The organism is Paenibacillus sp. fava2 (assembly GCF_058313675.1).
In genome coordinates this window covers 6,843,358-6,901,028 of record NZ_CM177755.1, presented here as the reverse complement: position 1 = coordinate 6,901,028, position 57,671 = coordinate 6,843,358, and the positions used below count along the sequence as shown (strand labels likewise).

43 protein-coding genes and 2 pseudogenes (2 of these 45 only partly in view) are annotated in these 57,671 nt (G+C 55.1%); 33 read left to right on the top strand and 12 right to left on the bottom strand.

Going from position 1 to position 57,671, the window contains the following annotated elements; translation table 11 throughout:
• From AC4G46_RS30455 to AC4G46_RS30445, 3 genes are all read left to right on the top strand, one after another.
• Positions 1–597, top strand: the final stretch of a protein-coding gene (locus AC4G46_RS30455) for an ABC transporter ATP-binding protein (RefSeq protein ID WP_491125910.1). The gene continues 1,164 nt to the left of window position 1, outside the view; the window shows 597 of its 1,761 coding nt (coding positions 1,165–1,761); its start codon lies off the left edge, out of view; the stop codon is at positions 595–597.
• Positions 594–2,492, top strand: coding sequence for an ABC transporter ATP-binding protein (locus tag AC4G46_RS30450; RefSeq protein WP_491125909.1), 1,899 nt, complete (start codon positions 594–596; stop codon positions 2,490–2,492). The genes AC4G46_RS30455 and AC4G46_RS30450 overlap by 4 nt, the downstream gene beginning before the upstream one ends.
• A 200-nt stretch (positions 2,493–2,692) precedes the next feature.
• A complete protein-coding gene (locus AC4G46_RS30445; protein WP_491125908.1) occupies positions 2,693–4,933 on the top strand; it encodes an MMPL family transporter in 2,241 nt (746 codons plus the stop codon).
• Positions 4,934–5,047: 114 nt separating this feature from the next.
• Here the strand turns inward: AC4G46_RS30445 and AC4G46_RS30440 are convergent, their stop codons facing one another.
• Positions 5,048–5,359, bottom strand: coding sequence for an antibiotic biosynthesis monooxygenase (locus AC4G46_RS30440; protein ID WP_491125907.1), 312 nt, complete (start codon positions 5,357–5,359; stop codon positions 5,048–5,050).
• A 51-nt stretch (positions 5,360–5,410) separates the two neighbouring features.
• The gene (locus AC4G46_RS30435) at positions 5,411–6,979 is read right to left on the bottom strand and encodes an FAD-dependent oxidoreductase (RefSeq protein ID WP_491125906.1); all 1,569 of its coding nucleotides are present in this window, start codon (positions 6,977–6,979) and stop codon (positions 5,411–5,413) included.
• A 148-nt stretch (positions 6,980–7,127) separates the two neighbouring features.
• Between AC4G46_RS30435 and AC4G46_RS30430 the strand changes: the two genes are divergently transcribed.
• The 10 genes from AC4G46_RS30430 (at position 7,128) to AC4G46_RS30385 (ending at position 19,598) form a co-directional block, all read left to right on the top strand.
• Complete coding sequence (locus AC4G46_RS30430) at positions 7,128–8,495, top strand: spore germination protein (RefSeq protein ID WP_491125905.1); 1,368 nt, start codon at positions 7,128–7,130, stop codon at positions 8,493–8,495.
• On the top strand, positions 8,495–9,598 hold the full coding sequence (locus AC4G46_RS30425) for a GerAB/ArcD/ProY family transporter (protein WP_491125904.1): 1,104 nt from the start codon (positions 8,495–8,497) through the stop codon (positions 9,596–9,598). Before AC4G46_RS30430 ends, AC4G46_RS30425 begins: the two co-directional genes overlap by 1 nt.
• Positions 9,595–10,689, top strand: coding sequence for a Ger(x)C family spore germination protein (locus AC4G46_RS30420; RefSeq protein WP_491125903.1), 1,095 nt, complete (start codon positions 9,595–9,597; stop codon positions 10,687–10,689). Before AC4G46_RS30425 ends, AC4G46_RS30420 begins: the two co-directional genes overlap by 4 nt.
• Before the next feature lie 76 nt (positions 10,690–10,765).
• Positions 10,766–11,161 carry a Fur family transcriptional regulator gene (locus AC4G46_RS30415; RefSeq protein WP_090716305.1) on the top strand — a complete coding sequence of 132 codons (396 nt, stop codon included), beginning with the start codon at positions 10,766–10,768 and terminating at the stop codon, positions 11,159–11,161.
• A gap of 265 nt (positions 11,162–11,426) precedes the next feature.
• Positions 11,427–13,391, top strand: a complete 1,965-nt coding sequence (locus AC4G46_RS30410) for a methyl-accepting chemotaxis protein (protein WP_491125902.1) — start codon at positions 11,427–11,429, stop codon at positions 13,389–13,391.
• Positions 13,392–13,482: 91 nt separating this feature from the next.
• On the top strand, positions 13,483–14,295 hold the full coding sequence (locus AC4G46_RS30405) for a uroporphyrinogen-III synthase (protein WP_491125901.1): 813 nt from the start codon (positions 13,483–13,485) through the stop codon (positions 14,293–14,295).
• A gap of 196 nt (positions 14,296–14,491) precedes the next feature.
• On the top strand, positions 14,492–15,124 hold the full coding sequence (locus tag AC4G46_RS30400) for a ThuA domain-containing protein (protein ID WP_277468141.1): 633 nt from the start codon (positions 14,492–14,494) through the stop codon (positions 15,122–15,124).
• 103 nt (positions 15,125–15,227) lie between these two features.
• Positions 15,228–15,614: a phasin family protein gene (locus AC4G46_RS30395; RefSeq protein ID WP_491125900.1), complete on the top strand. Its 387-nt coding sequence runs from the start codon at positions 15,228–15,230 to the stop codon at positions 15,612–15,614.
• Positions 15,615–17,291 carry an ABC1 kinase family protein gene (locus AC4G46_RS30390; RefSeq protein WP_491125899.1) on the top strand — a complete coding sequence of 559 codons (1,677 nt, stop codon included), beginning with the start codon at positions 15,615–15,617 and terminating at the stop codon, positions 17,289–17,291.
• A gap of 468 nt (positions 17,292–17,759) precedes the next feature.
• Positions 17,760–19,598 (top strand): DEAD/DEAH box helicase, encoded by a 1,839-nt coding sequence (locus tag AC4G46_RS30385; protein WP_491129015.1) that lies wholly within the window; start codon positions 17,760–17,762, stop codon positions 19,596–19,598.
• Positions 19,599–19,624: 26 nt separating this feature from the next.
• On the opposite strand, the gene AC4G46_RS30380 is transcribed toward AC4G46_RS30385, so the two are convergent.
• Positions 19,625–20,590, bottom strand: coding sequence for a hypothetical protein (locus AC4G46_RS30380; RefSeq protein ID WP_491125898.1), 966 nt, complete (start codon positions 20,588–20,590; stop codon positions 19,625–19,627).
• Positions 20,591–20,618: 28 nt separating this feature from the next.
• Here AC4G46_RS30380 and AC4G46_RS30375 point away from each other — a divergent pair, with 28 nt between their 5' ends.
• From AC4G46_RS30375 to AC4G46_RS30330, 10 genes and pseudogenes are all read left to right on the top strand, one after another.
• On the top strand, positions 20,619–21,581 hold the full coding sequence (locus tag AC4G46_RS30375) for a M15 family metallopeptidase (RefSeq protein ID WP_491125897.1): 963 nt from the start codon (positions 20,619–20,621) through the stop codon (positions 21,579–21,581).
• Between the two features lie 172 nt (positions 21,582–21,753).
• Positions 21,754–22,090, top strand: a pseudogene (locus AC4G46_RS30370) (DUF3243 domain-containing protein).
• Between the two features lie 204 nt (positions 22,091–22,294).
• Positions 22,295–22,771: a glutathione peroxidase gene (locus AC4G46_RS30365; protein ID WP_491125896.1), complete on the top strand. Its 477-nt coding sequence runs from the start codon at positions 22,295–22,297 to the stop codon at positions 22,769–22,771.
• A gap of 243 nt (positions 22,772–23,014) precedes the next feature.
• Complete coding sequence (locus AC4G46_RS30360) at positions 23,015–24,649, top strand: formate--tetrahydrofolate ligase (protein WP_491125895.1); 1,635 nt, start codon at positions 23,015–23,017, stop codon at positions 24,647–24,649.
• A gap of 370 nt (positions 24,650–25,019) precedes the next feature.
• The gene (locus tag AC4G46_RS30355; protein ID WP_491125894.1) at positions 25,020–26,384 is read left to right on the top strand and encodes an FAD-dependent oxidoreductase; all 1,365 of its coding nucleotides are present in this window, start codon (positions 25,020–25,022) and stop codon (positions 26,382–26,384) included.
• 300 nt (positions 26,385–26,684) lie between these two features.
• Positions 26,685–27,512: a formate/nitrite transporter family protein gene (locus AC4G46_RS30350; RefSeq protein ID WP_491125893.1), complete on the top strand. Its 828-nt coding sequence runs from the start codon at positions 26,685–26,687 to the stop codon at positions 27,510–27,512.
• Positions 27,513–27,882: 370 nt separating this feature from the next.
• A complete protein-coding gene (locus AC4G46_RS30345) occupies positions 27,883–29,979 on the top strand; it encodes a molybdopterin-containing oxidoreductase family protein (RefSeq protein ID WP_491125892.1) in 2,097 nt (698 codons plus the stop codon).
• 127 nt (positions 29,980–30,106) lie between these two features.
• Positions 30,107–31,324: an MFS transporter gene (locus tag AC4G46_RS30340; RefSeq protein WP_491125891.1), complete on the top strand. Its 1,218-nt coding sequence runs from the start codon at positions 30,107–30,109 to the stop codon at positions 31,322–31,324.
• A gap of 70 nt (positions 31,325–31,394) precedes the next feature.
• Positions 31,395–31,925: a GNAT family N-acetyltransferase gene (locus tag AC4G46_RS30335; protein ID WP_068728358.1), complete on the top strand. Its 531-nt coding sequence runs from the start codon at positions 31,395–31,397 to the stop codon at positions 31,923–31,925.
• Entirely contained in the window at positions 31,891–32,544 is a 654-nt protein-coding gene (locus AC4G46_RS30330) for an MOSC domain-containing protein (protein ID WP_491129014.1), read from the top strand. The genes AC4G46_RS30335 and AC4G46_RS30330 overlap by 35 nt, the downstream gene beginning before the upstream one ends.
• A gap of 141 nt (positions 32,545–32,685) precedes the next feature.
• Here the strand turns inward: AC4G46_RS30330 and AC4G46_RS30325 are convergent.
• A pseudogene (locus AC4G46_RS30325) lies at positions 32,686–33,234 on the bottom strand (GNAT family N-acetyltransferase).
• A gap of 38 nt (positions 33,235–33,272) precedes the next feature.
• A complete protein-coding gene (locus AC4G46_RS30320) occupies positions 33,273–33,518 on the bottom strand; it encodes a DUF2164 domain-containing protein (RefSeq protein WP_221796561.1) in 246 nt (81 codons plus the stop codon).
• Between the two features lie 252 nt (positions 33,519–33,770).
• On the opposite strand from AC4G46_RS30320, the gene AC4G46_RS30315 reads away from it, so the two are divergent.
• Positions 33,771–35,516, top strand: a complete 1,746-nt coding sequence (locus AC4G46_RS30315) for a glutamine--tRNA ligase/YqeY domain fusion protein (protein ID WP_491125890.1) — start codon at positions 33,771–33,773, stop codon at positions 35,514–35,516.
• A gap of 635 nt (positions 35,517–36,151) precedes the next feature.
• Here AC4G46_RS30315 and AC4G46_RS30310 read toward each other — a convergent pair.
• Both AC4G46_RS30310 and AC4G46_RS30305 read right to left on the bottom strand, forming a co-directional pair.
• Positions 36,152–36,832, bottom strand: coding sequence for a hypothetical protein (locus tag AC4G46_RS30310; protein ID WP_491125889.1), 681 nt, complete (start codon positions 36,830–36,832; stop codon positions 36,152–36,154).
• 165 nt (positions 36,833–36,997) lie between these two features.
• Positions 36,998–38,224, bottom strand: a complete 1,227-nt coding sequence (locus AC4G46_RS30305; protein WP_491125888.1) for an MFS transporter — start codon at positions 38,222–38,224, stop codon at positions 36,998–37,000.
• 296 nt (positions 38,225–38,520) lie between these two features.
• On the opposite strand from AC4G46_RS30305, the gene mobA reads away from it, so the two are divergent.
• The 4 genes from mobA (at position 38,521) to AC4G46_RS30285 (ending at position 42,805) form a co-directional block, all read left to right on the top strand.
• A complete protein-coding gene (gene mobA / locus AC4G46_RS30300; RefSeq protein WP_491125887.1) occupies positions 38,521–39,159 on the top strand; it encodes a molybdenum cofactor guanylyltransferase in 639 nt (212 codons plus the stop codon).
• A 96-nt stretch (positions 39,160–39,255) separates the two neighbouring features.
• On the top strand, positions 39,256–41,133 hold the full coding sequence (locus tag AC4G46_RS30295; protein ID WP_491125886.1) for an ABC transporter ATP-binding protein: 1,878 nt from the start codon (positions 39,256–39,258) through the stop codon (positions 41,131–41,133).
• On the top strand, positions 41,063–41,740 hold the full coding sequence (locus tag AC4G46_RS30290; RefSeq protein ID WP_491125885.1) for a response regulator transcription factor: 678 nt from the start codon (positions 41,063–41,065) through the stop codon (positions 41,738–41,740). The genes AC4G46_RS30295 and AC4G46_RS30290 overlap by 71 nt, the downstream gene beginning before the upstream one ends.
• Positions 41,741–42,805, top strand: a complete 1,065-nt coding sequence (locus AC4G46_RS30285; RefSeq protein WP_491125884.1) for a sensor histidine kinase — start codon at positions 41,741–41,743, stop codon at positions 42,803–42,805.
• Between the two features lie 127 nt (positions 42,806–42,932).
• On the opposite strand, the gene AC4G46_RS30280 is transcribed toward AC4G46_RS30285, so the two are convergent.
• Positions 42,933–44,501 (bottom strand): aminotransferase-like domain-containing protein, encoded by a 1,569-nt coding sequence (locus tag AC4G46_RS30280; protein WP_491125883.1) that lies wholly within the window; start codon positions 44,499–44,501, stop codon positions 42,933–42,935.
• A gap of 203 nt (positions 44,502–44,704) precedes the next feature.
• Between AC4G46_RS30280 and AC4G46_RS30275 the strand changes: the two genes are divergently transcribed.
• Entirely contained in the window at positions 44,705–45,322 is a 618-nt protein-coding gene (locus AC4G46_RS30275) for a LysE/ArgO family amino acid transporter (RefSeq protein ID WP_491125882.1), read from the top strand.
• 120 nt (positions 45,323–45,442) lie between these two features.
• Here AC4G46_RS30275 and moaA read toward each other — a convergent pair whose 3' ends face one another.
• On the bottom strand, positions 45,443–46,444 hold the full coding sequence (gene moaA, locus AC4G46_RS30270) for a GTP 3',8-cyclase MoaA (RefSeq protein WP_491125881.1): 1,002 nt from the start codon (positions 46,442–46,444) through the stop codon (positions 45,443–45,445).
• 323 nt (positions 46,445–46,767) lie between these two features.
• Between moaA and AC4G46_RS30265 the strand changes: the two genes are divergently transcribed.
• Complete coding sequence (locus AC4G46_RS30265; protein WP_491125880.1) at positions 46,768–47,463, top strand: TorD/DmsD family molecular chaperone; 696 nt, start codon at positions 46,768–46,770, stop codon at positions 47,461–47,463.
• A 188-nt stretch (positions 47,464–47,651) separates the two neighbouring features.
• Here AC4G46_RS30265 and AC4G46_RS30260 read toward each other — a convergent pair whose 3' ends face one another.
• Together AC4G46_RS30260 and AC4G46_RS30255 are read right to left on the bottom strand one after the other, a co-directional pair.
• On the bottom strand, positions 47,652–50,861 hold the full coding sequence (locus AC4G46_RS30260) for an efflux RND transporter permease subunit (RefSeq protein ID WP_491125879.1): 3,210 nt from the start codon (positions 50,859–50,861) through the stop codon (positions 47,652–47,654).
• A gap of 3 nt (positions 50,862–50,864) precedes the next feature.
• A complete protein-coding gene (locus AC4G46_RS30255) occupies positions 50,865–51,797 on the bottom strand; it encodes a TetR/AcrR family transcriptional regulator (RefSeq protein WP_491125878.1) in 933 nt (310 codons plus the stop codon).
• A 173-nt stretch (positions 51,798–51,970) separates the two neighbouring features.
• Between AC4G46_RS30255 and cls the strand changes: the two genes are divergently transcribed.
• Positions 51,971–53,479, top strand: coding sequence for a cardiolipin synthase (cls, locus tag AC4G46_RS30250; RefSeq protein WP_068728371.1), 1,509 nt, complete (start codon positions 51,971–51,973; stop codon positions 53,477–53,479).
• A gap of 100 nt (positions 53,480–53,579) precedes the next feature.
• Here the strand turns inward: cls and AC4G46_RS30245 are convergent, their stop codons facing one another.
• Positions 53,580–55,106 (bottom strand): phospholipase D family protein, encoded by a 1,527-nt coding sequence (locus tag AC4G46_RS30245; protein ID WP_491125877.1) that lies wholly within the window; start codon positions 55,104–55,106, stop codon positions 53,580–53,582.
• A 273-nt stretch (positions 55,107–55,379) separates the two neighbouring features.
• Between AC4G46_RS30245 and AC4G46_RS30240 the strand changes: the two genes are divergently transcribed.
• Together AC4G46_RS30240 and AC4G46_RS30235 are read left to right on the top strand one after the other, a co-directional pair.
• Complete coding sequence (locus AC4G46_RS30240; protein WP_491125876.1) at positions 55,380–56,297, top strand: MerR family transcriptional regulator; 918 nt, start codon at positions 55,380–55,382, stop codon at positions 56,295–56,297.
• A 268-nt stretch (positions 56,298–56,565) separates the two neighbouring features.
• On the top strand, positions 56,566–57,671 hold the 5' portion of the coding sequence (locus AC4G46_RS30235) for a phytoene desaturase family protein (protein ID WP_491125875.1). 442 nt of this gene lie beyond the right edge of the window; 1,106 of the gene's 1,548 nt are visible here — the first part of the coding sequence; its start codon is at positions 56,566–56,568; the stop codon falls past the right edge of the window.

The window sequence follows — 57,671 nt, the reverse complement described above, 5'->3', positions numbered from 1 at the left end:
ATGATTCCCCGCTTCTATGACGTAATAGAAGGCGCCGTGCGCGTAGACGGCGTGGATGTCCGCGAGATGACACAGGAGGATCTGCGCAGCAAGATCGGTTATATTCCGCAGAAGGCGGTACTGTTCACCGGAACGATTAATGAGAATATCCGTTACGGAAAAGACGATGCAACCGATGAAGAAATCATCCACGCAGCCAAAGTGGCCCAGGCCTATGATTTCGTATCGGCGATGAAGGAAGGCTTCGACTCGCCGATTGCCCAGGGCGGCAGCAATGTCTCCGGCGGCCAGAAGCAGCGCCTGTCGATTGCCCGGGCCCTGGTCCGCAAGCCGGAGGTGTACCTGTTCGATGACAGCTTCTCCGCGCTTGACTTCAAGACAGATGCTAAACTGCGCGCTGCCTTGAAGGAGGAGACCACGGAATCGACCGTACTGATCGTCGCCCAGCGGGTCAGTACCGTTATGGATGCGGACCGGATTATTGTGCTGGATGAAGGCCGGGTAGCCGGCATCGGCAATCACCGCGAGCTGATGGAGAATAGCGAAGTGTACCGCGAGATTGTATCCTCGCAGTTGTCAGAGGAGGAAATAGCATGAGTGAAAGAAATCAGCAAATGAAGCCTCCGGCGCGGCGCGGCGGCGGCTTTGGTCCCGGCCACGGCGGACCCGGCATGGGGATGCCTCCGGAGAAGGCCAAGGATTTCAAGGGTACACTCCGCCGGCTGATCACCTACCTGCGACCGCGACAGGTGCAGCTGCTTATCGTCTTAATCACAGCTATAGCCAGTACTGTATTCAGCATCTTCAGCCCCAAAGTGATGGGGAAGGCGACCACCAAGCTGTTCGAAGGCGCCTATGGGATGCTGACGGGTGTAGAGGGAGCGCACATTGATTTTGCTTATGTGAATAAAATTCTGCTTATTCTGGGCGGTTTGTACCTGTTCAGCTCCCTGTTCAGTTACGTGCAGCAGTACGTAATGGCCGGAGTCGCCCAGAAGGTTGTCTTTGATATGCGGGAGCAGGTGAACAGCAAGCTGGAACGGCTGCCGCTGAAATATTTTGATTCCCGTACCCACGGCGAAATTCTCAGCCGGGCAACCAATGATGTGGACAATATCAGTACAACGCTGCAGCAGAGCCTGACGCAGCTGATCACGTCCATCGTAACCATTATCGGGGTTATCATCATGATGCTGACGATCAGCCCGTGGCTGACCCTGATTACCATAATCACCCTGCCGCTGAGCTTTGTGGTCATTATGGCCATCACGAAGCGTTCCCAGGGACACTTTATCGGCCAGCAGAAATCACTGGGCCAGCTGAACGGCCATGTTGAGGAGATGTACACCGGACACCGGATCGTTAAGGCGTTCGGCCGGGAGCGGCAGTCGCTAAGCGATTTCAACAAAATCAATGACGATCTGTATAACTCCGGCTGGCGGTCCCAGTTCATGTCCGGGATGATTATGCCGCTGATGATGTTCATCGGTAACCTCGGATATGTACTCGTCTGTGTAGTCGGCGGGATCTTTGTAACCCGCAAGGTGATTGAAGTCGGTGATATCCAGGCTTTCATCCAGTATTCGCGCCAGTTCACAATGCCCATTACCCAGACGGCCAATATTGCGAACATTATCCAGTCGACGATCGCTTCGGCTGAGCGTGTTTTTGAACTGCTCGACGAAGAGGAGGAAGTGCCGGAAACAGCAGTGTCCCGGTCTAAGCCTGCCGCCGGTGCCGAAGAAGGCGCTGTTGAATTCCGCCATGTGAAGTTCGGCTACAAGCCCGATGCGATTCTGATTGAAGACATGAATATCGACGTCAAGCCGGGACAGACCATTGCGATTGTCGGACCGACCGGCGCCGGCAAAACGACGCTGATCAACCTGCTGATGCGTTTCTATGAAATCAGCGGCGGGGAGATTGTGATCGACGGTGTGAACATAACCGAGATGAAGCGCAGTGAGCTGCGCAGCAAGTTCGGTATGGTGCTGCAGGATACCTGGCTGTTCAACGGAACCATCCGCGACAACATTGCTTACGGCCGTGAAGGCGCCACGGAAGCAGATGTGGTGCGGGCTGCGAAGGCTGCCCATGCCGACCACTTTATCCGTACGCTTCCGCTGGGCTACAATACGATCCTGAACGAGGAAGCTTCGAATATCTCCCAGGGGCAGAAGCAGCTGCTGACGATTGCCCGGGCGATTCTGGCCGATCCGTCGATTCTGATTCTGGATGAAGCGACCAGCAGTGTCGATACACGGACTGAAGTGCAGATCCAGAAGGCGATGAAGACGCTGATGACCGGAAGAACCAGCTTTGTCATTGCCCACCGCCTGTCGACGATCCGCGATGCCGATCTCATTCTCGTAATGAACCAGGGCAGCGTGATTGAAAAAGGCACCCATGTCGAGCTGCTGGAGCAGGGAGGCTTCTATGCCGATCTGTACAACAGCCAGTTCTCCGGCGACGATCTGCCGGATGTAGGCTAAATTGTACCTTTATAACTCAACACCGGCACCGCTCCTGCATTTGTGGGGAGCGGTGTTTTTATTTGGGTGAGAGTGGAAAAACTGAAAATCGAAGCCCTATTTTCAAAAAAAGGATTTGCTTAAAATTTTCGGGGTATATATGATAAGGATAATAAAATGACCCGCGGCTCATTTTTGAGAAGAGCCAGGGCAAAGAGAGGATGAACAGGATGTCGGGCTACGGGAAATGGGTGGCTGGCCGTACTACAAAATGGATCACATTGCTGATCTGGATCGTGCTGGTGGGAGTGCTTACGTTGTTATGGCCTTCCGTAAATTCACAGGTAGTCAATAATGCGCAGAACCTTCCGGAGACCTCGCAGTCGGTCCGGGCAGCGGCTGTCGCGGATCAGGAGTTTCCGGGCGGCAGCGGCGTGCCTGCATTGCTGGTGTGGCACCGTGACGGCGGATTGTCGGAAGAGGATCTAGTACATATTATTGCCTTGTACGGCAAGCTGGAGCAGCAGCCGCTGCCGCATCAGAATTTTGTGCCTCCGCTGGGCCAGCTGCCTCCACAGGCGCTTCAGGCTTCATTGTCGGAGGACCGCAGTACGCTGGTTACACCGGTGCTGTTCGACAAGTCGGCGGACAGCGATAAGCTGGGGGAAGGCATCACGGAGTTAAAGACGCTCGTACGTGAAGAGACAGGCAGTGATCCGGCAGCCGCCGCCGTGGACAGCAGTGAGCTGAGCCTGCGCGTATCGGGGCCGGTCGGCATTTCGATTGATGCTACAGGCTTGTTTGAGGATGCCGATGTATCCCTGCTGATTGCAACCGTAATTCTTGTGCTTGTATTCCTGCTGCTGATTTACCGCTCACCGATTCTGGCGCTGATTCCGCTGGTGGCTGTAGGTTTTGCTTACGGAGTTACAAGCCCGCTGCTCGGGTTAATGGCCCGGGAGGGCTGGATTACCGTTGACTCACAGGCGATCTCGATTATGACGGTGCTCCTGTTCGGGGCAGGAACGGATTATTGCCTGTTCCTGATCTCAAGGTTCCGCCAGATGCTTAAGGTCGAGGAGAATAAAGGGCGTGCTCTGCTGAGCTCGATCAGCCACTCCTCCGGAGCGATTGCCATGAGCGGCTTTACCGTTGTGCTGGCGCTGTTTGCCCTGCTGCTGGCCAAATACGGGGCGTATCACCGGTTCGCTATTCCGTTCAGCGTGTCCATTCTGATTATGGGAATCGCCAGCCTGACGCTAGTGCCGGCGCTGCTCGCCATCTTCGGGCGGATGTCGTTCTTCCCGTTTGTGCCGCGTACCCCGCAAATGGAGGAGGAACGGGCAAGAGCCAAGGGCAAGCCGGCTCCGAAGGCGAAGCCGCATAGAACCGGACGTAAGGGGATTGGCGGCCTGGTGGTTTCCCGTCCTTGGACGATTGTAGCCGTAACGATCATCGGCCTGGGTATTTTGGCCTCGTTCTCCACCGGCATTAAATTTACGTATGATCTGCTCTCCTCCTTCCCTGAGGATATGGAATCCCGGCAGGGCTTCGATCTGATCGGCACACAGTTCTCCCCCGGCGAGCTGGCTCCGGCCAAGCTGATCATTGATACAAAGGGTCAGGTGAGCGGAGAGGATTTCAAGGTCATCCTCGGCGGATTGTCTTATGTAGATACTGTTTCCGATGCGCAGCAGGGGGCAGTGAATTCGCAGATTATCGGCTTTGACCTGGAGTTCAAGGATAATCCGTATTCCCTGGAGGCGATGAGCCATATCCCGGCGCTGCTGAACACAGCGGAGCAGGCTCTGGTGGAATCCGGCTTTGACGAAGCGCAGGCGCATGACAGTGTATGGGTGAGCGGGCAGACGGCCACCCAATATGATACAAAAGAGCTGGGTGAGCGTGATACCGACCTTATTATTCCGGTCGTAATCGGCATGATTACCCTGCTGCTGCTGATCTATCTGCGGTCGGTAACGGCAACCGTCTATCTGGTCGGTACCGTTATTCTTTCCTTCTTCTCTGCACTCGGCCTTGGCTGGATTATTATCCATTATGTGCTGGGTGCCGATGCGATTCAGGGAGCTATTCCGCTGTACTCGTTCGTCTTCCTGGTTGCGCTTGGCGAGGACTACAACATTTTCATGATCTCTAACATCTGGAAAAAGCGTAAGGTGATGCCTCTGAAGCAGGCAATTGCCGAGGGAGTTAATGAGACCGGCTCGGTCATCACCTCGGCCGGGCTGATTCTGGCGGGCACCTTTGCCGTCCTGGCCAGCCTGCCGATTCAGGTGCTGGTACAGTTCGGCATCATCACCGCCATCGGTGTGCTGCTTGATACCTTCATCGTCCGGCCGTTTCTGGTGCCGGCGATCACTATGCTGTGCGGCCGCTGGGCATTCTGGCCCGGCAAGCATGAAGAGCCGCGGCAGCCGCAGCCATCCGGCAGCGTTGAATAAACCGGCGGGCTAACGGACCGCCGGATACACAAACAGGGATGCCCCGCTGGCCATAAGGCCCGGCGGGGCATCCCTGTTGCGCTTGAGCGGCCGCCCGGCAGGCAGCCCGGGCGGCTATTCCCCCGGTCTGCGGCTGAGCAGCAGCTCGTATTTATCGAGTGAAGCGCCAAGGATCGCTTCATTACGGCCAGCACCGCGGTGTGACTCACGGAAGGCCTGGCTTGCGGTCCAGCCGCTGAAGGCCTCCTCGTTCTCCCACACGGTGCTGATTTTCAGCTCCTCGGCGCCGTCATTGGCCGGGCTGTGCCACACCTCCATCCGGACAAAGCCGGGCATTTCCTGCACACCGTTCGAAACGCCAAAACGCTCTGCCAGAGCAGCGCCATGACCTTCCTTAACCTTAATAGTATTCGTAACAACCAGCATAGCCGTTCCTCCTCCAGTCATGATTTAATGCAGGATCAGCGGGGTGCGATGTTACGCATCCGCTTCAAGCTTGGTCAGCGGCAATGTAGCCGGCCCCTCCAGCACATCGCCTTCAAAGGAGAACCGGGAGCCGTGGCACGGGCAGTCCCAGGAGCGTTCGGCGTTGTTCCACTCGCATTCGCAGCCCATATGGGTGCAGGTGCGGTCCACCAGATGCAGCTTGCCCTCAGGATCACGGTAGGCGCCGACCCGTTTGCCGTCATGGAAAACAACGGCCCCTTTGTCAGCACCCAGCTCACTGGTCTTCTTGCGGACAATCTCCACCTTGCCGGCCACCAGCTCCTTGGCGACATTGGCATTCTGCACAATGAAGTTCTTGATGGACGGGCGGGCCTTGAAGCGGGACGGATCATACAGCCCGCTGTAGCGGTTCGCACGGCCCATAATCTGGTCTGTGATGATCTGAGCCGCCAGTGTACCGTTCGTCATGCCCCATTTGCCGTAGCCGGTAGCGATATAGATTTCTTCGTCCTCATCAGGTTTTCCGATATAAGGAACCTTGTCCAGCGTGATCAGATCCTGGGTCGACCAGCGGTACGGAATCTGTCTGCTTCCCAGCAGACCGCCGGCGAACACCTCGAGATTCTCGTAATGCCCGAACGTGCAGATGCCTTGTCCGGTTTTGTGATTTTCCCCGCCGACGATAACAAGGTTGTGCCCGTTCCATTCCACGGCACGCAGCGAGCGGGTAGGCTCTCCCGCACTCAGATACATTCCGCCTGCAAAATCTGTTTCCGGCTGGACGGCAAGACAATAGGAGCGCTCAGAATGTAGCCGTGAGAAATACAGCCCTCCGCCGTCATGGAACGGAAAGTGGGAGGCCGAAACTGCATGTCTGCAGCGGATCTGATGTTCACTGCCTTCAGTATACAGGGTAATACGGTCGCCCTTGTCCACCTTTTCGCCGATCATGGTGTGCTCGTAGACCACGCCCCCCTTATCCAGCACGAACTGCAGCATTCCCTTCAGGTAGTGCAGCGGGTGAAAGCGGGCCTGTCCCGGCAGCCGGATGGCTCCCGCTACCATCAGGGGCAACGGAATATGATCCAGCCATTCTCCCGGTATCCCAAGCTTCTGATAGGCTTCGAACTCCTGCTCAAGCTGCTTCAGCGTCTTGTCGTCATCTTTGTCCGCATAGAGATAGGCATCTTCAGGATGCATATCGCAGGCGAGCCTGAGCTCCCCGGCTGTGTGGATCATCCACTTCATCGCTTCGCTGTTCGACTGGTAGTAAGCCCAGGCCTGCTCCTCCCCGAAATTCTTCACAAGCTCAGCATAGATCATCCCGTGCTGGGCCGTGATTTTGGCGCTGGTAAATCCGGTCGTTCCGCCGAGCACCTCACCGGCTTCCAGCAGAGTGACCTTGTAGCCTTCCCTGGTAAGCAGATAAGCTGCGGTAATCCCGGTAATCCCTGCCCCTACAATGGCTACGTCTGTAACATGATCTTCCGCAAGCCTCGGAAAAGCAGGCAGCTCTGTTGTGCCTCTCCACAGGGATTCCGGAAATTGAGGAAGACCTTGTGAACCCGAATTACCGGCTTGGCCGTCTGGTGTACTCATCAGTAATCCCTCCATATGCAAGATTCATTTCATTTATTACCACACTCCCGCCAAAAGAAACCTGAATCCTCATTTGTGCATGAAAGAATTGATCCTGTGTCAAAATAAGGTTTAACTTCCGGAGAAATCCGGCTGAGGGGGAGTAAGAATGCCGGCACAGCAAAAACCGGAAGAGATAACACTGCAGGGAATCAAGGAGCAGCTGGCCAACTTCGCTGATCTGGAGAACAGGGCATTAACCGCAGCGTCGGGAACGGGCAGGCTGCTGTTTATCAAAAGCATCACCGACCCGCTGATCATTAACCGCAGCATTATTGCAGCCTTTTACGAAATGAATGATCCGGCGGCCTTTGCCGAATATCTGGCGCACTACCCGGGCAGCAAGGCCGTAGAGGACGGCAAGCAGGCGATAGACCTGATGCTGGCCGGTTATGCCTGTGTGGAGGTTGAAGGACGGCTGATTTTCTTTGATGCGCTGAAGGCGGAGACCAGCAGTGTCAGCCAGACGGTGACGGAGAGTATCACACAAGGGCCGTCAGATGCACTCACAGAGAATCTGGCGGTAAATCTTAACCTTATCCGCAGGCGCTACCAGTCAGCGGAGCTTAAGATGGAGTCGCTGCTGCTCGGAAATATCTCCAGAACGAAAGTAGCCATCCTGTACGATGACAGCAGGGTGAATCATCAGGTGCTTGACGAGCTGCAAGAGAGACTCAAGACACTGCGTATAGATATTCTGCAGGCTGCGGGTGAGCTGGAAAAATACATCAACAGCGATAAAGTACGTATTTTTCCAAAAACGATTGTTACGGAGCGGCCCGACCGGGTGGTCTTTAATCTGGCAGAGGGAAAAATCGTCATTATGCTGGATACTACAGGCTTCGCAATAGTGCTGCCGGTAATCTTTAATGATTTCTTTGTGGCGATGGATGATAAAATTCAGCTTCCCTTCGTCGGCCGTTTCCTGAAGCTGCTGCGCATTATGGGGGTGGCGATGACGCTATGGCTGCCTGCACTTTATGTGGCCTTCACTTCCTATAATCCGGAGATTATAAGGGTGCAGATTGCACTGCTGATTGCCGGAAGCCGGGCAACCGTACCCTATCCTTCCTTTGTGGAGGTGCTGATCATGCTGATCATGATGGAGTTTCTGACGGAGGCGAGCCTGCGGCTGCCGCGGGCCATCGGACCTACGGCTACGACGGTAGGCGGCCTTATTCTGGGTCAGGCGGCAACGGCGGCCGGACTGGTCGGCAATATTATGATCATCCTGGTGTCGGTGGTCGCTATATCCAATTTCATGATCCCTTTGAATATGATGAGCTTTTCTATCCGTGTGCTTAAATATCTGTTTGTTATGGCAGCCGCCGCAGTCGGGCTGGTGGGCGTCGTTGTCTGCCTGGTCGGGTTCACCATGTATCTGTGCAGCCAGCGCAGCTTCGGACAGCCTTATTTCAAAATGTTCGTTCTGGACAGCCTGGGGGCTTCCGGCAGCAAGAAAGGCGGCGGGAGCTGATGAATCAGAGCCGTTACTTGTATTGGATGTTTTTGATGAACAGCCTCCTTAACATATTGAACTTTGTCCCGCGGGAGCTGCTGGACGCCCGCTTCAAGGGGGCGCAGACGTCGATCCTTGTTGCAACTGTTCTCGGGACCGTCTTTCTGTCAGTCTTTACCCTCCTGATCGTAAAGTTTCCGGGCAAAAGCATTCAGGATATTCTCGAAACCGCCCTGCCTAAATGGCTGATTATTCCGCTGATGATTATGTTTTCCTCCCTCTGGTGTGTTGCCGGGCTGATAACGATCCTGTCTTTTGTGGACATTACCTTGCGCTTTGTCAGTCCGGATACAGGCCCGCATCTCGTAATCCTCAGCTTTCTGGTGCTGGTATGCTTCTGTGCACGTATGGATTCCCTGTCCGTTCTGTACGGAATGGAAATGATGCTGGCGATCATCCTGCCGCTGATTTTGTACGCCATTGTCAAAGCGCTGGTCAATCCCGATTTCAGCTGGGATTCGGTGCTGCAGATCATGACCTATTCTGCCCATGCGCCGGATCTGAAAAGCATCGCTGCGGCCACCTTCTCCTTCAGCGGTTATTTCAACATGGTTGTTTTTAACCGGGTGCTGCCCAAGATTAAGATGAAGCACAGCTGGATTTTTGCGGTTAACGGGCTGGCTGTGCTGCTGCTGACTTTTTATGTGCCTATAGGCTATTTCGGGACGATCGGCGTAGAGAGGCATGTGTACACCTGGTTTTCTACAGCCGACAGTATCCGGATCAACACTTTTATAATAGAACGGATGCTGTTTGTTTTTTATTTTGCCTATCTCACACTATCCCTCGTCAGCGTAACGGTCCACTGGCATGTGGGCAAGGAGCTGCTTACCGGTCTGTTCCGTTCGAGCAAACAGGCGAAGGCGAGAACTAAACTATGGGGGGATTTATCTGTTCTCGCTCTGTTCAGCGGAATAACCTTTGCCTTCTTGGGGTTTGACCAATATCAGCTTAATCAGTTCGGTGTTGTGTTTTTGTATGCACGCTGGGCAGGTGAGCTGTTCATGATTATGCTGCTGTTTTATTGCTATGCGGTTGCTTACAGGAGGCGGAATGCGTGAGAAAGCTGCTGCTGTACGCAGGCATTGTGCTTTTGTGTCTTACAACAGGGTGCGAATACAAAGATATTGACCGGCGGATCTTTGTGGTTGCCATCGGTATTGACCCCGGGGAGGAAAAGGCCTTTAAGGTTAGCCTGAAGCTGGCGGTTCCCCAGGGGGAGGTAACCAAGATTGATGAGAAGATGCTGATTGTTACAGAGGAATCAGACAGCATCTCCGAGGCGCTCCGCCTGATGAAATCAAAGGTGGAGAAGGAACTGGACTATGTGCACTGCAAATCAATTGTTATTGGTGAAGAACTGGCTGTGGGGGATATCAGGCATATTCTGGACTGGGCAGTCCGGCGCAGGGATATCCAGCTGATTCTTAACTTTGCCATCGGGCGTCCGGCGGGACTGGATGTGCTTAAGGTCAAGCCCCCGTCCGAGCGGATTCCCTCCAACTCACTGATTATGGCCATGAGCGGAGAGGGAACGGAGTCGCCCTTTATTGCCAGTGTCTATTCCTATCAGCTGATGAGGGATATGTATGAGCAGGGCAAAGATCCGATCCTGCCGATTATTGAAGCAGAAGGTGAGACCCGGTTCCAGATAGACAAGGTTGCCCTTCTCGACGAACAAAAGATTCAGCTTGTGCTGAATCCCGAGGAGACACGGCTGTTCAACCTCCTGAGCCGGCCTGACCTGAAGACCAATTTTCCGGCCAAGGTGGAGGACAGCGAGTTCCAGTATTATACGGAGAGCAGCACCTCCAACTACAAAATCACAACAGCATCCACAGGAGCGCCGGTTATCCGTTACAAGATCAAGATTAAGGGCATTGTGGAGGAGAACAGCACCCAGGAGCTGATCACCCATCCTCTGCTGGAGAAAATATCGGAAGCCGGCGGGGAAGAGCTGAAACAGTCGGTTGAGGCGCTGCTTGAAAAAATCAAGGACAAGCGGCTTGATCCCTTCGGGTGGGGACTGCGCTACGGGACAAGGCACTGGAACAACGAAACGGAAGCACAAGACTGGGAGGCCCTGTATCCTGATCTGAAATTCGAGGTTACTGCTGCTGTCAGAGTAAAATACTCCGGGCTGATCAAGTAAAATGCGGGTGATCCGATTGACGCTTGAGGCTGCAGGATTTATACTTGATCTAAAAATAAGTTAAAGGATGATAATGATGAGAAGCCTGAATTTAACCTCACAGCGGCAAGCCGTTTATGATATCGTCCGTAATTCGCATGACCACCCGACTGCTGCAGAGGTGATGAACCGGCTGGTAGAGCAGGGACATAACCTTGCCTACGGGACTGTCTACAACTCCCTGCGCTATCTTGCCGATAAACAGATGATCCGTGAGCTGAAGCTGGGGGAGGCTGCGAGCAGATATGATGCGCGGATGGACGACCATCAGCATATCCTGTGCGAGGTCTGCGGTGCGGTGGATGAAGTGATGACCCATGTGCCGCAGGAATGGATGAACAGTGTAGCGGAGGAGACAGGATATACCCTTTCCCATGCCCATGTTGTCTTTGGCGGAGTATGTCCGGCATGCAGGAACAAAACGTTGAACTAGCCCTGAACAGGCTTTGTCCGGCAGAGCACCGATTTCCAGTTGAATAATTCAGATATAACAAAAGACCGCTTTCATTAAGGCGGTCTTTGTTGCGTTTATATAAAAATTCTCAGTTATTATAGAAGAATAACGACATAAACAGCTGAAATAAAGGAATTACGCCTGCGATATATAATTATATAACATGGATAACAACTCATACTTAAGACCTAAACGAAAGAGAGCGTGAACCGCCTTGGGCAAAAGATTCCATGTAAACATCCGTATGAAGCTTACTCTTACATACCTGCTAGTCCTTCTGGCCCCCAGCCTGATTATCGGCTGGCAGACCTACGAATCAGCCAGCGGTAAAGTGGAAGAACAGCTGGTGAATAACGCAGCCGAGAGTGTTGCAGCAGTTAATGAAATTATCAATGCCAACATCGGATCCAAAATAAATGATATCAAGTATTTCGCGGCCCGGCTGTCTGCTGAGGAGATCAATGCAGAAGCTGTAGGGACACCGGCCGGCATTACAGACCGGCTGAAGGAATACGCGGCGCTGCATCCGGATGTGCTGGATGTTTATGTTGGAACCAGCCGTGCAGGGGCTCTCCATGCCTCGGAAGCTGCGCGACCGGAAGGCTATGACCCGCGTAAAGAGAACTCCTATGTGAATGCCCTGAAGAATGGCGGCGGTATCGTCATTTCACCAGCTTTTCAAACCGTTAATAATGAAACGGCGATTGCCATTTCGGCTGTGCTTGAGGGCGGGAACGGGGTAGTAGCCCTCGATCTCGACCTTTCGGCACTGGCGGAGCTTACAAGCATCAAAGTGGGCAAGCAGGGCTATATCTTCATTGTAGACAGCAGCAAGAAGTTTCTGGTGCATCCGACGGAACAGATCGGGCAGGAATCCTCCGAGCCGTTTATCAAAAAGATGTTCGAAGCAGAAAACGGTTCTTTTGATTACGTCTACAAGGATTTGGACAAAAAAATGACGTTTATGCAAAATGAGCTGACCGGCTGGAGAATCGGAGGCACGATCGATAAAAGCGAGGTGTCCGGTGCGACTGAGGAGATACGGCAGACGGCTTTTCTGGTCATTGGCATCTCGGTTGCACTGGCGCTGATTCTGATCTACATTAATGTGCAGTCCATTCTGCGTCCGCTGGCCCGTCTCCGTAAAGCTACAGCAGTAATTGCAGAGGGGGATCTCTCAGAGGATATCGGGGCGTTCCGCCGGGATGAGATCGGTATGCTCGCGGACCATTTCCGGGCGATGGTGGCAAGCCTGCGGGAGATGATTATCAGTGTGCAGGAGATGACTGATGATGTGTCCTCTTCCGCCGAGGAGCTGGCTGCCGGAGCTGATCAGACCACCAGGGCTATAGAGCATGTTACGGTGGCCATCCAGGAGGTTGCCGCCGGCACAGAGCGCCAGGTGGACAGTATAGGCAAGGGGACGGAAAGCGCAGCGGCTACTGCAAGTGAAGTGCAGAATATTTCCGGCTTCATGGAACAGGTATCGGGGATGATGGACAAGACCTCACTGTCCGCTGCGGAAGGGAATGAATCGGTAATCAGCGTTGTAGACAAAATCAATGGCATACATGAGACTGTGGAGGAGCTTGGGGCTGTAATTGATAAGCTTAACACACGCACAGAGCAGATTCAGGGCATTGTCGGTGTCATTACAGGAATATCCCGCCAGACCAATCTGCTTGCCCTTAACGCTTCTATTGAAGCGGCGCGGGCAGGCGAACAGGGGCGCGGCTTCGCCGTCGTTGCCTCTGAGGTCCGCAAGCTGGCGGAAGAATCGGAGAAATCAGCACGGATGATTTCGGAGCAGATTTCCTCCATTAACGAGGAGATGAAGCAGGCTACGGCCACGATGGAAGATGCCAAGAACCGGGTATCGGACGGCATTATGGCAGTCGATACCACCGGACGTTCCTTCTCGCGGATCCGCAGGGCAGTGAAAGGGGCGGCAGAGAAGATTGAAGCCATGGGCGGAGCTGTGCATACCCTGGCAGCAGAAGCCGTCAGCATGGAGCGGGCGATCGGCGAGATCGGCAGCATTTCGAGGGAGGCAGCCGAGAATACCGAGACAATCTCTGCCGCAGCCCAGGAGCAGCTTGCAGCCGTCCAGGAGATTTCGTCATCGACGGCCAATTTGAGCCATCTGGCCGAGGAGCTGCAGAAGCTGGTAAGCCGCTTCAATCTGCATTCCGCAAAGAAGGAACAGTGAAGAAATAGCTTTCATGGCGCTTTTCTTTTTACACCCTTTGCAAGTATACTGGTAGACAACAAAGCAGGGTTAACGAGGGGGAGCGAAGATAATGGCAGAGCAATTGAAGGGGATTACCGTTGCCCTTGCGGGTCCGCGCAAATCGGAGGAAATGGCCAGGCTGGTCGGGAATATGGGCGGCATCCCGCTGTTCCGCCCGGCACAGGGGACGGTTTTTCTGGATGACGGTGCGCTGCGGGAAGGGTTGAACTCCTGGACACAGCAGCCGCCTGACTGGGCGGTTTTGACTACCGGCATGGGGCTGGATGCGCTGTTCGGCATGGCTGAGGATATGGGGCTTGGCAGCCGTTTTCTGGAGGTGCTCTCCGCTTCTTCCATTGCAGCCCGGGGGTATAAGACCGTCAATGCCTTGAAGAAGCGCGGGCTTGTCCCCGCTGTACGTGATGATGACGGAAGCACCAGCGGGCTGATCCGCGGCCTGCAGGAATTCGATCTTGCGGGCAAGGAGGTTGTGCTGCAGCTGCATGGAGAACCCGCTCCCAGGCTGACTGCCTGGCTGGAGGCAGCCGGAGCTTCGGTCCGGGAAGTACAGCCTTACCGCCATACTCCGCCTGAGCCGGGGGCGCTGGAGCTGCTGCTTACCGAGATTCTTGAGGCGAAGGTGAATGCGGTGGCATTCACCAGTGCGCCGCAATTCCGCTTTTTGTCACAGTATGCCCAGGAGCAGGGGAAGCTTGCGCAGATGCTGGAGGCTTTTGAGCGTGAGGTGCTGGCGGTGTCTGTAGGCAAGATCACCTCCCAGGCGCTGAAGGAGGAAGGCGTACAGAGAATCATTATGCCTGAGCATGAACGGATGGGCAGCATGTTCGTCGAGCTGGGGCGTTATGTGGCCGCAGGACGTTAGGCGAGTAATGAGGGTTGTTCCCGCTCCTGCCGGAGCGGGATTTGTTTTTGCAGGCGCTGCCGCCGGCTGGCGTTTATTTATGCACGGGTTCTATGGGATTACCTTGTGTCATCATGGACATCCTTGGCAGTTTTCCTTAGAATAGTAGCAACGTATACGACAAATTATGTGGACAGAATCATGAAGGAGGATCCCTATGGACAAGAGAAAATGCCTGCTCCTGGGCGACTACACGCATCCCCGTTTCCACCCGCTGCAGGGTGTGGATCAGCAAATTGGTGAAATTCTGAACGACCTGCTGACCGTTCAGTGTTCAGAGAATAAAAAACTGATGCTCGGTGAGCACCTGGCCGGATACGATTTATGCATAGCGTATAACGAGCTGTGGAACGAGACGGTTTCCCCCCAGCAGACTGCAGGTCTGCTGAGTTATGTGAGCGGAGGGGGCGGGCTGATCGTGCTGCATACCGGCATTTCACTGGCCAAGCGCTACGAGCTGGCCGGCCTGATCGGAGCCAGATTTACAACCCATCCGCCGTACGCTCCACTGAACTTCAAAGTGCATGAGCATGATATTACAGAAGGCATTGAAGATTTCAAGCTGGACGAGGAGCCTTACCGCTTCGAGTTCGATCCGTTTACCGAAAAGACCGTGCTGCTGGAATATGAGGCTGACGGAGAGACTTATCCGGCGGCCTGGTGCCACCGCTACGGGCAGGGACGGGTTGTATTCCTGATGCCCGGCCATCATGAGCCTACATTCCGCCATCCTGCAGTCCGCAAGCTGATTCTGGGTGCGGCCACCTGGGCGGCGCGCATTCCAAGATAACTACATTTGAGAGTCACTATGCCCCTTGCAGCCCAAATTTTGTGAAATAGGCCGTCAAGGGGTATACTTTATCCATAACTGCAATCTATGGGAGGAAATAGCGATGAGTGATCTGTTCAAAAAAGCAATCTCATTAGGAGTAGGCCTCACCATTGTCAGCAAGGAAAAGGTGGAGAAGGTAGTAGATGAGCTGGTGAAACGCGGGGAACTGGCTCCCACTGAATCCAGAGCACTGATTGACCGGCTTGTGGAGCGCGGCGAAGAAGAACGCGGTGCGTTCAAGACAGCCGTGCAGGAGCAGGTTCAGCGGGTACTCAAGGATCTGAAGGTGCCTGTGCAGAGCGATATAGCCGGGCTTGAGGCACGGATTGCTGTCCTGGAGCGCCGTGTAGCTGAGCTGGAAGGCGCTTCTGCTGATGCTGCGCCGGCCCCAGTCCCTGATTCTCCCGGTTCCCGGGAAGATCTTATTACGGATACGCGTACTGATTAAATGGCAGTACGAATCAGACATGCCGGGAGGTACCGGACCATTGCCATGGCGCTTATGCGTCATGGCTTCGGTTATATGGTGGAGGAACTGGGTCTCTACCACGTATTGTCCCTGCCGCGCCGGATTATGACGCATGAGGCCCACGCAGCCCTGACACTCGGAGAACGCATCCGGCGGGTGCTGGAGGATCTGGGGCCGACCTTTGTTAAGCTGGGGCAGCTCGCCAGTACCCGATCCGATCTGCTGCCCGAATCCATTATTGCCGAGCTGGTCAAGCTGCAGGACAGCGTACCGCCGTTCCCGGCGGAGACTGCGCGCAGTATTCTGGAGCAGGAGCTGGACCAGCCGCTGCATGATATTTTTGAAGCCTTTGATAATACGCCGATTGCGGCGGCCTCGATCGGCCAGGTACACCGGGCTGTGCTGCACGGGGGCCGGCATGTGGCGGTCAAAATACAGCGTCCCGGTGTCACACGCACGATGCACCGCGACCTTGAAATTCTTCAGGATTTAAGCATTCTTGCCGAGAAGAAACTGGACTGGGCCAAGCAATACGGGCTGGCCCGGATGACCGAGGAGTTCTCGCGCTCCCTGCTGGCTGAGCTGGATTACGCGCAGGAGGGCCGCAATGCGGAGCGCATTGCCGCCCAGCAGTCGGATCAGGCCCAGTCAAAAGTAGCGATTCCGGCGATTTACTGGGACTTTAGCTCGGCCAGAGTTCTGACGATGGAATACATCAGCGGCATTACGCTGAACCGCCGGGAGGAGCTGCTGGAGCGGGGGCAGAAGCTGAAGACCGTTGCCCAGCAGCTGGTCGGAATGATGCTGGACCAGATTTTTATTCACGGCTTCTTTCATGCCGATCCGCATCCCGGCAACGTGATGCTGCTGGACAACGGCAAGCTGGCACTCATTGATTTCGGAATGGTCGGTCGGCTCAGTGAAGAAATGAAGGACAACCTGTCTGCCCTGGTAATTGCGCTGATGCGCAGGAATACCGACTCGATGGTACGGGCGATTCTGCGTCTGGGGGTCATTCCCGAGAATGCCGACCGCGCCTCCCTGCGGGATGATATGGACCGGCTGCGTGAGTCATATTATGATATCCCGTTCAACCAGGTCAGCATCGGCAAGGCGCTGAATGATCTGTTCGGCATTGCCAGAAAGCACAGGCTGGTTATTCCGCCCGACCTTGCGATGCTCGGCAAAACGATGCTGACGCTCGAGGGGGTCGTGGCCAACCTGGATCCGGCCTTCAGTATTGTGCAGATGGCCGAGCCTTTCGGCAAACAACTGGTGAAGCAGCGCTTCAGCAGCACCCGGGTGCTGCGCAAGCTCCTTGGAGGCGTAGCCGATCTGGCCGAGAGCCTGATTGAGCTGCCTTCCCAGGCCCGCCAGCTGTCGGCGCTGATCAGCAGCGGCAAGCTGAAGGTTGAGGTCGGACTGCCGGAGCTAAAAAATCTGGAGCACAAATTCAGCCGGGTCGGAAACCGGCTCTCGTTCAGCATTGTTTTGCTGGCCTTCAGCATCATTATGGCCGGTCTGATTATCGGCTCTTCCCTGCGCGGCGAGCCGTCGCTGCTGTGGGATTTTCCCACTGTCGAGATCGGTTCGGTCATTGCGCTGCTGATGGTCATCTGGCTGCTGTTGTCGATTTTCAAGTCGGGGCGGTTTTAGCCGGTTTTTCATTATTATTTTCAAGCAATTTACACAAAGAGGCCAAGATCAAGTACAATAAGAAGGATAACTTTCAAAAAATATAAGAATGTATATGTTCTACACGATAAATTATCCTTATATTTCGCGCAGAAACGGATACCGTCCTGTTCAGGACGGGCAAAGCCGTTTTTACTTGGCTTACTGTTTCCGGGAGCTGCAGGCCGGACAGACTATTGTATAGAGTGTAATGGAACGCAAAAGGAATGCCGTCATGAATGTCCGGTGGATCGCTGCTGCCCCAGAAACCGTACTTTGACCGCACTTCTGGTGGGCATAGGGCGGCACAAGGGACGGAAGGACCCGTGGAGGCGGGTTCTTCCGCTTTTATTTGCCCCTAAAGGGAAGTTGAGTACATTAACTCCGGACATGGATGCCTATAGGTTATGGGTAACAGGACAAATTAACAAATTTAGTGAGGTGGAGCAATTGCCGGGATTTAAAGGGTTGGGAGTTTCAGAAGTGTTGAGTGATTTGCTGAAAGGACAGGGCATTGTCAAGCCGACGCCGGTTCAGGAGGAAGCGATTCCGCCGCTGGTGCAGGGGCTGGACGTCATTGCGAGAGCGAAGACGGGAACCGGGAAAACGCTGGCTTTTCTGCTGCCGATTATGGACAAGATCCGGGTAGAAGCGGCCTATCCGCAGGCGTTGATTCTTGCGCCGACGCGTGAGCTGGCACTGCAGATTACGGAGGAGGCGCGCAAGCTCGCCCGTCATACAGGCGTGAAAATTCTGGCCGTCTACGGCGGACAGGATGTCGAGAAGCAGCTGCGCAAGCTGGAAGGCGGCCGGCACCTGATTATCGGGACTCCGGGCAGACTGCTGGACCATCTGCGCCGTGAGACACTGGACCTGGGCGGCGTGAAAATGCTCGTACTTGATGAAGCAGACCAGATGCTGCATATGGGCTTTCTCGAGGATGTGGAGACGATTATTACGTCCGTCCCTTACCGCCGCCAGACGATGCTGTTCTCGGCAACGATGCCGGATGCGATCAAACGTCTGGCTGCGAATTATATGAAAGAGCCGCTGGATATCATCATCAAGAGCGGATCTTCAATTCCGCTGGAGAATATCCGCCAGCAGGTCGTAGAATGCTCCGACCGCAACAAGGAAGAGGCGCTGCAGGCGCTGATCGAGCGGGACCGCCCTTACCTGGCGATTATTTTCTGCCGGACCAAGCGCCGGGTCTCGAAGCTGAACGAAGCGCTGCAGGCTGCCGGCTATGACTGCGACGAGCTGCACGGCGATCTGTCGCAGGCTAAACGCGAAGCCGTCATGAAACGGTTCCGCGATGCGAAGCTGCAGCTGCTGGTCGCTACGGACGTTGCCGCCCGCGGCCTTGACGTTGAAGGGGTCACGCATGTCTTCAACTATGATCTGCCGCTGGATGCGGACAGCTATATCCACCGGATCGGCCGCACCGGCCGGGCCGGCGGCAAAGGCCTGGCGATTACCTTCGCCTCGCCGCGTGAATACAACCTGCTCGATCTGATCGAGCACGGGACTTCCCAGCGGCTGGACCGCCGCCGCTACGAGAAGGATGAATTCGGCGTCGGCGAATTCACCTCTGTGCAAGGCGGCCCCGCGCGGGGCCGCCGCAGCGGTGCGCCGGAGCCGGCCCGTGCCGGGCGCGGCGGGCGCAGCCAGGGACGCAGCGGCGGAGCGCCGCGTGCGGAAGCCGGTGCGCGCCAGGGCGGACGCGCGCACGGCAAGGAAGCAGGCGGCTGGGACGCGCCTGCAGAAGGCCGCGGCCGCAAGGAAGCGTCCGCGGGCAAGCGCAGCGCCTATGACGCGGCGGCGCGCAGAGGCGGGGACTCCGCCGGCCGCAGCGCGGCGAAGTCAAGAGCGGGCGGCGGCCCGAGCAGCGGCTACAGCACCAATGTAGCGCGCGGTGAGGAAGCCGGAGGCTTCAGCTATGGCGCGTCCAAGGGCGCAGGCTCCGGCGCGGGCTATAATCCGGGCGGGGCCAAGGCCAGCCCGAAACATAGAGCGAACGTGGCCCGCAGCAATGAGGCGGGGGCATGGAGCGCTTCACCGCCGGCCAAGGGCGGCGGTTCACGCGGCGGCAACAGCGCAGGCGGCTCACGCAGCGGCAACAGCGCAGGCGGCTCACGCAGCGGCAACAGTGCCGGCGGCGCCAAGGGCGGCAAAGGCAGCTACGGCAGCTATAGCCAGGGCGGTGCCAAGGGCGGTAAAGGCGGCTACAATGCCGGCGGACGGAGCAGCGGCGGGGCAGCCCGCGGCGGGCGCGGCTCATCTAGATAAAGACGCTGGATTTAGATCGGAATTTGTTACCACAGGGGCGGCCGGCGCAATAAGGCTGTTCCTGTGGTAATATTTTTTTTCTGCTCTTTGATGTGAGCTGGCTTCGGCCAGCGCGCCGAATCAAAGGCAATTATGCCCTTGATTTCGCCTAAAGTCGGCCAGATCGCCGAATCAAAGGCAATTATGCCCTTGATTTCGCCTAAAGCCGGCCAGACCGCCGGATCAAAGGCACTTATGCCCTTGATTTCGCCTAAAGCCGGCCAGCGCGCCGGATCAAAGGCAATTATGCCCTTGATTTCGCCTAAAGCCGGCCAGTGCGCCGAATCAAAGGCAATTATGCCCTTGATTTCGCCTAAAGCCGGCCAGACCGCCGAATCAAAGGCAATTATGCCCTTGATTTCGCCTAAAGTCGGCCAGCGCGCCGAATCAAAGGCAATTATGCCCTTGATTTCGCCTAAAGCCGGCCAGACCGCCGGATCAAAGGCAATTATGCCCTTGATTTCGCCTAAAGTCAGCCAGCGCGCCGAATCAAAGGCAATTATGCCCTTGATTTCGCCTAAAGCTGGCCAGACCGCCGGATCAAAGGCAATTATGCCCTTGATTTCGCCTAAAGTCGGCCAGCGCGCCGGATCAAAGGCAATTATGCCCTTGATTCCGCCTAAAGCCGGCCAGACCGCCGAATCAAAGGCAATTATGCCCTTGATTCCGCCTAAAGCCGGCCAGCGCGGCGAATCAAAGGCAATTATGCCCTTGATTTCGCCTAAAGTCGGCCAGCGCGCCGGATCAAAGGCAATTATGCCCTTGATTCCGCCTAAAGCCGGCCAGCGCGGCGAATCAAAGGCAATTATGCCCTTGATTTCGCCTAAAGCCGGCCAGCGCGCCGGATCAGGGTTCTTACAGTATGTTAAATATTTTGAAACATTTTGGACGCAATGCTTGTCTATAATGAAAATTGAAAATAACGTTTCACCGCAGGGCAGCAGGTTAAGCAATACAAAACAACTTGAGAGGAAGCAGCATATGTCCAGAACCGCCAAAATTGTCATTTTATTCATAGCCGTTATCGCCATAGGCTGGGGAATCGGCAAATATACCTCCCCGTCGCCATCAGCTTCACAGGAAGAAGGGGCTTCTGCAGGTACGGGCAATGAGCTTCAGGCTCCGCCGGTCGCGCAGCCGGAGGCCTCCACTGAGCCATCTGCTATACCGGAGCCTACAGCGGTTGCCACTGCTGAACCACAGCAGACTGACTCCCCGGCTGCTGGCGAGCCTACAGCAGCGCCTTCAGTCCAGCCGGCCGATCCGGCACCAACCGCGAAACCGGCCGCAACGGCTAAACCGGCTGCAACAGCCAAGCCTTCCGGCGGCAGCGGGTCCGCTGATGCCGAGCTTACCGCCGCCGAGCCGGAAAGTATAACGGTCATGGTCAATAAACAGTACAAGCTTCCGGACGGGTACAAGCCTGCCGATCTGGTCTATCCGGACGTTCCGTTTCTTTTCTCGGAGAAGATAGAGAAGCGGATGATGCGCAAGAAGGCGGCGGCTGCGCTGGAGAAGATGTTTGCAGGTGCTAAGAGTGACGGTGTTTATCTGGCCGGTGTGTCCGCTTATCGTTCCGAGAAGACACAGACCACGCTGTTTAACAATTATGTAAAACGCGACGGCGAAGAGAAGGCCCGCACTTACAGCGCTGTTCCCGGGCACAGCGAGCATCAGACGGGGCTGGCGATTGATGTATCCGGCAGCGACGGTAAATGTGCCGCGGAGAGCTGCTTCGGAGGAACCAAAGAAGCCAACTGGCTGGCAGACCATGCTGCGGAATACGGTTTTATTATCCGTTATCCGGAAGGCAAGCAGGCGATCACCGGCTATAAATACGAGCCTTGGCATATCCGCTATGTAGGACAGGATATTGCAGAAGATATTGCAGCCAGAGGTATTACACTGGAAGAATACTACGATGCCGTTCCGGTATCGAATTAAAGCGCAGGCGGCTCCGTTATCCGGGGCTGCCTTTTTTATTATTTTGGCAGGACCGTAGGGATTATTCCATTGGCTGCGCCGGTTTACCGCGCCTCCTTAGAGATGGTTCACCCTGGAAACGGCTGGTTAAGTAGTGGGAAACCCTACTAATCAGGAACGGGAGGCAGATGATATGTCCGAGCATAATCATGTGGTCAGTAAGGACGGTAATGTCAGCATGGGCCGGGTAGGCGATGTCCTGGAGCGGATTGAGCCGCAGCAGCGGGAGCAGATTCTGGACAATTTCGGTGAATTTCAGCAATATTTAAGTAAGCGCATTCATTTGGCGCAGAAAATCGGAATGGGAGAAGAGCAGCTTGCCGTAGCCGCGGAAAAAATCGCCGATTATCTGGCCAATCATGAGGAGCCGCGCAACAGTGAGCAGAAGCTGCTGCAGGAGCTGTGGAAGGTCCAATAAAGAGGAGCGGCACCGGCTGGCCCATATGCTGGTTAAACTGGCGAGTCGTTAAGCCCGGCAGTCTGAAATTCTGTGCAGCTGACCTGTCTTTACCGGCGGCCGCAGGAGGAGCCGGCGCTACCTTTATCGGCACATCCTAATTACCCATTACCGGTTAAGCTTTCGTGGCCGTAATTCACCTCCATTTTTGTATTCGCACGGGTGTATAGGGTATGATGGCATTGACTAAATAAGCAGCCGAGAGGATGAAGAGCCAATGTCGATCTACAGTTTTGCCGCTGTTACACCTTCGGGTAAGGAAGTGCCGCTTAAGGATTATGAAGGCAAAGTACTGCTGATTGCGAATACAGCCAGCAAGTGCGGGCTTACTCCGCAGTACGGGGATCTTCAGAAGCTGTATGAGCAATACGGCAGCCAGGGTCTTGTTGTGCTCGGTTTTCCCTGCAACCATTTCGCCGGCCAGGAGCCGGGGACGAGTGAGGAGGCAGAGGCGTTCTGCCAGGTTAATTACGGCGTAAAGTTCCCGATTTTCGCCAAGACCGATGTTAACGGCCCCGACGCAAGCCCCCTGTTTCAGTATCTGAAGGGCCAGCAGCCCGGAACAGCGGACAGCAGCGACATCCAGTGGAATTTTACCAAGTTCCTTGTGGACCGCAGTGGTAATGTTACAGCACGGGTGGAGCCGAAGGAGTCGCCGGAAACGATGAAGGCGCTTATTGAGTCCCTGCTGTAACCGCATAGAACAGCGATATTTATAATACAATCCATCAAGCCTTCCCGGACCGGACACAACCGGCTGCGGGAGGGCTTTTTGCTGCGTAGTGCAGTGACTGCGTGCGGGTATACTATGAAAATATTCCTTGACGCTTTTCAGGGACACTGTATTCTTTGAAGAAGGAAACATCACAGCGTATTGCATTCAAAGAAGTCAGGCAAGCTGAGCAGGATAATAACGGCAGGAGGGTTTTATAAAGTTATGAGGTTAATCACAGAGGTAGCAGCGGCAGCAGGAATCAGCGGGGAGCATCTGGAGCTGTACGGCAAATATAAAAGCAAGCTGGCTCCTTCCCTTTGGGAAGAGGTAAAGAACAAGCCGGACGGCAAGCTGGTGCTTGTTACCGCAGTTAATCCGACTCCCGCCGGCGAGGGTAAAACACTGACCACGATCGGGCTGTCCCAGGCACTGAATGCAGCGGGAATCAAGACAGTGGCAGCGCTCCGCGAGCCGTCGCTCGGTCCAAGTCTGGGCATGAAGGGCGGAGCAACAGGCAGCGGCAAGGCTCAGATTGTTCCGGCGGACGATATCAACCTGCACTTTACAGGTGATATTCATGCTGTAACTTCCGCGCATAACCTGCTGTCAGCAATGATTGATAATCATATATTCCAGGGAAATGCCCTCGGGCTTGATCCGCAGCGGATTGTCTGGAAACGCGTTATGGATATGAATGACCGGAGCCTGCGGAATATTGTGACCGGGCTGGGGGACGGTAACGGGACCGTGCGCGAGAGCGGCTTCCAGATTACGACCGCTTCCGAGATTATGGCTGTGCTGTGCTTGTGCGATGACCTTGCTGATCTGAAGAAGCGGCTGAGCCGCATGCTTGTAGGCTACGATATGCTGGGCCAGCCGGTTACGGCCAAGGAGATTGGTGCTGTAGAAGCCATGACGGCCCTGCTCAAGGAGGCAGTAAAGCCCAATCTGGTGCAGACGCTGGAAGGAACTCCGGTCATTATCCACGGGGGGCCCTTTGCTAATATTGCCCATGGCTGCAGCAGCGTAATCGGAACCCGCTATGCGCTCAAGCTGGGCGAAGTAGTGGTCACGGAGGCCGGCTTCGGGGCTGACCTCGGTGCGGAGAAGTTCATGAATATCAAATGCCGCCAGGCCGGGCTTGCCCCGGATGCAGCCGTACTGGTCGTAACCGTGAAATCGCTGAAGTACAACGGCGGTGTCCGCAAGGAAGAGCTGTATGAGGGCAACCGCGCTGCGCTGCTGTCGGGCCTCGCGAATATGGAGCGTCATATTGAGAACCTGGGCAAATTCGGTGTTCCGGTACTGGTAGCCCTGAACCACTTTGAGGGCGATACGCCGGATGAGGTCGATGCAGTGCTGGAGGCCTGCCGCCGCCTGGGTGTTCCTGCTGCCGTCTCCAAGGTGTGGGCCGAGGGCGGAGCAGGAGGCCTGGAGCTGGCAAGAGAGCTGAAGAAGCTGCTGGATCATGCACCAGGCGGGACCTTTGCTCCGCTCTACGAGGACCAGCTCGACATTCCGTCCAAAATCAATAAAATCGTCAACGAAATCTACCGGGGGACCGGAGTAGCCTTCTCACCGGCCGCCAAACGCAGTCTGGCTGTTATCGAGAAGCTTGGGCTGCAGCAGCTCCAGGTATGCATGGCCAAAACACCTTATTCCTTCTCCGACCAGCCGAGGCTGCTGGGTGCGCCGGAAGGCTTTACGATGGGAGTGCGTGATATCACACTGTCCCTTGGCGCAGGCTTTGCCGTAGTGATCACAGGCAACATGGTTACAATGCCGGGTCTTCCGGCCAAACCGGCTGCTGAAGGGCTGCTGGTAGATGAGGATGGCGTGCTGCACGGCCTGGAATAGGCTGTCCAAATGAAAAAAAATTAATGCTTCTCCCTGTGCCCGGCGGCTTGCCGCTGTGGTATCAGGGATTTTTTTTGGGTAAAAATAAATAGGCGCCTACAGGATACACCGGGATTCCTTACATCGCTGCTTCCTGCCGCCAGGGAGACATAAACTCCGCCTGCTTGGGGAAAATAATAACCGGAGCAGCATGCCGGCTGCAGATAACAAACCAGAAGGCATTCCAAATTGTGAACAATGTGAGAAAAATCACAATTATACTTGTAATGTGAGAAAAATCACAATATAATCAACGTATAAAGTGAAATTTATCACATACGCAAACAAATATTAAATAAATATGCTTGCCAATTTGGAGGAGGAAGAAATCATGAAAGTAGCAGTCATTGGATGTACCCATGCCGGAACCGCCGCAATTGTTAATACCGCACAGCTTTACCCGGACGCCGAGATTACGGTGTACGAACGCAATGATAATATCTCATTCCTGTCGTGCGGCATTGCCCTATATGTAGGCGGAGTGGTTAAAGACCCGCAGGGCCTGTTCTATTCGTCACCGGAAAAGCTGGCTGAGCTCGGTGTTACCACCAAGATGCGCCATGAAGTTATTAATGTAGATACCGCCGCCAAAACACTGCGTGCCCGCAATCTGGCAACCGGTGAGGAATTTAATGATACGTATGACAAGCTGATTATGACTACCGGCTCATGGCCGATTATTCCCAAGCTGGAAGGAATGGATCTGGACGGCATCCTGCTCTCCAAGAACTACAACCACTCGAACACCATTATTGAGCGGGCTGAGCAGGTAAAAAGAATTACCGTAGTCGGCGCAGGCTACATCGGGGTCGAGCTGGTTGAAGCCTTCCAGATGAACGGCAAGCAGGTAACCCTGATTGACGGTGAGGAGCGTATCCTCAGCAAATACCTGGACGAGGAATTTACAGCTCCGATTCAAAAATCGCTTGAGGACCACGGCATCAAGCTGGCTCTCGGTGAAAAGGTAAGCTCTTTTGCCGGCGAGAACGGTAAAGTAACCAAGGTTATTACGAGCAAAGGCGAGCACGAAACGGATCTGGTTATTCTCTGCATCGGCTTCCGTCCGAATACAGAGCTGCTCAAGGGCCAGGTGGATATGCTGCCTAACGGGGCGATTATGGTCAATGATTACATGCAGACCAGCCTGCCGGATGTATTCGCTGCCGGAGACAGCTGCGCGATCCATTACAATCCGACCGGACAGCATGCCTATATTCCGCTTGCGACCAATGCGGTCCGCATGGGTACACTTGTAGCCCGCAATCTGGTTGCCAATACCATTCCTTATATGGGGACACAGGGTACCTCGGGTATCAAAATTTATGAAGATAATATTGCCGGCACCGGGCTTACTGAAGAAGCAGCCAAGGCAGAAGGCATCGAGGTAGAGAGCGTAATGATCACCGACAACTACCGTCCGGAATTTATGCCGACTGTGGAAGAAGTGCAGCTGAAGGTCGTTTATGCCCGCGGCACACGCCGGATTCTCGGCGCACAGATTATGTCCAAAATGGACCTGACCCAGTCCATTAATACGGTATCTGTCTGCATCCAGAACCGGATGACGGTTGACCAGCTGGCCTTTATCGACTTCTTCTTCCAGCCGCATTACAACAAGCCGTGGAACTTCCTGAACACGGCCGGCCTGCAGGCACTGCCCAAGACAGTGGAACGCAGAGAGACAGTAAATGTATAATTTATAGATGGATTAAGTCCGACCGGAGCCGCCCTGGCTCCGGTTTTTTGCATGTCAGAAAAGATGGATTTGAGGACGCGGCAGCGGGGATTATGGGGCTGTTATACATAAAAGCGAATGAACTGTTACTGTGTTTTTTTTAACATTCATCTTTTTTGTGCTGTGCTAAATTTGACATGTCAGTGAAAACTTTCACGAAGCGTTTCTTGTGGTGATATTTATCACGTAAATGTGATCGGGATCACGCTACAATGGGATAAAGGAACAAATTTTAAGTAATTTTCGAAGGGGATAGGAATCATGGCATACAACAAACCGCAACAGATTGCCGAGGTAACGGTAGAGAACGGAATCAAGAAGGTCCATAACCCGCTTGCAGCCGTGCTTATTCTCGGTTTTCTGGGAGGGGCATTTATTTCGCTGGGATTTTTACTGGATATTCGTGTCATTGCGGGTGCTCCGGCTGAATGGGGCTCCATCGCGAACTTTATCGGGGCTGCTGTTTTCCCGGTCGGGCTGATTATGGTACTGCTGGCGGGCGGGGAACTGCTGACGGGCAATATGATGGCGGTGCCGCTGGCTTTTATAGCGAAGAAGATTTCGTTCTGGGATGTCATTAAGAACCTGGTGCTGATCACGCTCAGCAACCTGGCAGGCGCCCTGTTCGTTGCTTATTTCTTTGGTCATGTAGTCGGTCTGACGGCTGAAGGCGTATATCTTGAGAAATTGGTCAGTATGGCTGAGCATAAGATTGATGTTACATTTGTGCAGGCTTTTGTTTCCGGGATCGGCTGTAACTGGCTGGTAGCGCTGGCAGTGTGGCTCTCCTACGGGGCGGATAATTTCAGCGGCAAAATTCTCGGTATCTGGTTCCCGACTATGGCGTTCGTTGCCATCGGCTTCCAGCACGTTGTGGCTAACATGTTCCTGATCCCTGCTGCCATATTTGAAGGACACTTCACCTGGGGACAATATGTCGCCAACTTTGTTCCGGTGTGGCTCGGTAATCTTACCGGGGGAGCAATCTTTGTAGCAGCAGCTTATTACATGGCTTACCTGCGCAAAGCGCCTGCAGCTGTCCAGTCAGTTGAAGGTGTAGCGGCAGCTGCTGTGAAGAAACACGCTTAACAGTAATCCGAAGCTGATGTGAACGGGCTTCATAGAATGAATAGCATAGGCACTCCTTGCATGACCGGCCAGCATCCATTATTAACGGAGCAGGCGGCTGGTGATCGGGGGGTGTCTTTTTCATTTATAAAAAATGCCTGCAAAACAAAATTCGCCGTGCAGATCCGACTCGGGGGAACGAAATCGGGTTCACGGCGAATAAATAGGGAGTGTTTCATATGCTCTATTACCCGGACATACCGGCATCGAAACAGCCGGATTCCGGTGATTTTCTTTACGCCCCGGAACGCCCGCTATACAATGGACAGACGAGCTGTTTTATACGATATTAAGCTTCATTTAACCGAGTAATTAAAGGAGGACATCCGCTTTGAAGCATAGCAGTGACGGCGTTTTTCCGGCGGTATGTCCGCTGGACTGTCCTGACACCTGCGGGCTGCTGGTGCATAAGCAGGACGGGAAAATTGTAAAAGTTGAAGGAAACCCGGCACATCCGGTCACGAAAGGGGCAATTTGCAATAAGGTGCGGAACATGGCCGGACGGGTGCATCATCCGGAGCGGCTGATGCACCCGCTGCGCCGCACAGGCCCCAAGGGCAGCGGAGCCTTTGAACAGATCAGCTGGGAAGAAGCGATTGCGGAGATTGCCGGCCGGTACAAGCAGCTGTCAGCCGGGCACGGGCCAGAGAGTATTCTGCCGTACTACTTCTACGGCAATATGGGTATGCTCAGCGTGGGCGGGATGGACCGCCGCTTCTTTAACAGGCTCGGCGCAAGCCGCCTGGACGCCAAAATCTGTAATGCAGCCGGGACAACCGGCTGGAAGTATACGATGGGTATTGACGGGGGAGCCAATCCGGAGGATACGGTGAACGCCGATCTGATCATCGTCTGGGGCGGCAACATTGTAAGCACCAATATGCATCAGGTGGTTTTTGCCGAGCAGGCGCGCAAGCGGGGAGCAAAGGTTGTGGTCATTGATGTGCACCGCAACCGCACGGCGCAGTGGGGGGACTGGTTCCTGCCGCTGTACCCGGGAACAGATGCCGCACTGGCGCTTGGCCTGATGCATATTCTGTTCCGCGACGGACTGACCGATGAAGCTTTTCTGCAAAAGTATACGGTAGGGCATGAGGAGCTGCGGGAGCAGGCACTGAGGTATCCGCCCGGGCTGGTGTCGGAAATTACCGGCGTGCCTGTGGCAGATATTGAGCAGCTGGCCAGGCTGTACGGCGAAGCTGAGGTGCCGTATATCCATATTGGCAACGGGCTGCAGCATCATGACAATGGCGGGATGAACGTCCGCAGCATTGCCTGCCTGCCCGCGCTGGTCGGTGCCTGGCTGAAGCCGGGCGGCGGGGCGGTCAGGTCCAACGGCGGCTACAGCTCCGTTCATTCGCAGGCGCTGGCCCGGCATGATCTGCGCAGCAACCCGCAGACACGCAGCATCAACATGAACCGGATCGGCGAAGCGCTGGCACAGCAGGAACAGCCGATCATGAGCTTATTCGTCTACGGCACCAATCCGCTGGTTGTAGCGCCGAGTGCCGACAAGGTAAAGGCGGGGTTTGCCCGCGAGGATCTGTTTACGGTGGTGCATGATCTGTTTATGACCGATACGGCGATGTATGCCGACATTGTGCTTCCGGCAACCTCCACCTTTGAAAATACGGATTTGTACAGCTCCTATTGGCATCATTATATGCAGCTTCAGGAGCCTATTCTGGAGCGGCAGGGTGAATGCAAAAGCAATGTCGAGCTCTTTTCGCTGCTGGGCCAAGCCATGGGCTTTGAACCGGAAGTTTTCGGCCAGCCGGAGGAGGAGATGATCCGTGACGCACTTGATTATCCGGATAACCCGTATTTGAACGGGGTAACGCTGGAGCGGCTGAAGGCTGAGCGGTTCGTGAAGCTGGATATGTCACCGAAGGCGCATTTTCTGGAGACGCTGCCGACCCCTTCCGGCCGGATCGAGCTCTATTCCCAAGCGATGGAGCTTGCCGGCCTGCCGCCGCTTCCGGTCTATACCCCGCTGAAGGAAGGCTACGACGGAGTGCGCCGGCCTGAGCAGGGAGCAGATTATCCGCTGATGTTCATCTCGCCGCCGAACCATAATTTCCTGAATTCGACCTTCGGCAATGTAGAGAAGCATCAGAAGCTGGAGAAGGCGCCGGTCCTGCAGATTCATCCTTTGGATGCAGCTGCCCGGGGGATTGCGGACGGTGACGAAATCACTGTATACAATGGCAGAGGTGCGGTGGAGATTTCAGCCATGGTGACGGATAAAATGCTGCCGGGCACCGTGATCAGCCAGGGGCTGTGGTGGGGCGGAAAAGGCAAGAAGCAGCGGGTCAACGTGCTTACACCGGACCGGCTTAGCGACATGGCCGGGGGCGCAACCTTCTTCTCGGCTACAGTGGAAGTGAAGAAACGGAAGCAGGTGTTGGAAGTGTCCGGATCCGTCTGATTACACTAAGATTCTATATTTGAATAACGCGATAAAGCGGTAATGTAAAAGCTTGCTCTTCACCCTGTTTTGGGATGATACTGGATGGATTGACGACATATATGTAACAGGGGATGAAAGACAAGCCATGAAGTTTTTGCAGGACTATCCGAGGGAAGTCAAAGTATTTCTGATTGCAAGTCTCGTCAATGCGACCGGCAGCGCACTTATGTGGCCGCTTGTGACGATGTATGTTTTTGAGGAGCTTGGCCGCAGCATGCAGGAGGCCGGACTCGTTATCGCTATCCAGTCTCTGGGGGGGATCGCCGGACAGCTGCTGGGCGGATCATTGTATCATAAGCTGGGCGTCAAACGCCTGATTGTCGGAGCGCTGGCTATGAATGCGCTCGCCTTGTTCGCCCTTCCCGCGGCAAGCACGAACTGGTATTTATTCATGGTGGCTATGGGGCTGGTCGGCCTGTTCAATTCCATGGCGCAGCCGGCGATCCAGGCTTTTGTCGGCTTCCGGTTTGCGGAGCGGCGGGGCGAGCTGTTCAATATCATTTATGTTGCGAATAATATCGGGGTGGCACTCGGCACGATCCTTAGCGGTTTTCTGGCCGAGATTTCCTATATGCTGAGTTTTGTGATGAACGGGCTGACTTCGGCCATCTTCGCTGTATTCTTCCTCGTCTATCTGCGGAAAATCAGCAGTACTCCGGTGCAGGAGAATCTGCCGCGCAGATCCCAGCAACGGGAGCAGTCGGGGTGGAAGCTGGCGGGGAACACCAGGCTCTACCTGTACATGTCGCTGGGAACGATGTTTCTGCTGATCGGCAATTCCGTCTGGAATACGGGCGTCTCACCGTTTATTATTTCTGAAGGCTGGTCCAAGAGCCTCTACAGCTTCCTCTGGACGCTTAACGGTATTCTAATCTTTGCCGCCCAGCCGGTAGTAAGTCTGATCAAACGCTGGTTCGCCGGCACATCAAATGCCCAGATGACGGCAAGTGCCGTATTTTACTTAAGCGGATATGCGGTCATTCTGCTGATGCCGAGCTATCCCGGCCTTGTGCTGGCGATGATCCTGGCGACGCTTGGCGAAATGCTGATTTCACCGGCAACGCCGGCCTTTATCGCAGATACCGCCGGACGCAACGCCCCGTTCTATATGGGGCTCAGTGGCGGAATCGGGGCAGCAGGCCGGGTCATCGGCCCGGCTCTGATGGGCGGCCTGTTCGACCAGGGGGGACTCGCGCCTACCGGATGGCTTGCCTGTGCCATGGCGGTGCTGGCAGTCGGATTTTTTGTGATCCATGCCTATGTTAACCGCTCAGCCCGTCATCTGGAGCAAAATGCGGTATAATGGATAAAGCTGGCTGGAAAGTGTATCTGAGAACCCAGAGATAAAAGGCAAGGCAAGGAGTGGAGGCGTTATGCAGCAAATTAACGAAGGCTCGCTCACGATCCGGCCCTCGGAAATCAGGGATGTGCGTGAGCTGATCCTGCTGGACAATATGATCTGGACAGAAGATACGACACCGGGGCCGCTAATGTGGCGTTCCCGTGAGGATTACCTGCTTCATGCACCGCCGGGCTCACAGCTTGTCGCCCTGCAGAATGGCGAGCTGTGCGGATACGTGGGCTTTGGCTGCCCGAGCGGAATGGAGAGCAACCGGCATGTCTGTGAGGTGAACATCGCAGTCGATCCGCAGTTTCAGCGTCAGGGAATCGGCAGCAGGCTGATTGAAGCGATCAAACAGCATGCCGCAGACCACGGTATCCGGAAGCTGCGGCTGCGGGTGCTGTCAAGCAATGAGCCGGCGCTCGCTTTTTACCGCAAATGCGGATTTGAGGAAGAGGGCCGACTGAAGGAAGAGTTTTACTTGGGCGGTCATTATGTCGATGAAGTGTTTATGAGCTGTATGCTGACTGGAGGGAATCAGAATGGAAGTCATTTCGCTTAATGTAGGCAAGCCCGTAACGGTGGATTACCGCGGGAAGCCGCTGGAGACAGGGATTTACAAGCTGCCTGCAGAAGGGCCGGTACGGCTCCACGCTTTGGGCTTCGATGGCGACGGCCAGGCGGATCTGGTGAATCACGGGGGAGTAAACAGGGCAGTCTGTGTCTACCCGATTGAGCATTATACATTTTGGGAGGAGCACCTCGGCAAAAAGCTGGCGTATTCCGCCTTTGGGGAGAATATTACGGTAAGCGGGCTGCTGGAGACCGAGGTCTGCATCGGCGATGTGTACGAGATTGGAACGGCACTGCTGCAGGTCAGCCAGCCGCGGTTCCCGTGCTTCAAGCTCTCTCAGAAGCATGGTGCGAACGATATGCCGGCCAAGGTGCTGTCCACAGGCTACAGCGGCTTTTATTTCCGTGTACTGCGTGAAGGCGCAGTCGGTGCCGGTGATACTGTTGTGAAGGTCGAATCCGGTGAGGGAGACTACTCTGTCCGCCGGGTGCTGAAGGCGATGGAGGTCGGACGGAAGGATAAGACCGATCTTAAGGAGCTGGCTGAGCTAAGCGCGCTGACCGATGAGATCCGTGATGACTTCAAGAAATGGCTGGAGCGGGAGTAAGCGGGATTGGGTACATAGTCTGGTGAGACAGAAGCTTTACGGGTATCTGCTCCGAAAGCAGCAGCAAACGGCCTGGGTGGCCAAGCCCCCGGGCTGTTTGCTTGTGTGCGGCGAAGAACGCCGGGCGGTGCGCTTGTGGCTTCAGCCCAGCAGCTTCCATTCGCTGCGCAGCAGGCCGTAGACGGCGTGGTTCACATAGCCGTGGGGCAGCTTCTCCGACTGGCGGAGCACACCCTCGAACACGAAGCCCAGTCGCTCGGGAATGGCCCTGCTTGCTTTGTTGCCGGTGGCGCAGCGGATTTCAATCCGGTTGAGCTCCATTTCGAGCAGGGCATAATCAACAAACACTCGGCAGGCGCTGGTCATATAGCCGTAGCCTTCTTAGCCTTCGCCGAGCCAGTAGCCGATGCCGACTGAGCGGCTGAGCCAGTCGATCTCATGGTACCCGATGATGCCTGCCAGCTCCCCGCGGACCCACAGTCCGGCGGTGAAGCCCCCGTTGTCGCTGCCCTGCTTGACGGCATTTTTGATGAATGTGGTGATATGGGCCTGTTCGGAAACTCCGTCCACCCATGGCAGCCATTGTCTGAGCCGCAGCCGCGAGCGCTCAACGAGCGCGAACATCTGGCGGGCATGCTCCGGCATCAGCAGCTTCAGCACAAGCTCATCATCTACGACATAATTAAACATGCGGCTGTCTCCTCTCACGGCCCGGGCCGATATGGTGCTTAACGCTTTTTCCACTCGAGGGCGTAAATGTCCTCTTCGAGCGATTGCATCCGCTGTACGGCCAGGGTGCGGCAGTCGCTCAGCGCAGCGTTATAAACAGCCGGACCGAGCTCCTTGAGGAAAAACTCCAGCAGGCTGTCCGCTGCGAGGTGGCCGATCGTTTCCCCGCGTTCCGCTTCAAAATAGCTGCGGATGTTCTCCGTAATGAGATCGCGCTGCTCTTTTGGCAGCTTAATTGGCTTCATAGATGATTCCCCCTTTTTTAATATAAGAAAGTACATGTTTCACGCAATGCTTTATCCGTATCTTTCTTGCACGAACGGATACCGTTCTGATCAGGACGGCGTAGCCATTCATTTTGGCTAAAAAAATGTAAAAGCCTTATGCTTCCCATGCTACTCTATCGTCCGGAGCGAAGTCAAAGCCCCCCTGTTAAGAGGACTCCATTACCCATTTCATTGATCATTCTCCGGTTAACGGGTATATTAATAGGAAACATGTTCATACAAGGACGCAAATTACAGAACGAGAGGTTGATAGCTGTGGAGAACCGTGGAACACCCTCCAATTTCATCAAGAATATCATTACCGAAGATTTGAGCTCAGGTAAAGTACAAGAAGTGGTCACCCGCTTTCCGCCGGAGCCGAACGGTTATTTACATATCGGACATGCCAAGGCGATCTGGATTAACTTTACACTGGCTGATGAATTCGGGGGCAAAACAAACCTGCGCTTCGACGACACCAATCCTTTAAAAGAGGACACGGAATATGTTAACTCCATCAAAGAGGATGTAAAGTGGCTTGGGTACGAGTGGGAAGAGCTGCGGTTTGCATCCGACTATTTTGGCGAGATGTATGAACGGGCAGAGCTGCTGATCCAAAAAGGCAAAGCCTATGTGGACGACCTGTCCGCCGATCAGATCCGCGAGCTGCGCGGCACGCTGACTGAGCCCGGCAAGAACAGCCCGTTCCGTGAGCGCAGCGCTGAAGAGAGCCTGGACCTGTTCCGGCGTATGCGTGCAGGCGAATTCAAGGACGGCGAAAAGGTGCTGCGCGCTAAGATTGATATGGCCTCGCCTAACATCAACCTGCGCGACCCGGTTATCTACCGGATATCGCATACCCATCACCATAATACTGGCGATGCCTGGTGTATCTACCCGATGTATACCTTTGCCCATCCGCTGGAGGATGCTATTGAATCCGTGACCCACTCCCTGTGCTCTCTGGAGTTTGAGGATCAGCGTCCGTTCTATGACTGGGTAATTGCTGAATGTGAGATGCCTGCTGCGCCGCATCAGTATGAGTTCGGCCGCCTGAATCTGGCCCAGACGGTGACCAGTAAGCGCAAGCTGAAGCTGCTGGTGGATGAAGGCCATGTCGACGGCTGGGATGATCCGCGGATGCCGACCATCTCCGGACTGCGCCGCCGCGGCTATACGCCGGAAGCGATCCGCAGCTTTGTGCACGAAACGGGGATCTCCAAGAGCCAGGGCCTTGTTGACCTGCAGATGCTGGAGCATTTCATCCGTGAGGACCTGAAGCTGACAGTACCGCGTACCATGTCGGTGCTGCGGCCGCTGAAGGTGGTCATTACGAATTATCCGGAAGGTCAGACAGAATATTTCGAGATTGAGAACAACGTGGAGAACCCCGAAATGGGCACACGCCAGATTCCGTTCTCCCGCGAAATCTATATTGAGCGCGATGACTTCATGGAAGTGCCGCCGAACAAATACTTCCGTCTCTTCCCTGGCAATGAGGTGCGCCTGAAGAATGCCTACTTCATCAAGTGTACGGACTTCATCAAGGATGAGAACGGCGAGGTTGTAGAGCTGCACTGCACCTATGATCCGGAGACAAGAAGCGGCAGCGGCTTCACCGGCCGTAAAGTCAAAGGTACCCTGCACTGGGTCGATGCCGGCCAGGCCGTTCCGGCAGAATTCCGCCTGTACGAGCCGCTCATTTCGGCCGAAGAAGCCGATGCTGAGGCAGAAGTAGAAGGCCTAGAGGTGTCTGCCGACAAGCCGGAGCCAACCTTCCTCGACCAGCTCAATCCGAATTCGCTGCAGATTCTGCAGGGCTTCGTGGAGCCGGGCCTGAAGGACAGCGTGCCGCAGGACAAGTTCCAGTTCTTCCGCCACGGTTACTTTAACGTGGACAGCAAATACTCGACCCCTGAACACCTTGTGTTCAACCTGGTCGTTTCCCTGAAAAGCTCGTTCCAGCCTGGTAAGTAAGGCTGCATAATAAAAGGCTGTCCCTGTTGTCTTGTGATGACGGGGACAGCTTTTTTTGTGGTTTGTTTGTTTCCTGGTGCTGGATGGTGACAGCATCTAGCTAGCGGGCCGGCAGTTTGCTGATGGCTCTAATCAAAGGGGAAAATCCCTTTGAAAAGCCAGTATAGTGCGCTGCTGGTGCTAATCAAAGGGAAAAATCCCACTAACGGGCCCAATCTCCCCTGCGGAGAGCACGAATAGAGGGGAAAATCCCTTTGAGTGGCCCGGATAGTGTGCTACTGGTGCGGATCAAAGGGAAAAATCCCTTTGAGTGGCCCGGATAGTATGCTGTTAGTGCAAATCAAAGGGAAAAATCCCTTTGAGTGGCCCGGATAGCATGCTGTTAGTGCAAATCAAAGGGAAAAATCCCTTTGAAAGGCCTGGATAGTGTGCTGTTGGTGCGAATCAAAGGGAAAAATCCCTTTGAAAGGCCTGGATAGTGTGCTGTTAGTGCGAATCAAAGGGAAAAATCCCTTTGAGTGGCCTGGATAGTGTGCTACTGGTGCGAATCAAGGAAAAATCCCTTTGAAAAGCCCGAATAGTGTGCTATTGGTACGAATCAAAGGGAAAAATCCCTTTGATTTATTATTTATGTATTACAACAGTTCACCATCCAGCATGGAGTGAATATACTCATACCGGCAGACTCGATTGCTGCCGTGGGCTCGTAAAGGCTTTAGCCTGCCTTTTTCACATAATTGAGTAATATGCCTTTTGATCGTTTTGGGATCAGCGGCGAGAGCATTTACGAGGTCAACAGGCCGGATGATTCCGTCCGAACTTGCTGCGATGCGCAGGATTTCCCGCTCCATCCTTGAATATTTACCGCCCGCATTATCAGCATTCGTCAGCAGACTCGGAAGTAATAAGGTCTTTAGCAATGAGATAGTCAGCTCCGGTGCAGACTCCAGGTCATCATACGGCACTGCGACCACATGATACCCGGCAATCTGCAGATAGGTTTCCCTGTTTAACTCCTGGCGGTATCTGGTCCGGTCGGTGTTCTGTACATGGGGGCCATAGCCCTTGATCTCAATTGCAAACTTGACCTGCCCCGGCTTCCAGACATAGTCAACAAAGTAAGGACGGCCGCGCCAATCGGAAACCTCATACTCCGGATGAAGATGATTAAAATGTCCAAATAGCGGCCACCATACGCGCTCAGCAAACAATTTTTCCCCATGCCCGTGCCCCCGCTCCAGACGATCCAGACGTTCACCTGTTCTCCTCCGCTTATGACGGCTCAGCCATTTCTCATGCTCTTCAGCAAATCCCACGTATAACTTTCCCCCTATAAATTAAAATACAAAATGATAAAAAAAGTCCCGCACCCCAATAAGCTTGGAGTACGGGACGTTCTTCGTCCGTTTTTTTGATTATAAAATCTGCCGGTTAGCAGCGTCAATGACATCACCGGCATTTCGGTCAGTGGATCCGGCCCCTCATTTCTCAAACTCCTCCAGCTCCTCCTGGGCATTCGGGCGGTAGCCGCCGCGGATGACGAACAGCGCCATCAGGCCGAAGCCGCAGGTCCCGATGAAGGCGAGAAAAGCGCCGGACTGGTACATGCTCTGTGCGCCAAGGTTCTGGTACAGCCACCCGCCGAGCACGCCGCCCAGAATGCCGGCGATGCCGCTCCAGGTCAGCGTATACAGAGCCTGTCCAGAGGAGCGGTAAGGCTTTGGAACCAGCAGCATCGTCAGCTGGGTGCCGACATAGAAGAAGCCCCCGAAGGTAATGCAGTGCAGAATCTGGATGAGTGCCACCTGAACCGGGGAAGTTGCCCCGGCCATCAGGCCCCAGCGGAACAGGAACAGCGCACTTACCGCAGCCAGCAAGCCCAGCAGCACGGAAATTTTGCGCTTCAGGAAGCGGTCGCACAGCACCAGGACGCCCATCTCCAGAATGGAGGAGAGGAAAACGGCGAGTCCGATCATGGTTTTGCTGCCGCCAAGCTCGGTTATATACAGCGACACAAAGGTGTTGTTCATCGTATTGGGGATGGACACCAGGATGCCGAAGAAGATGAAGCACAGAAAGAAAGGATTATAAAAAATCTGCCGGAAGCCCTTGAACGGCAGCGGCGCAATCCCGATGGAGTGACTCAGCCGCGGGAGCGCAACCAGGGTGAGCATCGCCAGGCCGAGCAGCACTGCGAACAGATAGGACAACACGGACACACCAGCCCACTCAATCACCGGACCCGCCAAAATAGCCGTAAAGGCCCAGCCCAGCGAACCCCACAGCCGGTAGGAGCTGAAGCGTTGTCCCGTATTCTCGATATAGCTGAGAATCATGGTATTGCTCTGGGCGAACAGCGGACCCTGGAAGAAATAGAAAAAAAGGATGGAGATATAAATCATTTCATATGTATAGGCCTGAAAAACAAGCTGCGACAGCACCAGTGTCCCGGTAAGCATTACAAGGACGATCCTCCGGATATTCTGATACTTGTCGGTCCAGATTCCCCAGAACGGATTGGCTACGATGGAAACCAGTGCGCCTACCGACATCAGGCTGCCGATTTCAAGCTTGTTCATGCCGACATCCTGCAGATAAAGCGGAAAAAAGCTGGTGAACAGAACGACTGTGCCGTATACAAAAAAGTTAAACCATTTCAGAGAGGCAAAAGTTGACTGCTTATTGTCATTGTCCCGCAAATTGGGCACTCCTTTCCCGCCAGGTGCCATGCCTTCCACGAAAGCACTATGAAATAGGCCCCATACATCACTGTAACATTAGTTGAAAAGGGATACAAACCATGTTTTACAAAACGCAGCCTTAAAAAGAGTACAGGCCGGCTTTTTATTGCGACGCATGCACATAACCCTCCAGTAGCAGATGGTACATTTGTTGATCCTTTTAACCCGTTACGTACAGACGCCTATTGTCCCGCCGTTCCGCTGTTTTCAGATGATAAAGTCTGATACGATGATCATATTATATCCCGCAACAGGAGGACAACATGACGCGTTATTCAGGAATTATACTTACCGGCGGAGCTTCGCGCCGCATGGGTACAGATAAAGCGCTGCTTGAGCTTGGCGGCAGGCCGGTCTTGGCCCGGCTGGCGGACGAGCTGTCGAAGCTGGCCGAAAGCACAATCATCGCCTGCGGACCCCGGCAGCGCCGGGAGTACAGCAGCTTCGGGCTGCTGCAGGTGACGGATGTCTATCCGGGCTGCGGCCCGCTGGCCGGACTTCATGCCGCACTCAGCTATACGCAGCAGGAATGGAATCTGGTGGCGGCCTGTGACCTGCCGTTTGCCTCGGCGGAGTTTTTGCGTTATATGCTCACCGCTCACGCAGAAAGCCAAGTGAATACCGGCAGCCCCGGGCTGACCGGCGGTGCAGATGCCGCAGTGGCATTATCCCGGGAAGGCCGGGTGCAGCCGCTCCTCGGACTGTATCACAAGCGGGTGCTCCCCGTGCTGGAGGCTGCGCTTGATGCCGGCAATTACAGGTTCATGGACTGTCTTAATAAGCTGGATGTGCTATATGTGCCGGAGTCCGGGTTTACATCAGCTGCAGCCGATACGCCATCTCCTGTATTCAACATGAACACACCAGCGGACTATGCAGCAGCTGCAGCGCTTGTGCAGTGAGCTCTAAGGCACTAACTTTTCTAATCCTGTTTAATTTCAGTTTAAATATCCGCCTTAAACTACAGAAGATCAATCCGCCAAGAAAAGAGGAATCCCATGAATACAAATAAACCGGACCGGAAGGAGCGGCAGGGTGCGGCCATGAAGCCGTTCCTGAAGCTGCTGCATCAGACCAAGCCCTCCTACGGGCTTCTTGCAGCCGCCGTTCTGCTGAGCATGGTTTCAACCTTGGTCGGCCTCGTCATCCCCATGTTCACCAAAAATCTGGTCGACGGCTTCTCCCTGGCCTCCATTAGCAGGCTGCAGATTGCGGGCATTGCCGGAGCGTTCATCGCCCAGACGATTGCCGGCGGTGTCTCCATATACCTGCTGAATTATGTGGGACAAAAGACAGTGGCGGCGCTGCGTGACCGGCTGTGGCGCAAATTCCTGGTGCTGCCCGTGTCCTATTTCAACGATAACCGCACAGGCGAAAGCGTCAGCCGGATGACCAATGATACCGGAATTCTCAAAACACTCATTTCCGAGCATCTGGCCAGCCTGTTCACCGGCGTGATTTCAATTGTCGGCTCGATTTCGGTCCTGCTGTATCTGAACTGGAAAATGACGCTGGTGCTGTTCACCGTGCTGCCGTTGTCCGCGCTTATTCTTGTGCCGCTGGGCCGCCAGATGTACAAAATATCGAAAGGGACACAGGACGAAACGGCTTCTTTTACCGCTACGCTAAGCGGGGTGTTGTCAGAAATCCGGCTGGTGAAGTCCTCCGGGGCGGAGGCTAAAGAATATGAGGCCGGGCGGACCGGCATTATGAATTTGCTCTCTTTTGGCATACGGGAAGGTAAAATCAGTGCGATGATCAGCCCGCTGGTCTCCTTCGTGTTCATGATGCTGCTGGTGGTGATTATCGGCTACGGGGGCATGCAGGTGTCTTCGGGTGCGTTAACCGCTGGCGAGCTGGTCGCTTTTATCCTCTATCTGATCCAGATTGTGATGCCGCTGACACAGCTTACCCAATTCTTCACCCAGATCCAGAAGGCCAAAGGCGCTTCGGAACGGATCATTGAAACGCTGGCGGCGGAGGAGGAAAAATACGAAGGGGCTGAGGAAGCCGTTCAGTTGGAAGCGCCAATTGTGATAGAAGACCTGAGCTTTGGATATAAGACTGGTAAGCCGGTGCTGAATAAGGTCAGCTTCACCATGCAGCCGGGCCAGGTTACAGCGATTGTGGGTCCGAGCGGCGGCGGGAAAACAACGCTTTTCTCATTGCTGGAACGCTTTTATCAACCGGATCACGGCCTCATTAAACTTGGCGGTAAGCCTGTGTCCACCTTCTCGCTTCGCTCCTGGCGTAAGCTGATCGGCTATGTATCACAGGAAAGCCCCCTGCTCGCCGGAACGATTGCCGACAATCTCGCCTATGGGCTGGACCGGGAGGTCACTGAAGCCGAAATGCGGCGTGCTGCGGAGATGGCGTATGCCGACAAGTTCATTGCGGAGCTGCCGGACGGGTATCAGACCGATGTCGGTGAACGCGGTGTGAAGCTGTCCGGCGGACAGCGCCAGCGGATTGCGATTGCCCGGGCGCTGCTGCGTGATCCGCAGATTCTGATGCTGGATGAGGCAACCTCAAGCCTTGACAGCCAGTCTGAGGCGGTTGTACAAAAGGCTTTGTCGAACCTGATGAAGGGGCGGACAACGATCGTTATTGCCCACCGGCTCGCGACGGTCGTGAATGCGGACCAGATTATTTTTATGGAAAAAGGCCGGATTACCGGCAAAGGCACTCACAAGGAGCTGCTGCTGGAGCATGAGCTGTACCGGGAATTCGCGGAGCAGCAGCTGCAAATGAATGTACCTGAGCTGGAGAGCGCCCCGGCAGAAGAAGAGGAGGCACCTTTGGAATATGGCCAAAATACTGGTGGCGGACGACGATCCGCACATCCGCGAATTGGTGGAAGTCTTTTTGAAGGCTGAAGGCATGGATGAGGTATATAGTGCTTCCGATGGTGTGGAGGCGCTGAAGCTGATGGAGGAGAACAGTGCGGACCTGGCAATTATTGATGTGATGATGCCCCGGATGAACGGCTGGGAGCTGTGCCGCGAGCTGCGCAGGAGCTATGATATTCCGATTCTGATGCTGACCGCCAAGGGAGAAACCGCGCAGATTGTTAAAGGGTTTGAGCTTGGTACTGACGACTATCTGGTGAAGCCGTTTGAGCCGCCGGTGCTGATAGCCAGGGTAAAAGCGCTGCTGAAGCGCTACCAGATTTCTGCCGCGCAGAGTGTTACTATCGGCCGTTTGCGGATGAACCGCAAAACCTATGAGGTCTCCTCGGAGCTCGGCAGCCTTACGCTGCCGCTCAAGGAATTCGAGCTGCTGTTCAAGCTGGCGAGCTATCCGGGGCAGACGCTGACGCGCGACCGGCTGATTGAGGAGATCTGGGGCTATGACTATGAGGGAAACGAAAGGACGCTGGATGTGCACGTAGGGCGGCTGCGCGAGCGGTTTCCCCGGGAAGAGTATGCGTTCCATATCCGCACGATCCGCGGGCTGGGCTACCGCCTGGAGGTGGATAAATAGATGGACAGAGGCCGGGCGGCGGATATTTTCAAAGCGGTTATGAGTATCCTAGTGGTGATTACAGGCTTCTATCTCTCATGGAACGGGGGGTATTTCGGGTTAAAGCTGCTGGAGAAGCATTTTGGCTGGTCCCTGACGCCATATAAATCCCAGCTGCTGACGATGGTGCTGCAGTTCCTCATTTTGTTTCTGCTGGCCGGCACAACGGCGCTGATCGGCCGCCTGCGGGGGGACAAAAGGGCCTTTTTTATCCCGATTATTACAGCCATGCGGCAAATCGCCCAGGGAAATTTCAAGGTGGAAATCGAAAACAGCCGGCGCTTCGGACAGTTCGGCACCATAGTCGAGGGCATTAATGAGATGGCCAGTGAACTGGGCCGGATGGAGATTATGCGCCAGGACTTTATCTCCAATGTGTCGCATGAAATCCAGTCACCGCTTACCTCCATCCGCGGCTTTGCCCGCGCGATGCGCGATGAAGGGATCAGTGCAGAGACCAGGCAGCACTATCTGGATATTATCGAGGCGGAGAGCAGCCGGCTGTCCGGACTCAGCGACAATCTGCTGAAGCTGTCGGCGCTGGAGGCGGGGGGCTTTCCCTTTGAGACGAAGCCGTACCGGCTGGATAAGCAGCTGCGCGAAATGATTCTGGCTGCCGAGCCGCAGTGGCTGGAAAAGGATATTGAAGTGGAGGCAGACCTGGGGGAAACCATGGTCGTTGCCGTCCAGGATCTGATGAGCCAGGTATGGACCAACCTGCTGCATAACAGCATCAAATTCACGCCGCAGGGCGGGCAGATTTATGTCCGGCTGAGGCCGGTGGAGCATGGCGTCGAGGTGGAGCTGCGGGACAGCGGAATCGGGATTTCGGAGGAGGAGCTGCCGCGGATTTTTGAACGGTTCTACAAGGCGGATAAGGCACGGAGCGCCAGCGGGGGCGGAAGCGGGCTGGGTCTATCGCTGGTAAAAAAGATTGTCGATCTCCATGAAGGCAGTATAACGGTAACAAGCCGCCCCGGCGAGGGGACGGATTTTGTGGTCCGGCTGCCGCAGCGGCTTCAATAAAGCTGCCTGATATGGCACAGCAAATCTTGTGGTAGACAGCAGCAGCTGACAAATGTCAATTTGTCAGCTGCTGCTCTTTTTGTTCCGGCGTCCCGGCGGAGTACCTGAGTCTGCATACATATTAAGGTTACATTTTGACGGGTTCTCTTATGATTGCGGCCAATGCCGGCAGGCCTCTTTGCAGCTCATCGGGAGATGCATAGGCGTAGGAGAGCCGGAGATGCCGGCTGTCGCCGCGGTCGTACAGATCGCCGGTGTTGAGCAGCAGCCCGGCCTGCAGGGCGGACTCGAACAGCCGGCGCAGCGGCAGCGGGCGGTGCAGGGACAGCCAGATGTAGAAGCCGCCGGCAGGTGCGCTCCAGGAGGCCAGCCCGCTGAAATGGGCGTCCAGCAGCTGCAGCATCAGCGCACGCCGTTCACGCAGCCGGCCACGCAGCAGCGAAAGGTGCTCTTCGTGGTAGCCGCCGTCCAGCCACCGGGCGGCGGCCATCTGGGACAGGGAGCTTGCACCGTAATCAGTCTGCATTTTGATGTCGGCGAGCCGGCGGATGACCGGCTCCGGGCCGACGATCCAGCCGATGCGCAGGCCCGGGCTGGCCGCTTTGGAGAGTGTGCCCAGATGCAGCACTCTGCCTTCGCGGTCCAGCGCCTTCAGCGGCAGCGGGGGCGGTGCATCCAGCCACAGCTCCTGATAAGCCCCGTCCTCCAGAACCGGCAGGCCAAGCCCGCCGGACACAGCCATCAGCTCCTGCCTCCGCGCCTCATCCATGACAATTCCGGTTGGATTGTGGAAGCTCGGGATGGTGTAGAGCATGGCCGCCTTGGTCCGCAGGGCTTCCGCCGCCAGCCGGCTGACCACCATGCCGCTCTCATCCACCGGCAGGCCGCTGAACTTTATGCCTGCAGATTGAAAGGCATGAATGGAGTAGAGGTAGGACGGCTTCTCCAGCAGGATTGTCGAGCTCCGCGGCAAGAGGCCCAGCGCAATCAGCTGCAGCCCCTGGAGCGCGCCGGAGGTGATCAGAATAGAGCCGGGCTCAGCCTGAATCCCCTGCTTCAGCAGCTGGCGGCTGACGGCGCTGCGGAGCCCGGCATTGCCGAGAGGCTCCTCGTAGGCCAGGGGCGGCAGAGGCCTGGCGGCGAGTTCTGCCAGAACCCGGTTCATGGCTTCGCCGGGCAGCAGCCCAGGCGCAGGCTCACCGGTACCGAGGCGGATCAGTCCCGGCTCGAATTCAAGCCGGTTGATCGCCTGCACAGCTGGGAGATTGGGGTAATGTGTCCCCTCCTCCAGATAATCACTCCAGCTGCCGGGAGCAGTACTGTTGATACTGTGGTTGCCGGCAGCGGTAACCCGCGTCCCCCCGCCGCGCCTGCCCTCAATCAGCCCCTGCCCGGCAAGCGTTCCCAGCGCCGTCATTAACGTGCTGCGGTTCACGCCAAGCAGGCGGCTGAGCTCACGCTGCGGGGCCAGCTTCATGCCCGCGGGCCAGGCGCCGCTGCTGATCCTCGCGCTGAAGCAGGACGATATTTGCACGTGCAGCGGCAGCGGAGAAGCAGGGTCGGGCCGCCAGTCCTCCTGAAAATAAGCGGCAGGCACAGCGTTGTCGAGCGGTACGCCTGATGGTGAAGAGCTAACAGTATTTTGCGGTGTAGTGTGGGCTTGCCGGACGCCCGGCCGGCTGGCGTTCAAATTCAAAGGGCAGGCTCCTTTTCTATGCTGAGTTTATTGATGGATTGTATAAGGCTCATCTCTTTGGGCCTCTTTTAACCGGAGTATAGCATACTCTGCAGTTTGTTCTTAACATGGATGGCAGGTTGAATAAGATTTGGATGGTTACTGGCGGGACGGAAGCGTGTACGATAAACGGGCAACGGAATGGCGGAAAAGGGGAGCTTATAATGACAGAGGCAATTATACATGGAATGATTCTGGCTTTTGGACTGATTTTACCGTTAGGGGTGCAAAACATATTTGTGTTTAACCAGGGGGCGTTGCATTCACGTTTTCGCAGTGTGCTGCCCGTCGTTGTAACGGCTGCGCTGTGTGACACGCTGCTGATCGCTGCTGCGGTCGGCGGTGTGTCGCTGCTGCTGCTTACGCTGGACTGGCTGACTCCGGTAGTCTACGGGGCGGGCGTGCTGTTCCTTGGGTACATGGGCTGGCAGATATGGTCGGCGGCTCCGGCATCCGGTGAGGTGAAGCAGCTCTCAACCAGAGGGCAGGTCGGCTACGCGCTGTCAGTGTCACTGGTGAATCCGCATGCCCTGCTGGATACCGTCGGTGTTATCGGTACGGGCTCGCTCGGCTACGAAGGGGCTGAACGCTGGGCATTCGCTGCGGCAACGGCGGCTGTATCCTGGCTGTGGTTCCTGGGTCTGGCAGGGGCAGGGAGAATACTCGGACGTGCGGATACCTCAGGCAAGGCCATCCGGCTGCTGAACCGGGGATCGGCACTGCTGATCTGGGTGATGGCTGTTTATATGGGGCTTCAGCTCTGGAGAAGCTTCCAGGCCTAAAATAACCCGCATAACAGAGCGGTGACATGAAAACGGGCCCAGATGGTTAGCGGGATTACTAAAAATGTAAGGGGTGTTCCAAACAGCCGTTACAGGCTGGTGGAACACCCCCGTCTTATGTCAGCCGCCGATCTGCGACATGCGCCGCTTGGTCGGCGTATGGCTCTGGGCCTTCTTCTCCAGGGCCAGTGCCATCTCATGATTATGCGGCTTGTTGCCCAGCGCCCGGCGGAACAAGTCCTGCACGGCCGCAGGGTCCTGCACGAGCGGGCGTACATTGTATTCGTCCGCCCAGTACAGGCAGGCTTTGATGTGGCCGTCGGCCGTCAGCCTCAGCCGGTTGCAGTTGTCGCAGAAATGCTCGCTGACCGGATGGATCAGCCCGAAGGTGCCCTGCGCACCGGTAACGCGCCGGTTCTGTGAAGGGCCGTTGCCGGAGGGCATCCCGGCTTCCTCAGTTGTCCAGCCGGCCGCAGTGCAGGCGTCGATGACCGTCTCCAGCGGCAGATAGGTCTGCCGCCAGGAATCACTGGCACTGCCGATCGGCATATATTCAATGAACCGCACATTAAGCGGGCTGTTCAAAGTGAGCGAGATGAAATCCTTGATTTCATCATCATTGATGCCCTTCATCAGCACGACGTTCAGCTTGATCGGGGAGAGACCGGCCGCATGGGCGGCTTCAATTCCCTTCAGCACCCTGGAGACATCACCGCCGCGCGTGATCATCGAGAAGCGGTCCTGCTTCAGTGAATCAAGGCTGATATTCACCCGCGACAGCCCGGCCTGCTTCAGCAGGGCGGCTTTGGTGGGGAGCATCATGCCGTTGGTGGTGAGTGAGATATCGTCAATCCCTGGTATGGCAGCAATCATGGAGACAAGCTGCTCCAGATCCTTGCGCACCAGCGGTTCTCCGCCGGTGAGCCGTACTTTGCGCAGCCCGAGCGGCGCGAGCGCCTTCACTACAGCGGTAATTTCTTCATAGCTCATAATCTCGTCCTGCGGCTGGAATTGCATTCCTTCCGCCGGCATACAATAAATGCAGCGCAGGTTGCAGCGGTCTGTAACCGAAATGCGGAGATAATCATGTAATCGTCCAAAAGGGTCCGTCAACGGTTCCATAAGCTCTTCCCTTCTTCATGACGTATTTTATATTAAATTTTAAAGACTACTATAGTTTCCGTCAATAAAAGGACAACCTAAATGATAGGGGGACAATAGTACAGAGGCGCAGTCTAAATTTGACAGAAGTGCGACAATTTATCCCAATGGACATAGAATGCTCACCGAAAGCGCTTTACATGTTCGATATAATAAAGGTGCCTAGACAGAAGTCTTTACATTTGATCTTTTGCGAAAGACACAGCTATGATACCGGAAGCGCAGCAGCTGATCAGCTGCCCCAGAAGATGCGCCCGGTCAAACCAATAGGGAGGTTTTGCAAAATGACGATACCCACTGTTCCAGCGCTTGTTGTACCGGAGGTGTTTAGCCGCTGGCTCGAGAGCCGCGGTTTAATATATCAGATCTTGGTTGATTTTTACGGCAGAAAGCCGTCCCTCTCGCTTGTTGCCCAGTGGAGAGCGAACCGGCAGATGAGTATTGCTGCAGAGCTGACGGAGGGCGGACGGGAGCTGAAGCGCTACCTGTGCGGCCAGGACCCGTCGGAGCTTCCGCAGATCTGCGAGAAGGAGAAGGGCGAGTATGTGAGACTGATGAACGAGTGCTCTGCCAGCCTGTTTTCTGCACGCGAGGCTGTTCAGCTCGGCCGGGAGCAGGAATTCTGCAATGAGCTGTCCGAGCTGTATGCTTCTGCAGGTATTGTATTTAAGAAGTGCAGCGGCGAAGCAGATGACCATATCTCGATTGAACTGGAATTCATGGCCGTTATGCATGAACGGATGCTGTTCAACAGCTTCTCTGTGCGCAGCGCAATGGAGCTACTGGATATCCAGGTACGCTTCCTGGAGGAGCATCTGCTGAAGTGGACGCCGCAGTTCTGCAGCCGGCTGAATGCAGCAACGTCCAGCCCGCTGTATCTGGGCCTCAGCCATATGCTGGAGGAATTCCTGCCGCAGGATCTGCAGATGCTGCGTGCCTGGAGGGCTTCGCTGGAGAGCAGCGCCTCAACAATGGCTTAGGATGAGGGAACGTTATCCTAGCTATATCTGAATATACTTAATGCTGAAAAGGCGCCTTTCCGTTTAGGGAAGGCGCCTTTTTCGGCTTTGTATTTATAAGGAGAACCGTTGTTTAAGCGTACATTGTACAAACACTACGGCTTAGTTGACTGAGCTGCTGTGAACCAGCAGTTCTTCGAGCCAATAATTTACTCCTGGGCCCGCTTCTTGCGGAATTTCATCAGGAACTCATAGACTACCGGCACGACAACGAGTGTCAGCAGGGTAGAGCTGACCAGACCGCCGATAACGGTCACGCCGAGTCCCTTGGAAATAATGCCGGCGCTGTTCTCAAGGCCGGTAACCAGCGGAAGCAGTGCACCGATGGTGGCGAGGGCCGTCATCAGAATCGGGCGGAGGCGGGTGCCGCCGGCCTCTAGCAGGGCCTGCCGCGTGGTCATTCCTTCGTTTTCTTTGTGGATGACACGGTCAATCAGTACGATCGCGTTGGTAACGACGATCCCGATCAGCATCAGCGCACCCATGAGTGCGGAGACGTTCAGCGTCTCCCCGGCCAGCAGCAGGGCGACGAGGGCGCCAATGACGGTGAACGGCAGGGAGAACAGGATCGCGAACGGTGCCAGACCGCCGCCGAAGGTGACGACGAGCACAAAGTATACAATGGCAACGGCCGCTGCCATGGCGATTCCAAGCTGGCCGAAGGTCTCATTGATCTGCTCGGTTACACCGCCAAAGGAAACGGTGACTCCATCAGGGAGATCGAGCGCTTCTATTTTTTCCTTCACACTGTTCGAGGCACTGTTTACGTCAGTAGCGATAATGTCTGCAGTGACTTCTACGCTCATTTTACCGTCGATCCGGGTGATCGAGTCCGGCGAAGTGCCTTTTTCGATGGTTGCGACCTGGCTGACCGGCACTGTAAATCCAAGCGGCGAGGTAAGCAGAGCGTCTTCCATTTCCTTAATGCTGCTATAAGTCGTTGTATCAGCTTCAATGTAGACGTTGTAATTCTTGCCGTCCACAGCCACTTCCGTCAGCACAGGACGGGTATTCACCGGGCTCAGCTTCATAGCAAGCTGTCCGGCAGTCAGACCGAGCGAGCTGAGCTTGGCCTGATCGGCAACGATCGTGTATTGCTCATACGATTCGGAGAGGCTGGTTTCCCCGTCCTTGAAGTTTTTGGTGTCGGCATTCACAATGCCGGCTATCTCGTCGGCCACCGGCTTCAATTGCTCCAGCGTGTCGCCAAAGATATTTACAGTCAGCGTATTGCCGCCGAGGCCTCCGCCGGCCATGCCGGACATGTCACCCCACACGCCATCCGGCACTTCAGCCGTCAGATTTTCAATCAGCTCTTCTTTTACCGTTTCAAAGTCTGGAGTATCGCTGTCATAGGTAATATAGAAAAGGCCGGAGTTATTAGAGCCCATTCCCATGAACCCGCTGCCCCCGATGGAGTACTGCAGGTTGGTTACATGCTCCTGGGCGAGAATGAACTTCTCAGCCTTCAGACCCTGCTCCTGCACATCCTCTGCCGTCTGTCCGGCTTTTGGCGAGAAGGTCATGATTACACTCTTGTCCTCCTGGGACGGCATGAAGCTGACCCCGATCGGTTTGATCAGGAACAAGCTGCCTGCAAGCAGCAGTACTGCGGCTCCAAACGTAATCAGTTTATGAGAGAGACACCAGTCCAGGATTCTCTGATAGCCTGCAGCCATTCTGCCCGGTTTTTCCTCGTGTACCTTTTTGCCTTTTTTGAGGCCGCCCCGGAACAGGGAATGAGCCAGTGCAGGTACCAGGGTGATGGCCACAATCAGGGAAGCAATCAGCGAGAAGACCATGGTCAGGGCAAACGGCAGGAACAGCTCGCCCACCATTCCGCTGACAAAAGCAAGCGGCAGGAATACGGCGATCGTAACAATCGTCGAAGACATGATGGGTACGAACATTTCGCGCGTAGCCGCGCTGATCAGCTCTCTGCCGCGCAGCTTCTCGCCGGAAAGTGACATGCGGCGGTAAATATTCTCGATAACGACGATCGAGTCATCGACAACCCGGCCGATGGCGACGGTCATCGCGCCAAGTGTCATCATGTTAAGGGTAATATCCATCTGGCGCAGACACAGCACAGCAATGAGCAGCGACAGCGGAATGGAGATAATGGAAATGATGGTGGAGCGGATATTCCGCAGGAACAGCAGGATGATCAGGACCGCAAAAAGGGCGCCAAAAACAGCTTTGGACAGCATCGTATGCACAGAATCTTCAATCGGCTTACCCTGATCAAGCAGCACAGTCAGGTCAAGCGACCCGTACTGCTCTTTGAGCTCCTCGGTCTTGTCCTTGACGCTGTTTACAACCTCAACCGTGTTGGCATCATTAGCTTTCACAATCTGGATACCGATGGATTCCTTGCCGTTCGTACGGGAGATCGACTCCGATTTGCCGGTGACCTCAATCGCGGCAAGCTCTCCAAGCTTCACGGTCGGAAGCCCGGCGGCAGCTGCGGCACCTGCATTAGGCACGCCCGCACCAGCAGCACCAGCGGCACCAGCGGCACCAGCACCGGCACCGGCACCGGCTGCATTGGCACCCGTCCCGACAGCACCGCCCGCCCCTGCACCAGCACCGGCTGAACCGGCGGCTGCGGAAGGCACAAGCGGCACCGCCAGATTTTCAAGATCCTCCACCGTGCTGATGTTGCCGTCTACGACAACCGCCTTTTGCGATTCGTCCATTTCAAACAGGCCAAGCGGTACACGCAGGGACGAGGCCTGGACAATACCTTTTACCGTATCTTCGGTCAGGCCGTATTGCTTCAGCTTCGCCTGGTCGAACTTGAGGGAGACTTCCTTCACATACTGGCCGGCGATCGACACGGAGGCGACACCCTCGATATCTTCCAGGGCAGGCCGGATGTCGTTCTCGGCAATACGGGTCAGCTCCTCAAGATCCGCCGGGCCGTTGCCCGCCAGGCTGAGCGAGATAACCGGCAGCGAGCTTAGGCTGAACCGGGAAATCTGCGGCTTCCGGGCATCCTCCGGCAGGGTCACTTCATTCAGCGCCTCGCGTACAGCGGCTGTGGCATTATCCAGATTCGTTCCGTAATCGAACTCAATCTGGATGCTGGAGGCATTCTCCAGCGATGAAGATGTAATGGTCTTGACACCGTCCACATTGCGGAGCTTCTGCTCCAGCGGCTTGCTGACATCATTAACGACGCCCTCAGGCGCTGCACCCGGATATATCGTTGTAACGCTAAGATAAGGGATGCTGATATTAGGCAGTGTCTCCTGCTTCATCGTCAGACCGCTGTACAGTCCGGCGAATACGATAATGATCGTCAGGAGCCAAATCGCAAATTTGTTTTTGAGTGAAAATTGAATCAGGCTTTTCATAAGTTACGTTTCTGCTCCTCTCTCTAAAAAAGCGCATGAATTTGGAATGTAAGGCGAAACTAGCTTTTGCAGTGCTTCAAGCTCCCCGTGCACAGCAGGATAAGCCTGGAGGTTGGCGATCATTCCCCGGATAATCGCTTTGCGGGGCTCCGGCATCAGGAATTCGCTCTCCAGGATGGACAGGGAATCCAGACCAACGTCTGCATCCGGTTGACCGGCAGGCGGAGCGCCGCTGAGTGTATTCCGCATCTCTTTGATGAGCTGCAGCGGACTGCGGCGCCGGCTGTCCTCATGGCCGCTCAGCCAGCTCTCCAGCACGGCAGCGGTAATCAGCGGCTCCTGCCGGCCGGTCAGCAGGCCTTGCGCAACGATGTCGAGCAGATCAACCAGATGATCCGCCATGCGCGAGATCGCCACCTGCGATTCCTGGCCAAATATCAGCCGGATGAAGGCATGGAGCATGCCGTCCGCGAACAGGAACAGATCCCCTGTGTACGGGAGAATCTGAGGGCCGTAGAGTATGTTCAGCTTGTTCTGGAACCACAGTACAAGCGGTGCACTTGCCTTGCGGATCCATTCCGGCACCTCATTGCCGCCTTTCCCGGCCAGCTCCTGAAATTGCCGCTGCAAAAACTCGCGCAGCTCGTATACATGGGTAAGCAGAATCTCCACCTGGTTGCGCAGCTTTTCCCGCGGGCTGCTGCGGCTCTGCAGCTCTTCCCGCTGAAGCGGATCATGAATCATCCGGAAGCAGTGCATGTAGATGCTGCGCTCCAGCTCCTCCTTGGATTTGAATACCAGGTAGAGGCTGCCCTTGGAAATCCCGCATAGCTCGGCAATTTCCTGCATGGAGGTGGAGGACGAGCCTTTTACTGCGAACAGCTGCATGGCGGTCTTGATAATCAGTTCCTGTCTGTTTGCATTTTTATCAGCCACAAGCTGTTAAAGCCCCTTTCTGACTTGTTGGTTCTACAATTGACTGGAGGGTCAAAAAGATTATAGTATAGATTCCGGGCCAATTCAAACCAGTAGGAAGAAAACGATTCTTCAGGTAATATATAGATGGGAAATTCAAGTATTGAAAGGTTGAAGAAGAGAGTAGGTTGTCTATGAGAAGAGGATTGCAGGCTCTGGTCATTATTGCAGCTTTGCTGGCATTTTATTATTTCGGATTCGGCATTTTTGGCAGTACGGCGGGGACGATCATCAGTATTTTCTCCACGCTGACGGTAATCTCCATCGGCCTCGGTATTTTTATGGAGAACCGTAACCCCTCCACTACGATGGCCTGGATTCTGCTGCTGGCGCTTATTCCGGTGCTTGGACTGGTGTTTTATTTTCTGTTCGGACAGAACGTATTTAAACGGCGCAAGTATGACAAAAAAGCGCAGCGTGACCTTATGGCCTACGAGCGGATCGAGAACGATGCCCTGCATACATACCAGGACTGGTCGATATTTGATTCCACCCGCCAGAAGCTGCTGGGGCTGTCTCAGCGGCTGGCCCGGACGCCGGTCTCGTTCAGCTCGGAGACCCGGATTCTGACCAACGGGGAGGAAACGTTCGGCACGCTGCTGCTGGAGCTGCGGCAGGCGCAGCATCATATTCATATGGAGTACTACATCTTTCGGGCAGACCACATCGGGACGCGGATTCAGCAGATTCTGATCGAGAAGGCCCGTGCGGGTGTTGCCGTCAGATTTATGTACGATGCCGTGGGCAGCATGCAGCTCTCCAAGGCTTTTCTGAAGGAAATGACCGATGCGGGGGTAAGGGTGGCGGCTTACGGCAATTCCACCTCCTTTTTCTCCAGCAGGGTTAACTACCGCAATCACCGCAAAATCGTCGTGATCGACGGGGATGTGGGCTTCATGGGCGGGCTGAACGTCGGGGACGAATACCTGAGCCGGAGCAAAACGTACGGCTTCTGGCGGGATACCCATATGCTGCTGCGGGGCGAGGCTGTGCGGACGATGCAGATTATCTTCCTGCAGGACTGGCTGCATACCACCGGCGAGTCGATCCTGGAGCAGGATTATCTCTCGCCCCAGCTGCGGTTTACCAATGGGGATGGGGCCGTGCAGATTATTGCCAGCGGGCCGGATAATGAGCGGCGGGCGCTGAAGAATATCTTTTTCTCCATGATTACCTCTGCGGAAAAATCAGTGTGGATCGCCAGCCCCTACTTTATCCCGGATGAGGACATTCTGACTGCGCTGCGGGTAGCCGCCATGTCCGGGCTTGATGTGCGCCTGCTGTTTCCCGCCAAGCCGGACAAATGGCTGCCGTTCCTGGCTTCGCATTCCTATTTTCCGGCACTGCTGGAGTCCGGTGTAAAGATTTATGAATACGAGAAGGGCTTTATTCACTCCAAGCTGCTTATCATCGACGGGGAGGTGGCCACAATCGGTACAGCCAATATGGATATGCGCAGCTTCCACCTGAATTTTGAGGTGAATGCGCTGCTGCTGCAGACGGAGAGTGTGGCCCGCATTGTGGCTGATTTCGAGCGTGATCTGCTGTCCACACGCCAGATTGTGCATGAAGCTTTTATGAACAAGCGCCTGCTTGAGCGGCTGCTGGAATCGGCAGCCCGGCTCATGTCGCCGCTGCTGTAAGCAGAGGGCAGGCTGCCGCAACATAGATAAGCACACGCAAATACAATAACCGCCGGAAGAAGCGATTCAGGCTTCCCGGCGGTTATTCGTCTGCTTATGCTTAAAAAGTGGTGAAGCCCAGCCTCGTCTGCACCCGGTAAAGGAGGTATTTCAGCCAGGTAACTCCGCTCTGGTACTCCTCCAGCGGCAGGCTGTATTCGGCGCCCTCGTTATTCCACAGCCGGCTGAAGTAGCCGGTCATTTCCGCATAGAGCGGCTGATCCTGCGGTACGGACACCCACAGGTCATTTTCCAGATTATAATCATCCAGATTGCGGGTTGTGAAGTTCGTTGAGCCGCCCAGCACAATAGATTTGCCGGAAGCCTTGGCAATGAACATCAGCTTGGCATGATACTGCTCCTTGCCGGTGTTATACCAGCGGATGCCGATCTTTCCGCCGGAACGCTCGTTCAGATTCATGGCTACAGGGCGGTTGGGGATGCCGATTTTGTCGCGGCCAAAGGCATTCTGGTTCGGATCCAGCAGTAGCCGCACCTCTGCACCGCGCTCTGCTGCCTTCAGCAGCTCACGGATAACGGCATCATCGGCCAGGTAGAACATGCCCATCCAGATGGTATCGCCTTCTCCGGCACTCTGGATGCCCTCGAGTGTATATTTATAGACTTTGCCTTCGGTCAGATAGCGGATTTCCAGCGGCCCGTCTGAGTTCTCTGTAAATTCCGGCATCGTGGTCAGCAGCGGTCCTGAACCGGAGAGGTCGGCCGCGGCCTGCTCGGTTCTCAGAATGTCGGCGATAACCGGACCTTGCACCTCCAGTGCAATGTTGGAATGGTAGGCGCTCGGGTCATGCACATTGCCTGAAGAAATAAGGGCAGTATTCTCGCTGACTACCGCCTTGCGGTGATTGGCTTTTACATTCAGCAGCTTCAAATAGGAGCGTGCGGTAATATCGGGCCCGCCGCTGGCCATCAGATTGGGAATCCAGCCATTCCCGGACTGCCCGAACCACTGGATGAAGGTGCGCCATACTGCGGAGTAGGCAGGCGTGGAATCGCGGAGCTTGTCAGTATCGGTGATGACCACCTTAATGCCGGCGGCCTTCATCTCCTCCAGCAGATGGTTGGGGGCAGAGCCGTAGTTGGTATTAACCTCATCGGTGATAAAAACGATGTCCATAGCCGGATAAGCGGCTTTATGGGCAATAAGCTTATCGGTAAGCGCGCGGCTGACCGCGGGGAACTGCTGGTCTTTATGGGTATAGTCATTGAACAGGAACAGGTCGATAACGAGAAACTGTCTGGACTCCTCGATAATCTGCAGAATCCTTGGCAGAATCTGTTCTTCCCGCCCTCCGTCCGCACTGCCGTCCGGATATGTCAGGTCATGCCAGAAATGAACGTCATTAACCTTATACACCGGGCTTTCATAGGAAATCCCAGGCGGCAGTGGCTTGTTCATCTGGTAGACTATGACACCGGCCAGCCAGAGCAGAAGCAGCAGGGCTGCGCACAAAAGAATATTGCGGCGCGGCCGCCCCGGCCTGGAGGGGACAGAGGATGAGCCGCTAATGGAGTTGCTGGATTGATAAAGCTGTTCCGTTGTGCCGGGTTGTCTGCTTGAATTCATTTAAGGGTCCTCCTGAGTCTGCTCCGGTTATTGTAACTACCTATTACCTCCCGGGGAGGACAAGTGAAGCAGCTGTATCCAAAAAGCCTGAACGCCTGAACGTACATTTTTTGCTGAAGCATGGCAGGCTATTCCGTAGCATCACAGATCCGCAGGTTAACTGCATCTGATGACATAACACAGGTACGAATGTATAATGAGTGTAAATGATTTGTATAAGGTTTAAATATCTAAATACTATGAACGGGTTACGGAAAGAGAGTGGGGTGCAACGTGTACTCGATTAAACAGGTCGTCGAAATGCTGGACATACCGTCTGTCACATTGAGAGCCTGGGAAAACAGGTATCAGGCGGTTACTCCTGAGCGGACGGAATCCGGCTACAGGCTGTATACCCAGGAGAATATTGAAGACCTGCGCTGGCTGAAGGAGCAGACAGAGAAGCAGGGAATCAGTATTTCACACGCAGTCCGGCTGCTGAAGGCCCGTAAAGAAAATCCGGCTGCCGAAGGGCCGGCAGGGGGCGTCGGGACACCGCGGGAAGCCTTTGAGAAGATGAAGCAGCAGATTTATTCGGCGCTGTATGAATTCCAGGGCGAGCGGGCGAATGCGCTGATTGATTTCGGCTTTTCCATGTACGGCTATGAGTCAATGTTCCATCAGGTGCTTGTCCCGATTTTGATCAGAGTGGGCGATGCCTGGGAGGAAGGCTCGGCGACGGTGGCGCAGGAGCACTACATGACCCATATGGTCTCTAACCGCTTCTACCAGTTTTTCCACCTGTTCCCGGTGTATGCCCACTTGCCGAAAGTGCTGGCCTTCTGTCCGGAAGGGGAGCACCATCAGGTCGGTCTGCTGCTGTTTTCGCTATTTTTGCGTAAAAACGGGGTTGAAGTCGTATATCTGGGTGCCAATACCCCGGAAGCCGGTGTGGTGGCCATGCTGGAAACGCAGAGCCGGATCGGCGCGGTCTGCCTGTCGGTTACAGACAAGGAGCTGCTGCCTTACTGTAAAGAACTGATCGCACGCCTGCAGGCCATACGGCCGGGAATGCGGTTTATTCTGGGAGGCAAAGCCTATGAAGCGGCAGAGGAGCCTGTCCCGGAAGCTGCTGAGGTTATTGGGAGTCCTGCGGAACGCTGGCAGGATTGGTTTGATCATTCATTTACGGGAGCAAGAAATCATCGCTGAGACAACTTTGAATAAACCTTTCTGAATCACCTGCGGGTGGGCGGAAGGGTTTTTTTGTGCAGTTTTATGAGCCGAACAGAGGATTTCAGGGGCTGCGGCTTAAATTATCCTGCTTTTTCCGGCAATCCGGTTAGGGGTAGCTGTTTACAGGGGTAAATAAAGTATGTATGATATTTGTATCATTCATGTATAGTTTTTGTATAATGTTTACCGGCACGTATTCATACGATTGATGAAATCGAATCCAAGTGAATAGGGAGTGGGATTGATGACTGGAAAAAGCGCCGCAAAGGTTGCGGTGGTCGGTGCCGGACCGGGAGGGCTGGCTGCTGCCATGCTTCTGGCCGCAAAGGGATACGAGGTAGAGGTCTTTGAGAAGCAGGATACGGTCGGCGGAAGATCGGGCGAGCTGCGGCTGGGGGAATACCGTTTTGACCGCGGGGCCACCTTTCTGATGATGCCGCATCTGCTGGAGGAGCTGTTTACTCTGGCGGGACGCTCCCTGCACAGCTATGTTTCCATGAAGGAGCTAAACCCGCTGTATTCACTGCATTTCGGGGACACCGTGTTCCGGCCGTCTACCAATCAGGAGCAGACCGAAGCAGAGATTGAGCGGCTGTTTCCGGGGAACGGGGCCGGTTACCGCCGGTTTATGGCTGACGAGGACGATAAGTTTACAAGGGTCATGCCGCTGCTTCAGCGCCCTTTTCAGTCACCTGCAGATTACATAAAAAGAGATGTGCTGCACGCGCTGCCGAGGCTTCATGCCACCGATACGGTGTACAACCGGCTGTCGAAGTATTTTGACGATGAACGGCTGCGGTACGCTTTCACCTTCCAGGCCAAATACCTTGGGATGTCGCCCTGGGAATGCCCGGGAACGTTTACGATTCTGTCTTATCTGGAGCACCGTTACGGTCTGTATCATCCTGAAGGCGGGATTAACAAGGTGCTGGAGGCTATGGCGGATGTGATCAGAGAGCACGGAGGACAGATCCGTACTTCAAGTGCAGTGAACCGGATATTGGTTAATAACCATCATGCCTCCGGCCTGCTGCTGGAGGACGGGGAAAAGGTGCAAGCCGATTACGTTGTGCTCGGTGCTGACTTCGGGACCGCAGTGACCCGGCTGTTCGAGCCGGGGCTGCTCAAAAAATATACGCCGGTCAAGATGGCGCGCAAGCGCTATTCCTGCTCCACCGCAATGCTGTACCTCGGTGTGGACGGCGCCGTTGACCTCGGCCATCATTCTGTTCATTTCTCGGGTGATTACCGCCGCAATGTTGACGAGATTACACGCCAGGGAGTCCTGTCGGCGGACCCGTCCATTTATATACACAATCCTTCGGTGATTGACGCTACTCTGGCTCCGGC

Bases quoted from the DNA above. Each gene is read 5' to 3' on its own strand.
- AC4G46_RS30315 (WP_491125890.1), top strand. From the start codon at position 33,771: ATGTTCATACAAGGACGCAAATTACAGAACGAGAGGTTGATAGCTGTG.
- AC4G46_RS30440 (WP_491125907.1), bottom strand. From the start codon at position 5,359: ATGCTGGTTGTTACGAATACTATTAAGGTTAAGGAAGGTCATGGCGCT.
- AC4G46_RS30390 (WP_491125899.1), top strand. From the start codon at position 15,615: ATGGCAGTACGAATCAGACATGCCGGGAGGTACCGGACCATTGCCATG.
- AC4G46_RS30445 (WP_491125908.1), top strand. From the start codon at position 2,693: ATGAACAGGATGTCGGGCTACGGGAAATGGGTGGCTGGCCGTACTACA.
- AC4G46_RS30430 (WP_491125905.1), top strand. From the start codon at position 7,128: ATGCCGGCACAGCAAAAACCGGAAGAGATAACACTGCAGGGAATCAAG.
- AC4G46_RS30360 (WP_491125895.1), top strand. From the start codon at position 23,015: ATGAGGTTAATCACAGAGGTAGCAGCGGCAGCAGGAATCAGCGGGGAG.
- AC4G46_RS30295 (WP_491125886.1), top strand. From the start codon at position 39,256: ATGAATACAAATAAACCGGACCGGAAGGAGCGGCAGGGTGCGGCCATG.
- AC4G46_RS30395 (WP_491125900.1), top strand. From the start codon at position 15,228: ATGAGTGATCTGTTCAAAAAAGCAATCTCATTAGGAGTAGGCCTCACC.
- AC4G46_RS30425 (WP_491125904.1), top strand. From the start codon at position 8,495: ATGAATCAGAGCCGTTACTTGTATTGGATGTTTTTGATGAACAGCCTC.
- AC4G46_RS30335 (WP_068728358.1), top strand. From the start codon at position 31,395: ATGCAGCAAATTAACGAAGGCTCGCTCACGATCCGGCCCTCGGAAATC.
- AC4G46_RS30285 (WP_491125884.1), top strand. From the start codon at position 41,741: ATGGACAGAGGCCGGGCGGCGGATATTTTCAAAGCGGTTATGAGTATC.
- AC4G46_RS30435 (WP_491125906.1), bottom strand. From the start codon at position 6,979: ATGAGTACACCAGACGGCCAAGCCGGTAATTCGGGTTCACAAGGTCTT.
- AC4G46_RS30375 (WP_491125897.1), top strand. From the start codon at position 20,619: ATGTCCAGAACCGCCAAAATTGTCATTTTATTCATAGCCGTTATCGCC.
- AC4G46_RS30320 (WP_221796561.1), bottom strand. From the start codon at position 33,518: ATGAAGCCAATTAAGCTGCCAAAAGAGCAGCGCGATCTCATTACGGAG.
- AC4G46_RS30365 (WP_491125896.1), top strand. From the start codon at position 22,295: ATGTCGATCTACAGTTTTGCCGCTGTTACACCTTCGGGTAAGGAAGTG.
- AC4G46_RS30450 (WP_491125909.1), top strand. From the start codon at position 594: ATGAGTGAAAGAAATCAGCAAATGAAGCCTCCGGCGCGGCGCGGCGGC.
- AC4G46_RS30260 (WP_491125879.1), bottom strand. From the start codon at position 50,861: ATGAAAAGCCTGATTCAATTTTCACTCAAAAACAAATTTGCGATTTGG.
- AC4G46_RS30405 (WP_491125901.1), top strand. From the start codon at position 13,483: ATGGCAGAGCAATTGAAGGGGATTACCGTTGCCCTTGCGGGTCCGCGC.
- AC4G46_RS30245 (WP_491125877.1), bottom strand. From the start codon at position 55,106: ATGAATTCAAGCAGACAACCCGGCACAACGGAACAGCTTTATCAATCC.
- AC4G46_RS30410 (WP_491125902.1), top strand. From the start codon at position 11,427: ATGAAGCTTACTCTTACATACCTGCTAGTCCTTCTGGCCCCCAGCCTG.
- AC4G46_RS30340 (WP_491125891.1), top strand. From the start codon at position 30,107: ATGAAGTTTTTGCAGGACTATCCGAGGGAAGTCAAAGTATTTCTGATT.
- AC4G46_RS30275 (WP_491125882.1), top strand. From the start codon at position 44,705: ATGACAGAGGCAATTATACATGGAATGATTCTGGCTTTTGGACTGATT.
- mobA (WP_491125887.1), top strand. From the start codon at position 38,521: ATGACGCGTTATTCAGGAATTATACTTACCGGCGGAGCTTCGCGCCGC.
- moaA (WP_491125881.1), bottom strand. From the start codon at position 46,444: ATGGAACCGTTGACGGACCCTTTTGGACGATTACATGATTATCTCCGC.
- AC4G46_RS30290 (WP_491125885.1), top strand. From the start codon at position 41,063: ATGGCCAAAATACTGGTGGCGGACGACGATCCGCACATCCGCGAATTG.
- AC4G46_RS30415 (WP_090716305.1), top strand. From the start codon at position 10,766: ATGAGAAGCCTGAATTTAACCTCACAGCGGCAAGCCGTTTATGATATC.
- AC4G46_RS30400 (WP_277468141.1), top strand. From the start codon at position 14,492: ATGGACAAGAGAAAATGCCTGCTCCTGGGCGACTACACGCATCCCCGT.
- cls (WP_068728371.1), top strand. From the start codon at position 51,971: ATGAGAAGAGGATTGCAGGCTCTGGTCATTATTGCAGCTTTGCTGGCA.
- AC4G46_RS30265 (WP_491125880.1), top strand. From the start codon at position 46,768: ATGACGATACCCACTGTTCCAGCGCTTGTTGTACCGGAGGTGTTTAGC.
- AC4G46_RS30350 (WP_491125893.1), top strand. From the start codon at position 26,685: ATGGCATACAACAAACCGCAACAGATTGCCGAGGTAACGGTAGAGAAC.
- AC4G46_RS30355 (WP_491125894.1), top strand. From the start codon at position 25,020: ATGAAAGTAGCAGTCATTGGATGTACCCATGCCGGAACCGCCGCAATT.